This is a genomic window from Corynebacterium pilbarense (genome assembly GCF_026930265.1).
In the GTDB taxonomy this organism is placed as follows: domain Bacteria; phylum Actinomycetota; class Actinomycetes; order Mycobacteriales; family Mycobacteriaceae; genus Corynebacterium; species Corynebacterium pilbarense.
The window spans coordinates 1-55,379 of the sequence record NZ_JANRML010000007.1; the positions used below are offsets into that span (position 1 = coordinate 1).

The following is a 55,379-nucleotide window of genomic DNA, read 5'->3' on the forward strand; positions in this document are numbered from 1 at the left end:
ATCAAGGCGTGGAAATGGCTGAAACCGCACGTGTGCGCATCAAAGACGGCTGCGAGGTGTACTTTTGCGATCCGCACGCGCCGTGGCAGCGGCCGACTAACGAGAACACCAACGGTGAGATCCGCCGCCGGTTCTACAAAAAGGGCACCGACTTCGCCGAAGTAACCCCCGAGCACGTCGCCTGGGTACAAGACGAACTCAACGACACACCACGACAAGTCCTCGGCGGAGCAACACCACGTGAGATACTCCAGCAAATATTCAATCGTGGCGCATTAACCGCTTGATCCCGCCATGTATCCCCACTATTTATTTTTTCCGTTTTTCGGAGTACATCGGGAGCTACAACTGCGGACCAGCTCTGTGTGAACTAGATGAGAAGGCGCAGCAGCGAATCATCGACGCTGGACAGTTGGTGCTGCGGGCACGCGAGCGGCACCCCCAGCGGTCACTCGCGGAGCACTACAACCCGTTATCGATGGACCCAATTCTGCTCAAGGCCCACAACAACTTGGACCGGGAAGTCGATAAGGCTTTCGATGTGGCACGCAAACTCACCAACGAGCGCCAGCGCCAGGAGCTAATGTTCGCCAGCTACGGGGAGTTGGCGAGGGGCTATGTCTCCTCGCTTTCATCAAAATCGAAACCACCAGCAGGGTCGTTCCCCGTGCGGGTGATTTTGATCGGTCCCGCTGCTGGGTGTAGAACCCTGTCGCTGGCAACGCCGGGAACTATGACTGTGCCCGACGAGAACACGTCACTGCCATAACGCGGCTCACGGTAGACGAACATGGGTCGTTCACTACTACTGGTGGATTTCGGTTTTGGTGGTGGGGGGATTACCGCCGCCGGCCTCGATTTTTCCGTTGAGGAGGGCGTTGACTACTTCCCGATTGTGAAATGGGCCGATGGCGCGGTGAAGAGGAACCAGTCACCTGGAAGAGATCGATCCAGTCGCTGGTGTGCAATCTGGGAGGTAGGGTTGCGGGGTCGATTCCTCGCGAGCGCAACCATGATTGTGTCTCTGAACGTGATGAAAACAACCCTGCCCTTCGGAGAATTTCCCCTATCCCGCGTCCCCGGGCGGTGAAAACGGTGTGCACCATCGCCTGAAAGGCTTTGCGTTGCTCTATCGGGATCTTCGGGTCACCCACCCGGCGGATCACTAAGATCCCCCCGTCAACGTTTGGCTGTGGCCGGAAAGCAGACCTTGGTACTCGGGAACCAAGGTGAAACGTGAACCATGGGGACCACTGAGCTGTCATCATCGTGCTTGCACCTACCCCGGCCCGGCGGCGAGCGACTTCCCACTGCATGAGGAGTACAGCGGCAGTCCATGCCGGCGCATGCAACAACTTTCGAAGAATGGCAGTGGTGAGGTGAAAGGGAATGTTTCCCACAATGACGCAGGGAGTGGCGGGTAACGGGAAGTTGAGGAAATCATCATGGACCACTTCGACCGACGCCGAGGCGGTCTTTTTTGTGAGTTTGGCAGCTAGTTTTGCGTCTACCTCAACTGCCGTTATTGCCCTCCCCAAGTGGGATATCGGGTGAGTGAGGGCACCGCTTCCTGGCCCGATCTCAATGATGGGGCCGGAGGTTTGTTTTACAAGATCGACGATGGAGTTGATGATCTTGTGGTCTGTGAGAAAATTTTGGCCATGTTCGTGACGGCCGTATCCGTATGTAGACATCAGGTGTGCTCCGTGGAGTTGAAACGGAGCCGGGCATGGCAAATGGCCGCCCGGCTAAAGGACCGGAGCGGTTTCTAACCTGCGGGAGGGAGAAAACCGCCTTAGCGGCTGGTGAGCGGCCGCATGAAAACGGAACCTGAAATCAACATGGGCCTATCGTATCCAATTAATTTCGCAGGGTCCAATACGGTGAGAAAGAAGACAACCGCACCGCAACAGTGCAAGACCTCTCTGGATTGGAATTTAATTGAACATGGGTTTGGGGTACGACGCGCCCTACTCGGAGTGGCACGGACACTACGGCTGCGCGCCCACACACAACAGTAAAGAGCTCGGCAATGCACAGACACGTAACGAGAGCGCCACAAATGTATGTACGTTTAAGTTACAGCATCGACACTGACGCTCCACATGGAGGGACGGCCGCAGCCCTGCAGCAAGCACACGGCAGGGTGTCTGCTTCGGGCGACGTGAAATTACGCAGAAAAATACGAAACACATCACCGCAGGTCACGGTAGGTATTTGCGGGTCATTTCGTAATCTCGTAAACGAAAAGAACAAAACTACGAAACACAAAAACATACGTTGAGCAGCGTAAATGGTTTTCGTTTCGTAATTTTTCCACTTTTTGAAGAAAATCTAAATAAGAAGAGACACCTTGATTGCGATTGTGTCCCGTGTCACATAGCTGCAACCCCTGCAGCGTGCCCTCAACGAGGACGCTCTGTGTCGTAGACATGTGCCTGCAATGCGTGTCTGTGTCTCTCTCTTAAAAGGTTTGGGTCGAAATACCGCAAAATTACGAAACATCCCCGAAATGTGACGTGTCTATGCAGGTCACAGCGTTATCGCGTGTTTCGTAGTTTTGTTCTTTTCGTTTGCGGAAATCACGAAACCGCAGGTAGAGCGTTTCGTAAATTTTTCGTACTTTGATCGGCAAATTACGAAACGAGGTCAAAACTACGAAACGAGCGCGCTACAGACGTGTCACAGGTCATAAAAAGGCGCGCCCCTTGCGTGTCACCGTGACGCAGCATCCCGGCCGTGTCACATAGCTACAACCCCTGCAGCGTGCCCTCAATGAGGACGGTCTATGTCGTAGACATGTGCCCGTAATGTGTGTCTGTGTCTCCCCCTTAAAAGGTTTGGGTCGAAATGCCGCAAAATTACGAAACATCCCCGAAATGTGACGTGTCTGTGCAGGTCACAGCGTTATCGCGTGTTTCGTAATTTGGTTTTCCGATTTTCGTAGTTCTACGAAACCGCAGGTAGAGCGTTTCGTAATTTTTTCGTATTTTGATCGGCAAATTACGAAACGAGGTCAAAACTACGAAACGAGCACACTATAGACGTGTCACAGGTCACAAAAAGGCGCGCCCCTTGCGTGTCACCATGCCGCCACACAACAGCTGCCCCACCACAACACCCCAGCCGTGCCACGTGGCGTGTAGAAACGTGCTCGGTTCGATTCGTAAAGATTAGGTCGCAGGCTATTGTGCGCGACGCATAAGTTCCGTACGATGGCCCCCAGACCGTATGTGGCGTTTTAATTCGTTTTTGGTTTAGCCAGCCGCATACGGGGGATAACCCCGAGGATAATTCATAAAGAGACAGCCTCTCGACCGTGATAGGCGCGGTTCCTCCGACGAGATAGACCGGTCGGCAACGGCATTGCCAACCACAAAAGCGGTCAGGTAGGGAGTAAGCGCTCCCGTAAAGCGATGGGACGGCAGACCACCGTTCTAGCGAGTTGAGCACGGCACTCCAAGCCGCCTGAATAGCAAGCCGGTAAAGCACCCCGCTCCGGGACAGATCAATCTGCCCAGGAGCGTTTTTCTATGTCCGAAAAGGACACGACTACCGCCGTCGCGCCACGCTTTTACACGCTGCAGGAACTCGCCGATCTCGGCGTCGGCTCCGAGTCCACGTTGCGAAAAGCTATTAAAGAGGGCCGTCTTTCATTCCACCGTTTCGGCACCGCCTATCGGATTCGCCAAGACGATCTCGACGCCTACCTCGCGGCCGCACGCCGCCCTGCCCCGCAGCTATTCGACGGCTTCGTCGATGCCGTCGTGAATGCAGCGCCCCAACTGACAGATGAGCAGCGCCAGCAGCTCGTCACGGTGCTGGGCGGTGTGAAGCACTAATGCGGACAAACCCGCCTACGACGAGATCCCGCCGCTTAGCTCAGCTAGTCAGGCTGGGTCTTGAACTGAGTGCGAGGGCTGATGGGTGATGGCCGTGCTACTACACACGCGCGCTCCACCGTCGTGCCCCGAGTCCAAATAAACAGTTCATTCAACCAAGGAGAACAAACCATGTCTTTCAGAGACGATTACGCAGCAGCGCTGCGCGATGAGCAGCAAGCAAAAGATACCGTGAACGAGGCGCGCCGTGCACACAAAGCGACAAAGGAGCGCCTTGCGCAGTTGCGCAAGTATGCCGAAGAGTTCGAGGTGAATCTCGACGGTGACAAGTCCGCCAGCACCGAAGGGGACGGTGACAAGTCCGCCAGCACCGAAGGGGACAGCGATACACCTGAGAACGGTGACGGCGACACGCCTGAGAGCACCGAGGGCAGTAAGCCGAAGCGGCATCTAGAAGTTGTACCCGACTAACCCTTTAGCCGTACACGCAATCACCTCATGTGTGTACGGCCACGCGGCGTGACGACGTACAGCCGTCACGTTTGATGTCGCCACACACCCCGCTCGCAAGGGCGGGGTTTTCGCGTGTGTGCGGGTGGCTGCGGCACCGCTACACGTGACACTGTCACGATGCTTGCGCCGGTATCGGCGACGGGGCATATACACGTCTGCCCCGTCGCCTGGATCATCCGCCACATGGCTGGCGGTATGTCGCGCTGCTGTTATGCGCGGTTCTGGCCGGCATAGTCTTGTGTGGACTTGAAATATGCCGAAGACGGGGCCGTGGGTGCAGCAAAGACAGCAGCGTGGACAGAGCAGATTTCAGCAGCTGTGCTGCTGAAGATGCAACCGCGACGGCAGATGGTATGCGGCGCATGCCGCATAATGGACGCGTCGTGAGATACGCCAATATCCATCTCGGCAGGCTTGCCGTGATGGAGCGTTTCGTGATGACCCAAACACGACACATCGATGCTGGCATATCCGAATGTATATCAACGGGATATATCGGATTGCCGGCAGTGTCGTGATGCAGAGCATGGGTCATCACACAAGGTGCAGCGCCAGCTGCACTATTGGGCACCTTGACCGGAGCGCAGCGGAGGGAAAGGTAGACCCAGCCAGACCGAGCGAGCGAGGTCTGAGTCTGGGGCTATAAGGGGCGGCGCGCCAGCGCCGGGCACCGGGTTATGCGAGCGCCAGCGAGTAGTAATACCCGGTGCAGTGCCTCGGCTATGCCGAGCGCCGGAGCGCAGCGGAGGCGTCGCACCCCCTTATGCCCTTTTCCCCCTTCTACCCCTATAACGACAAACTCATAGGGGTTTTGACACAGAAGGGGGCTGCGACCTGCGTGTTTCGGGTCTTAATGCGGTCTTCGACCCTTACCCGAAACGGCCCGTTGATGCGCGAAGCGCACATGGTGCCTACGCAAAATCTGCAGGTCGCCACGCTGTGCGCACCACATGCGGCGTCAGCCGTTGTATGTCGGTCTTAAAGTAAGGGCCGATGACGGGTGGAAACGCCGCTTGCGGCGTGTTCCCGCGTCATCGAGACACCTGCAGCGAGCCTGCGAGCGCAAGGTGTCTAACCGCACGGCAAGACCGACATCGCCTACGTGGTGCGCACAGCCACACCCTGCACTCTGGCACCGCCGCCAGGCGGTCATTGCAGGGTGTTCCAAATCCCGCAGCGAGCTATCCGCCACAAGGCGGTGTTGATGCTGCTGCGGGTAGTTGAGAAACGGGCCTGAGTAACACACTCTATATCGGCCCGTGCCATAAGCACAGTATCGGTGCAGACGTATCACGCTCGCGGCGGCCATATGCGCGCCAGCGCATGTAACGAGCACCGCCAGCGACGTGTGTTTCGCAGCTGCAAGCTGCAGCAGATCCAGCGGCAGCTGTTGATGCAAACTCTTAAGCGCCGCGACTCGATTGGTTCATCTTTGTGGCAGCGGCTGTACGGCCCTGTGGCGGCCGTAGACGCCTCGGATGGACGGAGTGCGCGTGCAGAAGAACAGTTTCGAGACGTCGCTGTTCGTCGTGTATCTGCCGAAGTCGATGTGCAAGGAGATCCCCGACTACTACACCAGTGAGGTGGACGGGCGCGAAGTGAAACGTCCGCGCTATGTCGCCCGCGACTACGAGGAAGCAAAGAAGTACCCCGAAGAGTCAATGCGTTGGCTCGCCGAGAACTTCATTCCCGGCGGTATCGACGCAGTCGCCGGCGGGGACATGAACTTCGACGAATCGACGCCACACATCCAGTTTCAGGCGGACACCCTGTCCCCTCATCCGGACAAGCCCGGTACGCTGCGTTGCCGCCCTGGCATCGCGTACAACACAGACCCCACGGTGCGGTACACATCCGGCCCGAAGAAGGGCAAACAAATTTCCGGTAATCAAAAGTTCATCGACGCGCAACGCGGACTCCGGGAGCACATGCACTCGCTGGGCTATCCGGTGGAACTAGAAGTCTCCGAACGACACGACGAGTCACTCAACCCTGAGCGCTACGCAGAACAACAAGATCGGGAGCGCGACCTCGCCAAGCGCGAGGATGATGTCGAAGTCAAGAAGCGTTCCGTACAGCGCGATATGGACGCGATTGATCGTGACCGCGAGCAAGCAGCAGAAGAACTTGAAGAGGCGAAAGCTGCCAACGAAAAAGCGCAAAGTGTGCTGCAGCACGCCGAAGAACAGGCCCGCGCTGTTGCTGAGCGTGTGCTCAAGGAAGCACGCGAGAAGGCCGAGCAAGAAGCTGAGCAGACCATGGGCCTTGCCGAAGCGCAAGCAGACGAGCTGCTCGAACGAGCCGAAGAGACTGCACGGGCCAAGGCGGGCGAGATTACAGCCGCAGCTCGCAGCGAAGCAGAGACGATCACTCGCAAGACCGACGAGGCCCGTAAGCAGGCTGAGCGCGACGCCGAGACGATCCGCAGCAAAGCACGAGATGAGGCCACGAGCATCCGCGACGAGGCCACACGCGACGCTGCAGTAACGCGCAAGGATGCCCGCGATGAGGCTGATCAGATCCGCCGCAACGCGCACACGGACGCCGAAGATGAAGCCGCCATCATCATCGAAGAAGCGGTGAAGTCAGGACAACAGTTGGAGCACTTGGATAAGAAGTTCCTGGTGCAAGAACTGCATCGCAGCCCAGAGTTGCTTGAGCGTTACACGCTGTTCAGGCAGTCGCAGACCTCAGGCAAGAAGGGCGGGGCGCAGCAGCGTGCACGCGAGCGCATCGAGAAGCGCCGCCAGCAGCAACAGCAGCGTGATCGTGATGGCGGTATGGAGTTGTAGCACTGCTCTCCCCTGCCCTGTACGGCCTTCTGCGGGCCGTATGGGGTGCCGTCGGCGTCGTAGGTCATCGGCGGCGGGCAAACCGCTGAGATTCAGCGAAAATCGAAGAAATCTCGGCCACGCTGAGCGGAGTGTCACTACAGTGTGCAGCAGATTGGCCTGTTAAGTGGCGGAGATAGTGCGCAGTACGTCGGCCGGGACAATGGCGCGTGTGTTGCGCAGAAGAGACGCCTACAGAAGGGCCGGCAAAATGACGGTGTCATTCTGTTGCACAGTAAAGGTGTCAATAGGATGACAAGCCACTTCGCTGCCCAATTTGCGTGTCAATCAAGTGACAGGGCATTTGATTGCGCAGTAAACGTGTCGATGAAATGGCTGCCCATTACACAGTGCAATCTACGTGTTAATGAAATGTCGCAGACACTACGCAGCGCAGTGAATTGTGCAGCAGAAGAGCAAGTAAGAGCGCCACTGCACCGCACAACGAAACAACACGGATGATGTGCAGCACATTGGCGTGTGTAATGCACCGTGAAATGTCAGTGCATCTAGAGCTGCACCACCACTATTCCCCTACGGCGTCCGTACGACGCCTTTGACCTGGCGTAGGCATAGAGAAAGCGCTGGGTGGTATGCCCAGCGCTTTGCTTGTGCGACCTGAACTGGTCTGTTGTTGTCAGTCGTTACTTCACAACCGGGGTGAGGACTGCAAGACCGCTTGAAGGGACTCGCTTCTGGTCATTTTTGGAGTCGTAAGCAACGAGGTGGATCATGACATCGCCGCCACCTCGCACATCGAAAGTACGTTCAACGACTTCACCGACCGGGACGGTGAATTGGCCGAGACGCTGTCCGTCACGCGAAACCGTGACCTTGCCGATGCCGCCGTTGTTCGGGATTGTGTCGGACCAAGCTGCCTTGAGGCTCAGGGTCCGCATGGTATCTGGCACTACATACTCTTTGTAGGACTCACTTTTCCAACCCTGCCCATCAGTGGAGAGGATCGATTTCTTGTGGTCCTTGCCGCCCACGGTGACTTCATAACCCGACTTCACCTTCCTATCGTGGTAGTTCGATGGAGAATCGGTCAGGTACTTCACCCCAGCAGCACCCGGCTTCGAGTAACCACCCTGCGAGTTAGTCGTGCCGGTGCTGTTGCAAAGTTGGGGCAGTAGGAAGAGCGACGTGAAATAATCACAGCCATGGGCATCTTCTCCGGTCGTCATTTCCCCGTGAAATCATCCTGTGGGCGGTCCGGTGGTACTGCCGCTACGGGCTCAGCTACCGCGATCTGGAAGAAATGATGACCGAACGCGGCGTACCGGTCGATCACAGCACCATCTACCGCTGGGTCCAGAAATATGCTCCTGAGCTGGACAAGCAGACCCGGTGGTACCGACAAGTCCCGGATTGGCAGGCCCGGTCCTGGTGGGTGGACGAGACCTATATCCGGGTCGGCGGTAGGTGGTGCTATCTCTATCGGGCCATCACCGCGGGTGGGCATACCCTGGATTGTTACCTGTCCCCAAAGCGTAACGTCGCCGCAGCGAAGCGTTTCCTGGCCAAGACCCTGAGGTCGAACACGATAACCGGGTTCCCGCGGGTGATCAACACCGATAAAGCACCCTCCCTGGCCAGGGCAATCGCCGAGTTGAAGTCAGAGGGAATCTGCCCGCAGACCGTGGAACACCGGCAGGTGAAATACCTCAATAACGTCATTGAAGGAGATCATGGGCGGCTGAAACGGATCCTCGGACCGAAGGGGGCGTTCAAAAACCGGACCTCGGCGTACCGGACGTTGAAAGGGATGGAAGCGATGCACTCATTACGGAAAGGCCAGGGCGCGATGTTTGCCTACGGGCACCCGAACCCGGACGCGGTGATCGTCAACCGGGTGTTCGAGGCTGCCTGAGAACGCCGACCCGCAGCGAGCATCAGAGGATGAAGACTGGGTCGTCACGGCTCTCCGCCTGAAGTTTGCAACAGCACCACATTGGAACGCGAGGTGCTGCAAAACCGGAAATGCTTCGACTCACTGCTGCACGCCAGACGGGACGTCTTCGCGTGGTGTGTGTGCTACAACCAGAAGCGCAGACACTCATGGTGCGATTATCTGTCGCCCCTCGAGTTCGAAAACCGCACCTGCGGTAAACTCACCTTGACCGCATAAGTTCAATTCCCTGTGTCCACTTTCCAGGGGTCGGGCCCATGCTAGTTCGTTCAGCAGGTTACGCAAAAGATGAGGAGCCTGCCTTTTACTACCGTTTCACGGTCCGAAACGGAATCGCTGATGCGCCGCATTAACCTCCAGCCCCGACGAGATCCTGAACCGAGGAGTAGTCCGACCTGATGACAGCCTTTAACCTTTTGCGAAACAATGCTGGACTGATCGGCTTGGGAATCTTCCTGTCATTGTTATCTACCGCTGTTACCCTTCTTCAACCCGCACTTGTTGGCCAGTTGATATCCGGAGTGGGTAGCGGAGTGTTTCAGAAGCCACTGATGCTCCTACTGGTAACTATTCTGGGAACATCCGTTTTGACAGCCGCCGCAATGTACGTGGTGTCCATCGCAGCGGATCGAACAGTCTGTGACATACGTAAGAAGATTACGAATCACCTTCTCTACCTGCAGATGAGGGAATTTGAGAAAGTGGGGGCGGGCAGCTTTACTACACGGCTAACGTCGGATACCTCCATCGTTGGCACCGCTTTTTCTTCTACCCTTGCTGATTTCGTGGGTGGGTTCACCGTCATCATCGGTGCACTCATATATATGGCTGTGGTGGACTGGAAATTACTTTTGGTCGTTGTTGCAGTGCTGCTGATCGCCCTAGTCATAATTCTAGCTATTTCAAGTTCCCTACAGAATCTCTCGTCGAAAGTTCAGGACCGCCTTGCAGCGCTCGGAGAAATCTTACAGTCGGCGCTATCGGCAATGCGGACTATCAAGGCCTTCCGGGTCGAGGCGAAGGTCATTGGTAACTTATCCACCGAGATTGACCACGCCTACCGCAACGGGCGAAAGATGAGCTTCGTCGAAGCCGTTCTTGACCCCTTAAGCACGGTGGCTTCCTACATGGCGCTTCTCGCGGTCGTCCTGTTCGGGTCCATTAGGTTAAACAACGGGGATTTGTCGGGAGAGTCACTTACCATCTTCGTTACCGCACTATTTCTGATGCTCGCCCCCATCGTGCAGGTGTCTCAGTCCCTCGGAACCTTCTTTGAGGCTAGGGGGGCACTGAGCAGAATTAACCAGCTCTTCGATCTCGAAGTTGAAGATTCAGCTGAACAAAGTTCACTTCCAGAGCTTTGGCCCACTTCCCGAGGATCCATCGAATTCGAGTCGGTATCGTATAGCCGAGAGGGCCGAACCATCTTAGATAACGCAAATGTAACGATCCTATCAGGTGAGAAAGTGGCACTCACAGGAGCTTCTGGTGCGGGAAAAACCACAATATTCAGTCTTCTACTGAGATTCTATGACACCTCGACTGGCCACATCCGTGTCGGGGGGCGAGATCTTAAGGACTGGAGCAGGAAGGATCTTCGCACTGTGATCACCTACGTCGAGCAGGAACCTGACTTGCTTTCGGGAACGCTCAGAGAAAACCTTACTCTCGGGACATCAGAAAGTTTCGATGACAAAATTCTTATCACGTTGCTAGATCAGTTCGGACTGGAAAACTTCGCCAGTACCGACGGCCTAGACCGGTTAGTAGGATTCGGCAATAGCGGATTGTCCGGAGGAGAGCGACAGCGAGTTGCCATCATCCGTGCTGTCCTTCAAAAATCGCCGGTCATCCTTGTAGATGAGCCGACTTCCGCTCTCGATTCAGTATCAGCAGAGTTGTCAATGAACAGGCTCTTAGATACTGAGTCCACAGTCATCTTTACCTCCCACGATGCAAACATCGTGAAGCTGGCAGAACGGATTCTAGTGGTCACCGACGGGAGAATCGTTGAAAGTACACCGAACAGCAGGGAGTCTTCAGATGCGTAAACACGTTCTCGTCACCGGCGCGACCAAGGGCATCGGTCGAGCAGTCGTGTCCCGGCTATTTCGGGAAGGATACGATGTGTCCTACACATGGTTCTCCTCCAACGAATCGGTCTTGAATATCCAAACGGAGGCTCACGGCTCTCCGCCTGAAGTTTGCAACAGCACCTGAAATGGGGACCGACGGTCTCAAGGTCCGGGGCGACATTCGCAGGGGTCAGATCTTGTATTTCTGGGAGTCGTAACGGGTACCTGGTCTTGTAGGCCCAGGAGCTCCCACAGGTGGTCGACAACCTGCACTGGGCTGTTCCGGGGGGCAAGGTTGGATGAATCCCATCTCAGCGACACGGGAACTGTACGAATCGATGTATGGGTCGACCACGACCTCGGCGGGTCTAGTATTTTGAAGAAAAAATAACCCCGCAGGGAAACCTACGGGGTGTTGTTGTAACTAGAACGGTGCTTGTTCAGCGCCAGCCAGGGCGGCGGTCGCAGCGTCGTTGCCTCGACGGGCTGCTCGGGCCGCGGACTCTTTCTTGGAGTCGATCAGCTGCACGGTGTCGATACGGGCGACCAGCGGGTAGTGCTTCACACCGTCCTTGTCGGTGTAGACGTCGGTTTTCAGCGAGTAGCTCACCGCGACGCGATCGCCGGAGCCGACGCAGCCGAACACGCCGGGGTTCTTAGCGTCCTGGACGTAGCCGGTCAGTTCGACGATCTCGCTCTCCACCTTGCCGGTGTTCTTGTTCTTGAAGGTGTTGCGCGCATAGACGTTGAGTTTCACCGTCGCACCACCGTTTGCGTGCTCGAACAGCTTCGGTGCGCGAGCTGCGTTGCCGACGATGGTGCCGTTGTTGAAGGGGTTGGACATGTTGGTTCTCCTTACGTGAGTGGGTGTGAATTGCCGTGCAATTTGGGTGTTGAAGCAGCGGCTTTGCTGCTGCGGGGCGGTTGCGCTGTCGTTACAACACTGCCCAGGGCAGCGGTGTGCCTGCCGCCTCTAGGTCGCGCAGTTCTTGCGCTGCGCCCGGATCGGCGTCCTCGCCGTCGATACCGTCGGCGAGCTGGTAGAGCAGTTCCAGGTCGGTGTGGATGAAGTCGCGCATCAGGTGCCTCCTTGTTCGGATTGATGGTCAATCCGTCTGTTGGAGACAGCTCTGCTGTCTAAAGGTCACTCCCCTGCCTCGTTGCGGTGTCTGTCGTCGCAAGCCAAGGCCCCGCGAGAAAAAGAAACCCCGTTGCATTGCTACAACGGGGTGTGTGGTGCTACTCGGCAAACAAGATCGTGCGGGTCTTCTCAGCGCCCTCGCGGACAAGCTCGACCATCCGCTCGCCCTGGCCGATATCGGTCAGCTTCGCCACCAGCGACGGGAAGTTCTCGTCTGGCCCGATCTCGGTGGCTCGCTGCGCAGCCACGCCAGCTAGCCCCGGCTGGCCTGTGGCGTGAGCGAGCACGGCAACAGTGGCGGTGAGCTGCGAGCGCATGCCTGGCCAGCTGGTCGGGACAGCGCGCATAACCTTCTCTATGAACGCAAGGCCCGCCTGCGGGTCATCGAGCAGTGCGGCAAGCAGCGTGTCCCGCAAGCGCGGCGTGGTGAAGCATTTCAGCGCAGACCGAACAGCGCGAGCGCTCGGCTGGGTGATCCCTGCCGCCGCCTGCTCATACTCACGCTGCAGCACGTCTGCGAACATGGGCGGGATATACGCCAGCGCGTCTTCGATGATGTCGGCGTGCTCGGCAGCGTCGATGCCGTGGTCGGTGCTGTTCAACCGTGCCTCGATGTCGTCTTTGCTCGGCTCCGGCAGCTCGCCGGTGTGCTCTAGCATCTGCTGCAGCGCCGCTGATGCGGCGACCTCGCCGACAACACCGTGGCGCGGCTCGTCGATGAGCGGATGCTGGTACACAGACCACCAAGCAGCCCCAGTGACGATCTCGGGCACCTGCACCACCCCGAGCAGCGGCGGTAGGTGCACTGCCCCGCTGGTGAGGTACGTGGCCGTCTCGTCGAAGACCGGCTGCGCAATGTCATCGCTGATCATGTACGCGATAACAGCGTCGAGTTCGAGGTGGTGGACCCACGCTGCGAACCGCTCGCGGCTCTCGGTGAGCTTCTCCACTGCTTCGTCCAGGTCGAACCGTGCGACCGGGCCGAGGCGGACGGTGTCGACGCCCTCGTCGTCGACGAAGAACGCGAGGATCAGCGAGTTGTTCGGGTAGAACCCGAGGATGCCGGGGAGGTTCGCGAGGATCTCGCCGTGGGATGCAAGCGTGTGAGAATGGGTGGACATGGCAGTGCTCCTTTGCACGAATACGGGGTGTATGTGGTCAATCCCGTATTCGGCCCGGCTCTGCCGGTCGCAGGCGTATCCCAGCAGTGCAGCACTCATGTGTGCCGAGCGTCGCTAGCGCAGCCTGATGCCTTCTCGCCGGGTGCGAGCGCTAGCGACGCAGCCTGTGCCTAAGCGTCGGCTTCGATGCGCTTGAGAGCGCGATAGATCGTCGGCCGCGAGACGTTAAAGGTGCGCGCTACAGCGCTGACGGACTTGCCGCCGTCGATAAGCTCCTTGGCCATCTGCGCCTGCTCAGCGCTGAGCTTCGGCTTGGGGCCGGCGACCCTGCCCTGTGCGCGGGCGTGCGCCACGCCCTCACGGGTGCGCTGGACAAGCAGGTCACGCTCCCACTCGGCAAGACTTGCCATGACGTTGATAACCACCTTGTCGGTGGGCTTCGACGTGTCCAGCGCTGGCTCCAACACCTTGACGTTGATGTCACGCTCGGCGAGGTCAGCGATGGTGTTCACGGTGTCCGCGAGGCTGCGGCCGAGCCTGTCCAAGCGCGTGACAACGAGCGTGTCGTCGGGGCGCATGTACGCCAGCGCGTCATCAAGACCAGGCCGTTGCCAGTTGGTGCCGGAGATGGTGTCTGAGTAGATGTGGTCCGGGTCGCAGCCAGAGCCTGAACGCTCAGATGACTTCGAGCCTGACTTCTAGCCTGGAACCGCTGGTAGAAGTAGCTGTATCTGAGGCAATGTCGAAAGAGCCTAAGAGCCTGCACGAGGCAGCAGAAGCCTCTAAGAAGGCTCGCAGCGCTCTGCTCCAGGAGAAGGAGTCCAACGAAAAGCTGCTGGAGGAGATACGCGCAGAACGCAAGCAGTATAACGACGATATGGAAAAGTCGAACACGAACTTTATTAAGGCCTGCATGTCTGCCTCGTGGATTGCAGCCAGTGTTCTCTTCGTTGCTATCGCACTCGTTGCTGTCGGAGCCTTGGGGAACGGGCTGCTAAGTATGCTCGGCATACCCGACGGCGTGTCTGCCTTGTGGGGTCACGTCCAGGAGGCCAACGGCATCGGCCCAACACTGGGCTGGTTGGCGTTAACACTTATCGTCATAGGGGTTCTTATAGCGCTTATGACCTGGATGTTGTCCCAGGCTGCGCCGGGTATTGCTCACTTAGTCGAGGAATACCGTCGCAATCACCCGAGGAAAGAAACGAACCACTAACTAGAACACGTGCACCGTAAAAAGTAAAAATCCCCACAACACAGCGTAGCGGTTAACCGCTACGCTTCTTTTATGCTCTTCCTATGCCCCAACTTTGCAACAGCACCAATAAACTGGCGCCCCGGTTATAAGTTGGGGCGCCAAGTCGATGTGCTCGAGTCGGGGGATGTTAGTGGCCGGTGCCAAGCCGGCCAGACAGGCGGTTCAGCCGGTCCTGACTGGGACCGTCGAGCCCGATAATGGACACGGTTTTGCCTCTGTCCTGGAACTTCTGCGTAATCGCGTCAAAGGTCGCGACCGTGGAGGCATCCCAGATCTCCGCCTCAGTGAGATCAATAGTGATATGACGGGCAGAATCGGTGTAATCAAAGCGATAAACCAGGTCATTGCTTGATGCCCAAAACAACTGGCCATGCACCCGGTAGGTACGAGTATCAATCTCTCCATCGCCGTCGCCGTCGATCTCGGAGACCTTTTCAATGGAAGCGATATGTGCCATCCGACGGGCGAACATGATCATCGCGGTGACCACACCCAACACCACACCAATGGCCAGGTTGCTGGTGGCTAGGGTGGCAATAATCGTCACGGCCATAACAATGGTCTCAGAGACCGGCATGAGTTTAAGGGTGCGTGGATGCACCGAGTGCCAGTCGATGGTGCCGACCGAGACCATGATCATGATTGCCACCAGCGCAGCCATCGGGATCATGCCAACGATGTCGCCCAGTGCCAGGACCAGGACCAGCAGGAACACACCGGCTAACAGGGTGGATAGGCGGGTACGTGCCCCGGATTCGCGGACGTTGATCATGGTTTGACCGATCATCGCGCAGCCACCCATGCCGCCGAAGAAACCGGAGGCAATATTAGCCACCCCCTGTCCCCAGGATTCACGAGTTTTATCGGAATGAGTGTCGGTGATGTCATCGACGAGCTTGGCGGTCATCAACGATTCCATGAGACCGACCACGGCCATGGCCAGGGCATAAGGCGCGATGATCTGCAGGGTCTCCAACGTCCACGGCACGTTCGGAATAAACAGGGACGGTAAGGTCTCCGGCATCTTGCCCATGTCCGAGACCGTCGGGACAGTCAAACCGGCGGCAATGACCAAACCGGTGAGCACGATAATCGTGACCAGCGGGGCGGGGATCACACTGGTGAGCTTGGGGAAGAAAATCATGATCACCACACCCAAGCCGACGAGTGGGTAGACTATCCAAGGCACATCAATGAGGTGTTCGAGTTGGGCGGTGAAAATCATAATGCCCAGTGCATTGACGAAACCCAGCATCACCGATCGGGGGATAAAACGCTGAAGTTTCGCCACACCGAGGGCGCCGAGCACGATTTGTAGGACACCGCCCAACAGGACGGTGGCGATGAAATAATCCATCCCGTAACCACGCGCCACAGGAGCAATGACTAGGGCAATAGCCCCGGTGGCGCCGGTGATCATTGCCGGGCGGCCACCGGTAAAGGCGATCGCAATGGCCATGACTACCGAGGAAAACAGACCCATGGCTGGGTCAACACCGGCAAGGATGGAAAAGGCAATGGCCTCAGGGATCAGCGCCAGGGATACCGCCAGTCCGGCCAGAATCTCTATACGGATACGGGCGGGGGAAGAAAATGCGTAACGGAAGGATGCGATGATCCCGGTAGGGGCATCAGCGCCGTCTGGACTCAGGAGGGGGCGGGGGGCCGCCGTGCTAGTTTCAGTCATAGATGTCCAATCTTTGAGGGGATAGGTAACTGGGCGAACGCCCGAAAGGAATCCAACCCTCTAGTAACTTTAGGTTTGGTGATGGTGGTCATGGTAGCGGGAGTTTTACTCAACCGCCAACCCAGGCACAGGAACCCGTGGGCAACATCACCGTGAAGGAGAACAGGCAATGCAAAACAGTAATTTCAAGATCGGCGAGGTCGTTGACCAGACGGGGTTGTCGATTCCCACCTTGCGTTATTATGACAACGTCGGCCTGATTACCCCATCGGGGCGTAGCCCTGGTGGGTTCAGGCTTTATAGTGAGGCTGATGTACGTCGTGTTTTGCTGGTGCGACGGATGAAACCGCTGGGGTTTACTCTGGATCAGATGCGGGAATTCCTGGAAGCTGCGGAGATTCTTCATAGCTCAGATGGCGGGCAGGACAGTGATACCGCACAGCAGGCACGGAGTAATGCCAAGGCCACCCTTGCCGACATTCGTGAGGAGACGCGCACCCGCTACGAAAAGCTACGCAAGCAAATTGCCTACGCTGAGGAATTCCTCGATCTGGTCAACACCCTGGTACCCTAAACTGCCCCCATCCTTCGCAGGGAGAAAAAGACCATCGTATTGAATGCGCTCTGTCGAATCGCGTTCCAGATGAAGTGGACGAACGCCCGCGGCCTCTCCGGAGTGGATGGCGATAGTACAGAGGACTTCTGAAATCCGTGCAGACGACTCCTCAAAACGACACAGTCATCCAAGGTCACAAAATCGAAAATTGTCACTTAACCCCATCACTTCCAAACCGGCTTAAGTGACAAAATGCCATCGCTAAAGTCCCGATTTGAGTCCCAGGACGTGCGCCTTAAGAGAAATAACTAAAGCCCCTACCAGTGTTTCTCCTGGTAGGGGCTTGGAAGTTGGTAGCGGGGGCAGGATTCGAACCTACGACCTCTGGGGTAACAAGAGCCGTGTCATACTTCCTGCGAACGCCACGGTTGAGCAGTGTCGCCCCCGATACACGAAGGCAGATCTCCCCCGAACTGCCGGCTCCCGTGGCGTTCCTTCGTAAGAGCTTTGCGCGCCGCAGCGCATGCGCGCGATTGTTGACGTGTCACACACTGCAACCTAGTTCCACACGATCTGCACCGATTCAGGGTTAAAGGTCTTGGTGCCGCGCACGCCACGGCGCAGGCGCACCTGGCACAGGGTATTGATGACTCGGCGCTGCACGGCAAGCTCTGCGTTGTCGAAGGCATCCACGGGCGAGGCGTAGCCGGTTGTGTCGAGCAGCGCCGATGCGCCAGCAAGACGGGCACGGCGCGTTTCGAGTTTCTCGATCTGCGGCTCATAACGGTTTCGCGCGCGCTTGAGGTCACGGGCCTCGATAAGCTCCTCATCGTAGTCAGCCTGGACGCGGGCGAGCTTTGCGCGAAGCTCAGCGAGTTCGTCGTCGATGGCGTTGACCTCGTCGTCGTCCACAGTCGGCAGCAGGTCCGCCAGGTCGTCACGGCCAAGGCGGGCGCGGATCACGGCGAGCACAAAATCATCGACGCTATGTGTGCGCACTAATCCACAGGCGGCGCAGCGGTAGCGGTCGGCATGCGTGCGCACGGGGTTGCCACACTCGTCGCAGACATACAGACCCGAGCCGAGATGGCGGCGAGTGTTCCGGCGCTCCTTGTTGGTCAGCCGGTCGGGATCGTCGAGCACGTTCTGCACGCGCCACCACAGATCTGGTGTGACGATCGGCTCCCACTGCCCTTTCACCGGCTCGCCGGTATCGGGGTCGCGGACGATATGCGTGACACGGCGGTATTTGTTCTTCACGCCTTTGCGCTTGGCCTTCTTATATGTGGAGTAGCCGGCATACACGGGGTTGCGCAGGATCGAGTGCAACGATGTGTAGGCCCACGGCTGCGCGTCGGGAACCGGCTTTTCTTCCTGGCCTTCAGCGCGGCGTCGAGCGTTGCGCTCTGTGACCACGGTGTACATATGGCGCGGCGTGGTCGGGATATCCGGCAAGCCCGGTTGATCGACCCCAGATAAGGCGCGCGCAATGTCGCGCATGGAGTTGCCCCTCTCGACAGCGCGGAACATACCGAGCACGGCGGCGGCTTCGGATGGAATGATCTCGCCGGTGGAGGTGTAGCCGATAGGGCGCACACCGCCGGAGTACCAGCGGCCCTGCTCGGCGCGTTGCTGTTGCGCACGAGACTGGCGCATGCTCTTTCGCTCGATCTCGCCGCGTGCCACGGCTGCTTTGATGCGCGCGTACATTCTGCCGCCGTCGGTGGCAAGGTCAGCATCACCGTTCGCAGTGACGAGTTTCAGCCCCTGCTCCTCTGCCCTGTCGATCCACTCTTCGAGCTGCCAGGGCTGCCGTGTGAGGCGGTCGAGGTCCCAGCAAATGATCGCGTCGATCTCGCCGCGCTCAAAGGACGCCACCATCGCGTCGTAGTCGGGGCGGTCCACGTCCTTCTTCGACGCGGAGATCGACTGATCGACGTAGGTATGCACGACGTCCCAGCCGCGTTGCTCGGCAAGGGCTTCGCAGTCCTGGCGCTGCCGGTCGATGGCGAGGCCGTCCATGGCAGCATCGAGCGAGATACGGAGGTAAATAGCAGCACGTGTTGTCATGCCGCTAACACTAGCGCGCCTCAGGTTACATTGAAACGAAACTCCACCACGTCGCCGTCGACCATGACGTAGTCCTTGCCTTCCTGGCGGACCTTGCCGGCGGCGCGGGCCTCGGCCATGGAGCCGGCCGCGTCGAGGTCGTCGAAGCCGACGATCTCGGCCTTGATGAAGCCCTTTTCAAAGTCGGAATGGATCACGCCGGCGGCCTTCGGGGCGGTGTCGCCCTTGCGGATCGTCCAGGCGCGGGCCTCCTTCGGGCCTGCGGTGAGGTAGGTCTGCAGGCCGAGGGTGTCGAAGCCGGCCTTGGCCAGGGTTTGCAGGCCCGGTTCGTCCTGGCCGACGGCGGCGAGGAGCTCGGCGGCGTCTTCGTCATCAAGCTCGAGCAGCTCGGTTTCGGTCTGTGCGTCCAGGAACACCGCTTCGGCGGGGGCGACCAGGTCGCGCAGCTCCTGCTTGCGCGCGTCGTCGGTGAGCACGTCCTCGTCGGAGTTGAACACGTAGAGGAACGGCTTCGCCGTCATCAGGTGCAGGTGATGCAGCAGCGCAAGGTCCACTTCCCCGCCCTTGGAGACGGCGAAGAGGGTGCGGCCGTCCTCGAGCACGGCCTGGGCCTTCTTGGCCTCCTCGGCCTGGGCGGCGACGTCCTTGTCCTTGCGGCCGTCCTTTTCCAGGCGCGGCAGGGCCTTTTCAATGGTCTGCAGGTCGGCGAGGATCAGCTCGGTGTTGATGACCTCGATGTCCGAGGACGGGTCGACTTTGCCGTCGACGTGGATGACGTTGTCGTTGGAAAACGCGCGCACCACCTGGCAGATCGCGTCCGCCTCGCGGATGTTGGCCAGAAACGCGTTGCCCATGCCTTCGCCCTCGGAGGCGCCCTTAACAATGCCGGCGATGTCCACGAAGGACACCGTTGCGGGCAGCACGCGCTCCGAGTCGAAGATCTCCGCCAGCCGGTCCAGGCGCGGATCCGGCAGCTCCACCAGACCCACGTTGGGCTCGATGGTGGCGAACGGGTAGTTCGCGGCAAGCACCTCGTTGCGCGTCAGGGCGTTAAAGAGGGTGGACTTGCCAACGTTGGGCAGACCGACAATTCCAAGAGTAAGGCTCACGTCGCAATATCCTAGCGGAGGCCTGTGCGAGGTTCGGAGGGGGCCGTGAGGTGGGCCGTCGCAAAGCAAAATGCAATGGGGCACAATGGTGCGCGTGAGTAAACCGATCCAGACCCCCGTGCGCGACGACCGCGTGGACCGCAACGTTGTGTTCAACGACTGGATCGCTTCCGCGGCGAAGTTCACGCTGCGCATCCTGGTCATCGCCGTGTTTCTGTACGCGGTGGGCCAGCTCATCGGCGCGTTTTGGGCCGGTGTGTTGCCGGTCGTCATCGCGCTTATCGTGTGCACCGTCCTCGCCCCAGTCGCTGCTGCTTTACGACGCCAAAGGGTTCCCTCCAGCCTCGCAGCTCTTATCACCATGCTGTTGTTCTTCGGGGTGCTGGCGTTTATCGGCATGCTCATTGCCCCGGACATCTTGGGCCAGTCGCGGCTGTTGTACATCCAGGCGTTCGAGGGCATCCAGCGCCTGCAGCTGTGGGCGCAAGGCCCGCCGCTGAACATGGACCCGGAGAACCTCAACGAGGGCGTCAACGAGATCCAGCGGTGGATCCAGAACCAAGCGGGCGCGATCGCCGGCGGGGTGTTCTCCGGCATCAACACCGCGGCCGGGCTGTCGGTGACGCTGATGGTGGTGTTCGTGCTCACCTTCTTCTTCCTCAAGGACGGCCACCGCTTCCTGCCGTGGCTGCGCTCCGCCGCCGGCGGCCGCACCGGCCTGTACCTGACGGAGCTGCTCACCCGCGCCTGGAACACCCTGTCCGGGTTCATCCGCGCGCAGGCGGTGTGCTCGCTGGTGGACGCGATCATCATCGGCACCGGTATCGCGATCGTGGGCGTGCCGATGGCGTTCACGCTCGCGCTGATCACGTTCATGGCGGGCTTCATCCCGATCGTCGGCGCCGTGGTCGCGGGCGCGCTGGCGGTGCTGATCGCTCTGGTCACCCTCGGGTTCACCAAGGCGCTGATCGTGCTGGCGATCGTGCTGGCCACCCAGCAGCTGGAGGGCAACGTCCTCTCCCCCATGCTGCAGTCGCGGGCGATGAACCTGCACCCGGTGATCGTGCTGGTTTCGGTCACGGTCGGTGGCACGCTGTTCGGCCTTGTCGGCGGCTTCCTTGCCGTGCCGGCCGCCGCGATGGTCGCGGTGGTGTACCGCTACCTGCTGGAGGTGCTGCGCATCAACGCCGGCGAGCTGGGCGCAGATGACATCGAGTTCACCACCGACGAGGGCCGGGTCATCGCGGAGATCGTCGAGGCAGAGTCCGTGCACAAGCGCCAGGAGTGGCGCGGGGAGCGCGAATGGGTCAACGCGCCTGTGGCGGACGAGGAGGCAGTCGAGCGCACCGAGCGCACCGAACGTTTCGGCACCTCCAGCTTGCGCAAACTGCGCGACAGTGGCCTTGAACGGTTGCGCGGGTGGCAGTCGGGCGACAGCGCCGACACCCCCGCTAAAAGCGAACACTTGAGCGAACCCGAGCGTTAGCGTGTCGGGCCGGTGTGGTTGACTTCCAACCATGTCGACCGCCATCGTGCTTCTCCTCCTCGCCACCGGCTTTCTCGCGGGCTTCATCGCCGGCGTGTTCACCGGCGCCGCCTGGATGCGCCGCTCCACACCGCAACAGCCGCCGCAGGACCTGCGTCCCGTCGCCCGCGCGCTGAAAGACATGCGCGCCCAGCTCGACGAGATGGACAAGCAGCAGGCCGTCTCCGCATCCTCGCTGGCGGGCCAGGTGCAGGCGATCGGGCGGACGTCGGCGCGCTTGGGTGACCGCACCGACCAGCTCATCACCGCGCTGCGCTCGCCGCAGACCCGCGGCCGCTGGGGCGAAATCCAGCTCGAGCGGGTGGTTGAACTCGGCGGGATGCTCGAGCACGTCGACTTTGACACCCAGGAGCACATGCTTATCGACGACTCACGCGTCCGCCCCGACATGATCATCCGCCTCACACAGGGCCGAAACATCGTCGTCGACGCAAAGGTGCCCTTCCAAGCGTATTTGGATGCGCTCGGCACCGAGGACCCGGAGGAGCGCCAGGCGTTCATGCGCCGCCACGCCCATTTGGTGCGCGCGCACGTGGACACTTTGTCGGCGAAGTCCTACATCGAGGCGTTCCAGCCCACCCCGGAGTTCGTGGTGCTGTTCGTGCCGGCGGACCCGTTCCTGGACGCCGCGCTTTCCATTGACCCCGAGCTTTTGGACTACGCCTTTGCCCGAGACGTGGTCATCGCCACCCCCACCACCCTGTTCGCGCTGCTGCGCACAGTGGCGCTGGGGTGGCGCCAGGAATCGCTGAACCACGCAGCGAAGGAGATCCAGCGCTTAGGCGGCCAGCTTCACCAGCGCCTCGCCACCATGGCGGAGCACTACAACCGGGTCGGCGCTTCGCTGGACAAGGCGGTGGAGGCGTACAACGCCACGCTCGCGTCGATGGATTCGCGCGTGATGGTCACCGCCCGCAAGCTCGAAGAGGCGCAGGTGCCGTCGCGGCGCGGCGAGGCCCCGGCACTGAAACCGGTCTCTACGCGAGCCCGGCACGCCGCCGAGGACTCCGGGGAGTAGACTCGTCTGGCGTGTCGCATGTCTCTCACCGGAACTCAACCTCCCCGTCCGCAACGTTTCACGGGTTGCCCACGGGGTCCGGCATTGGCATCGTTTTCGCCGCACTGTTCACCGGCGCGCTGCTTTCACTGTCCACCGGCGTGATCGGCTGGCCGTTTCTGGCCCTCTACGCCGTCGCGGTGATTGTGGTGTCCACCCTGGTCAATCCGCGCGGCCTGTTCCTCAACGTGGCCAGCGCACCGATCTTGTTCGTCACCGCGGTGGTCATCGTCGGCTGGGTGATGTCGCGCGACCAGATCGCAGCAGGAGGCTCCTCGGGCAAGGCCGCGCTTCTCCTGGTGTTCTACCCGGTCACCGAATTATTCCCGGTGCTGTTCGCCGTCACGCTGGGCTCCATCATCATTGCGTTCGTGCGCATCCGCTTGATCAAGCGCCACAACGAACAGCTGGTGCGCCGCGAAACCGCTGAGCGCACCCGGATCAACCGCAGCAACCGCCGCACGAATTCTGAAGGCCGCCGCGCGCGCGAGCGCACCAAGGCAGTGTCGGTGGACGAGCTGTTGCGCCGCGCGGATACGGAACGCAGCATGAAGCGCACCGAGCGGGCCGAGCGCGCACAGAAAAGGCCCCCGCGGTCCGGCTCCACGTCGATTGCGGACCGGCTCGGCGAGGACCTCTACAAGGGGTAACGCGCTCTAGCCCTGGGCTACCGCCGGGGTTTCGCGGCGCGGCAGGCGCAGATCGCGCGGCAGGGAGAACGTGATGGTCTCCACGGTGGTAGTCACTTCCTCCGCGTCCGCGTAGCCGCGGCGGGCGAGCTCCTCCACCAGCTCCTTGACCAGGATTTCCGGCACGGACGCGCCCGAGGTCACACCGACGGTGGAAACGCCCTCGAACCACTCGTCTTTGACCTGGGAGGCGTAATCCACCAGGTACGACTCCTTCGCGCCTGCCTCCAGCGCCACCTCGACCAGGCGGCGGGAGTTCGAGGAATTCTGGGAGCCGACCACGATAACCAGCTCGCAGCGCGGGGCGATCTCCTTGACCGCCGCCTGGCGGTTTTGGGTGGCGTAGCAGATGTCGTCGCTCGGCGGGTTTTCCAGGTTCGGGTAGCGCTCATGCAGCTTGTCCACGATGAGCATGGTCTCGTCCACCGAGAGCGTGGTCTGGGACAGCCACACCAGCTTCTGATCGTCCGGGAAGTCGGGCAGGCGGTCCACGCCGTCCACTCCGTCGACAAGATGCGTAATCTCCGGGGCCTCACCGGCGGTGCCCTCGACCTCCTCGTGGCCCTCGTGGCCGACAAGCAGGATGTGGTAGCCGTCGCGGGCGAAGCGCTTGGCCTCGTTGTGCACCTTGGTCACCAGCGGGCAGGAAGCGTCGAGGGTGAGCAGGTTGCGGTCCTTGGCGGAGTCGCGCACCGCGGGCGAGACGCCGTGGGCGGAGAACACCAGGTGGGCACCTTCGGGCACCTCGTCGGTCTCGTCGACGAAGATCACGCCGCGCTCCTGCAGCGTTTCCACGACGTACTTGTTGTGCACGATCTCTTTGCGCACGTAGACGGGCGCGCCGTACTTCTCCAGGGCCTTTTCTACGGTCTCCACTGCGCGGTCGACACCAGCGCAGTAGCCGCGGGGGGATGCGAGGAGGACTTTTTTACCCTGATCTGTCATGGAACCAACCCTAACTAATCAGCGTCAAAAACAATAGGCGGGCGATGTCGGCTCGCCGGGTAACGTGGCACCCGTCAGATGGAAAGGAGCATGCGGTGGCAGATTCGAAGAGCTCGCCGGAATCGCCGTGGTCGGTGTCCAAGCTCAACACGTCGGTGAGGGGCTGGATTGAACGCCTCGGCTGGCTGTGGATCGAGGGCCAGCTCACCCAGGTCAACACAAAGCCAACGTGGCGGTATTCCTACCTCACGCTGCGCGACACCCAGGAGCAGGCCAGCGTCCAGCTCACCGCGGAGACTTCGCTGCTCACGGGCATGCAGGTGCCGCTCAACGACGGCGACCGCGTCGTCGTGCTGGGGAAACCGTCCTTTTACACGGGCCGCGGCACCTTCTCGATGCGCGTGACCGAGATCAGGCACGTCGGCGCGGGCGAGCTGCTGGCGCGCATTGAGGCGCTGCGCAAGCAGCTCGCTTCCGAGGGCCTGTTCGACCCCGCGCGCAAGAAGCCACTGCCCTACCTGCCCAGGAGGGTCGGTTTGATCACCGGCCGCGGCTCCGCGGCCGAGCGCGACGTGCACTCCGTGGCGCAGGGCCGGTGGCCGCAGGTGCGCTTCGAAACCATTAACACCCCGGTCCAGGGCCCGACCACCGTGCCTGCGGTGATCGAGGCGCTCGAGAAGCTCGATGCGGACCCCGAGGTGGACGTGATCATCGTCGCCCGCGGCGGCGGGTCTGTGGAGGATCTGCTGCCCTTTTCGGAGGAGGCGCTGCAGCGTGCCGTCGCTAAGCTTGGCACTCCTGTGATCTCTGCGATCGGCCACGAGCCGGACAACCCGGTGCTGGACAACGTCGCGGACGTGCGCGCCGCCACCCCGACCGATGCGGCGAAGCGCGCGGTCCCCGATGTGGCACAGGAGCGATTGCTTATCGACGAAGCACGTGCCCGCATGGCCGCCGCCCTGCGCGGATGGGTCCAGCGCGAGCGCGACGGGCTGGCCTCGGTGCGCACGCGCCCCGCGCTCGCTGACCCGATGATGGCCATCAACCGCCGCCGCGAGGAGATCGAGCGTGCCACCGCCCTGATCCGCCGCGACGTGAGCCACCTGCTGCAGCGCGAAACGCAGCACGTGCGGGGCTTGCGCGCCCAGGTCTCCGCCTTGGGCCCCTCGGCGACGCTTGCCCGCGGCTACGCCGTGGTGCAGGTGCTGCCGCGCGACGGCTCCGACGCCGAAGTTGTCACCTCCATCGACCAATCCCCGCCCGGATCGCAGCTGCGCATCCGCGTTGGCGACGGCTCCATTACCGCCGCCTCCATGTCCACCACGCAAGCAGATTAGGAACACAAAACATGACTGAGAACTCTTTCGGCACCGGCCAGGCCAACGACAACGCGCTGCCGGATCCCGCCACCTTGAGCTACGAGCAGGCCCGCGACGAGCTCATTGAGACCGTGAAGATCCTCGAGCTAGGCCAAATGAGCCTGGACGAGTCTCTGAAGTACTGGGAGCGCGGCGAGGCGCTGGCGAAGCGGTGCGAGGTGCTCCTCGACGGCGCCTCCCAACGCGTCGAGGAGGCCATCGGCTCCCGCCAAGGCGGTAACGCTAGCTCGCCGGATGCTCAATCGGAGCAGTAGCCAGCGCGGTCGAGATCAGCTCCTCGAACTCGCGGGCCTCCCCGGCGCCGGTGAGCACCAGGCGGGCGTCGCCGGCGTCGACGACCCACAGGTCGCGCACGTCCTTCTCGTCGGAGGTGTAAACCTCCACGCTGCGGCCGTCGACGTCCTCGGTGCGGTCTAAGGTGCGCGGCTTCGCGTCCGCGCCCTCGGCCGCTTCCTTCGCGTCCGCGCCAGTTTGGGTGAGCTGGATGAAGCCGCGGTCCGGGGTGACCCAGCCGACCGTCGGCGCAGGCTGGCCACCCAACATGGTGCGGCGCGCGGAGTTGGTGACCCAGCCTTCAGGCATCTCCGGGTAGCGCACAGCGAAGTCCACGCCGCGTGCCTCCAGGTCGAGGAAGGTCTTCGCGTCGACCTCCTGGACCGGACCCTGCTCCGGCGTGCCGGGGTTAAACGAGCACAACCCGGTCGCACCGACGGCGACGACCATCAGCACGATGATGAGCACGGAGTTGATCGCGATGTCTCGTCCGTCCTGGAAGATGCGGGGTTTTTTGTTGCTAGCCACGCCGATCAGTATGGCATGCGCCCCCGCGTCCCCCTTAAAGGTGGGAAGAACGGGCACTAACGCGGACAGTAGTGCCACAATAGAGGGGTCTTTTTGTGATTCATGCTTAGGAAGGCCTGCCCATGACCGAACAGTCCGAACTTTTCCCTGACCGTAACCTCGCGATGGAACTGGTGCGCGTCACCGAGGCCGCCGCACTCGCCTCCGGCCGCTGGGTGGGCCGCGGCCAGAAGAACGAGGGCGACGGCGCGGCCGTGAACGCGATGCGCAAGATGATCAACTCCGTGGAGATGGACGGCGTGATCGTCATCGGCGAGGGCGAGAAGGATGAGGCCCCGATGCTGTTCAACGGCGAGCAGGTGGGCACCGGCCGCGGCGCCGCCGTGGACATCGCCGTGGACCCGGTCGACGGCACCCGCCTGATGGCCGAAGGCCGTCCGAACGCGATCTCCGTCATCGCCGCCGCCGACCGCGGCTCCATGTTCAACCCTCAGGACGCCTTCTACATGAACAAGATTGCTGTGGGCCCAGAGGCGGTCGGCGCGATCGACATCACGAAGTTGACGGCCGAGAACATCCAGGCAGTCGCAGAGGCGAAGGGCGTGCGCCCCGCCGACATCACGGTGGTTGTGCTTGATCGTCCGCGCCACAAGCAGCTTGTCGACGACATCCGCGCCGCCGGTGCCAAAGTCCGCTTCATCATGGACGGCGACGTCGCCGGCGCCATCGCCGCGGCGCAGCCCGACAACGGCATCGACATCGCGATGGGTATCGGCGGTACCCCGGAGGGCGTCGTCACGGCGTGCGCCCTGAAGTGCCTGGGCGGCGAGATCCAGGGCATGCTCGCCCCGCAGGACGACAAAGAGCGCGAAAAGGTCCTCGCCGCCGGCCACGACCTGGATCGCGTGCTGGGCATCAACGACCTGGTCACCTCCGACAACTGCTACTTCGCCGCCACCGGTGTCACCAACGGCGACATGCTGCAGGGCGTGACCTACCGCAAGTCGGGTGCGACCACCCGTTCGCTGGTGATGCGTTCGAAGTCCGGCACCGTGCGCTTCGTGGAATCCCAGCACCAGCTGGCCAAGCTGCAGGACTACTCCGTGGTGGACTACGCCGAGCCGGAGAACTAAAACGCAGGCTAAAGCAGCGCGGCAATCACCGCCGCGCTGGCCAACAGGTTATTCACCACGTGCACAATGAAGCTGGACGTGATGTTGCCATGGAAGCGCGCCACAAGCGCTAGGCCAATGCCGGAGAAGAAGGTGAACACGATCGCCGGCGGCGCGATGTGGGCCGCCCCGAAAATCGCTGAGGTGGCCACCACGCTCGCAGCCGCCGGCATGAGCGTGTCGAAGTAGTTCATCAGCACGCGGCGGAACACGATTTCCTCAATGAACGGCCCGAGGATCAGGTAGCCGGCCAGCAGAAGCAGCACCGGAGCGGCACTATCCACGTCCTTGGCTAAGACTTCGCCCGTGGAATCGCCGCCAGACTCAATGCCAAGCAGCGGCGCAACCAGAGCGGTCGCGGCCGCCGAGCCGATCACCACCGCTGGGGCCTGCCACAGCAAATGCCAGCCACGGCGCCCCAGCCGGGCGAACCCGAGCTCTAGCCCGCGGCGGCGCATGTGGCGCACCAGCCACACCGCGGGCACAGCAAGCGCCACAACCACAGCGACCGGCAGCACCGTCAACGCCACCGCGCGCGGGGCCCCGGCGCGCACCAAAATCAGCCCCTGCCCGATGAGCAGAACGTACATGGATGCCATCGCAGCGGCCGCCACCAACGCATCCCTCAAAGTGGGGGTCTTCATGGCCTGCGGTTCGGGCATTTCATCTCCTTGTCATGTCCGGTTGGTGCATAATCGTGCAGTGGAAAGGCACGCGCGCACTCTACTGTGTGCAGCGTGCACGCGACAGAAGTAAAGGACAATCATGGCTGATCAGGAATACCGCATCGAACATGACACGATGGGCGAGGTCAAGGTGCCGAAGGACGCGCTCTGGCGCGCCCAGACTCAGCGCGCCGTGGAGAACTTCCCCATCTCCGGCCGCGGTCTGGAATCCCAGCAGATCCGCGCGCTTGGCCTGCTCAAGGCCGCGTGTGCGCAGGTGAACAAGGACCTGGGCAACCTCGACGCCGAGAAGGCGGACGCCATCATCGCTGCCGCGAAGGAGATCGCCGACGGCAAGCACGACGATCAGTTCCCCATCGATGTGTTCCAGACCGGCTCCGGCACCTCGTCCAACATGAACACCAACGAGGTCATCGCCTCCATCGCGAAGGCCAACGGCGTTGAGGTGCACCCGAATGACCATGTGAACATGGGCCAGTCTTCCAACGACACCTTCCCCACCGCCACCCACGTCGCCGCGACCGAGGCGGCGGCCAGCGACCTGATCCCGGCGCTGAAGGTGCTGCAGGAGTCCCTGGAGAAGAAGGCCAAGGAGTGGCACGAGGTGGTCAAGTCCGGCCGCACCCACCTTATGGACGCCACCCCGGTGACCCTGGGCCAGGAGTTCTCCGGCTACGCCCGCCAGATCGAGCTGGGTGTTGCGCGTGTCGAGGCCACCCTGGAGCGCCTGGGCGAGCTCGCCATCGGCGGTACCGCGGTGGGCACCGGCATCAACACCCCGGCAGAGTTCGGCGGCAAGGTCACCGAGGAGCTGAAAAAGCTCACCGGCATCGAGCAGCTGTCGGAGGCGAAGAACCACTTCGAGGCGCAGGCAAACCGCGACGGCCTGGTGGAGTTCTCCGGCGAGATGCGCACCGTGGCCGTGTCCCTGTACAAGATCGCCAACGACATCCGCCTGATGGGTTCCGGCCCGCTGGCCGGCTTCGGCGAGATCCACTTGCCGGACCTGCAGCCGGGCTCCTCCATCATGCCGGGCAAGGTCAACCCGGTGCTGTGCGAGACCGCAACCCAGGTCTCCGCGCAGGTCATCGGCAACGACGCGGCTGTCGCGTTCGGCGGCACCCAGGGCCAGTTCGAGCTCAACGTGTTCATCCCGATGATGGCGCGTAACGTGCTCGAGTCCTCCCGCCTGCTGGCGAACACGGCCCGCCAGTTCGCCACCAAGCTTGTCGACGGCATCGAGCCGAACGAGGAGCGCATGCGCACCCTGGCCGAGTCCTCCCCGTCGATCGTGACCCCGCTGAACTCCGCAATCGGCTACGAAAACGCCGCGAAGATTGCCAAGCACGCGGTCAAGGAGGGCATCACCATCCGCCAGGCCACCATCGACCTCGGCTTCGTGGACGGCGAGAAGCTCACCGAGGAGGAGCTGGACAAGCGCCTCAACGTGCTGTCCATGGCCAACACTGACCGAAACTAGGCCGCAACTCGCACCTAGCTAGAATCAGCCCTCAGCACATCAACCAACTTGCTGGGGGCTTTTTCCATGCCTGGTTCTTTCTCCGAGCTGCGCACCGCGGGCGGGCCGAACAAGCCGTGGGTCGTCGGCGGGGTGCTCGCGCTCATCGTCGCCATCATCGGCGTCGCGCTCGCGGCGGCCTACTGGTACGCCAACCCGAAACCCGAGCCCGTTAATGAGGTCCCGGAAACGGTCACGGTCACTGCGCAGCCGCAGCTTGGCGACGATCCTTCGGCTCCCACCGAGTCCATTTCGGGCACGTTTACCGGCACCCTGAACAGTTTGGAGGACGACGCGAAGGTCAAGGCGTGGCCCGCGGTGGCGACCTTCGGCGGCGGCACCGCCTCGGTGACCTACCCCCTGACCGGCTGCACCGCGCTGATCGGCGAGGGCGGCGAATCCATCCCGTTGACGAAGGGGTGTAATGACGGGCAGGGCCGTTGGGACGTCGAAAAGCACACGCCCGGCGTTGTGAAACTGACGTACCTGGAAGACGACATTGCCCTGGTAGAAGGCGAATTATCGGCCGGTTTGCCTTAACTTGCACCGGGTGTAATATTGCACCCCGTGCAAAATGAAGGTATCCGGGAGCAGAAGCGGCGCGAGACGCGGCAACGCATTCGCGACCAGGCCGCGAAGCTTGTCCGCGCACACGGCTACGACAACGTCACCGTCGACGACATCTGCCGCGCCGCAGAGATTTCCAGGCGCACGTTTTTCAACTACGTCGACTCCAAGGACGAGGCGATCCTAGGGTCGTTCCCCTTCACGTTCAGTGAGGAAGCGCTCGCCGCAATCCAGACGACGCAGAGTGAGAACGTGCTCGAACTTGTCATCCGCTCCATCGAGGTGGAGCCAGGGCGCTTCGACGGACCGGCCGCGAAATGCCGCCACGAGTTACTGGAAAACAACCCGGGGCTGATGCACGCCGAGGCCGCGCGCAAACGAGGCTTCCTCACCGAGGTCGGCCGCGCCGTCTACGCCCATTTCGAGCGCTTCCCCGAGGACCGCAAGTTCCCCGGAACGCTGGAGGACGAGACGCAGTTCATCGTGATCCTCTTCCAGGGCGCGGTGAGCCGCTACCTGTGGCACCCTCCGGACCAGGACGACCCCGTCAAACAACTACTGGCAAACGCACACGATCTCACCGTTTACGCAAAGGAGATGAAATGGTAGAAACCCGCGCGGACAAACAACCGCCCCAGGCCACCGCGCCGAACGTGGGGCTGGTGTTCTCGGCCCTGCTGCTGACCATGCTGATGAGCTCGCTGGGCCAGATGATTTTCGCCACCGCCCTGCCCACCATCGTGGGCGAGCTCGGCGGCGTGAACCACATGAGCTGGGTCATCTCGGCGTTTCTGGTCACCATGACCATCGCGATGCCGATCAACGGCAAACTCGGCGACATCCTGGGCCGCAAGTGGCTTTACATCACAGGCATCGGCCTGTTCGTGGTCGGTTCCACCATCGGCGGCTTCGCCCACACCATGGAGCTTTTGATCATCGGCCGCGCCGTCCAGGGCCTGGGCGCGGGCGGGATGATGGTGAACTCGCAGTCCATCATCGCCGAGGTCGTCCCCGCCCGCGAGCGCGGCAAGTACATGGGTGTCATGGGCGCCGTCTTCGGCGTGTCCTCGGTGCTCGGCCCGGTGCTCGGCGGCTGGTTCACCGACGGGCCCGGCTGGCGCTGGGCACTGTGGATGAACATTCCGCTCGGTCTGCTCGCGATGAGCGTGTGCGCCGCCGTGCTCCGCCTGCGCCGCGGCACTGCCAAGGGCATGCACTACGACTACCTCGGGACCACGCTGATGGTGCTGGCTACCGCCTCGCTGATCCTCACCACCACGTGGGGCGGCACCCAGTACGAGTGGAGCTCCCCCACCATCATCGCCACCTCGCTGATCGCGCTGGTTGCAGCCGTGGCGTTCGTATTCGTGGAACTGCGCGTAACCAACCCGCTGATCCCGATGGACCTGTTCAAAAACCGCAACATGGTCCTGACCACCCTGGCCGGCACCGTGCTTGGCCTGGCCATGACCAGCGGGCTGGCGTACCTGCCCACCTACCTGCAGATGGTCCACCAGCTCACCCCGACCGAGGCGGGCCTGATGATGCTGCCGATGGTCATCGGCATGCTCGTCACCGGCATGACGGTCGGCTTCATTATCTCCAAGACCGGCCGATACAAGATCTACCCGCTGGTTGGCATGCTCATCACCACGCTGGGGCTGTTCCTGTTCTCGCGCCTGGACGTCACCACGTCCCTGACCAGGCTGGGCATCTACATGTTCATCTTCGGCTTCGGCCTGGGCCTGGTCATGCAGGTGCTGGTGCTCATCGTGCAGAACTCGTTCCCGCTCAAGCACGTCGGCACAGCAACGTCAACGAACAACTTCTTCCGTCAGATCGGCTCGTCCATTGGCGCGTCGCTTTCGGGCTCGCTGTTCATCCACAACATGCGCGACAACCTGGAGCAGCGCTTGCCGGAGGCGCTGGCGAAACTGGGGCCGGAGGGCGAGGCGTACGCCGCGAAGTTCCAGGACGGCGGGGCCAACAGCCTCACCCCCGGCACTGTCGCCCAGCTTCCGGATCCCCTCCGGGAAGCGGTGCTGAGCAGCTACAACGACGGCCTGACGCCTGTGTTCCTACTCATGGTGCCGCTGACGGTTATCGCCTTCGTCCTCCTCCTGCCGGTGCGCGAGGAGGCGCTCAAGGAAGACCTGAGCTAGGAGTCGCGCGACATCGGCAGAATCAGCTCCCAGATGTCGCAGTCGCGCCACTCGCCTTGGCGCTCGCCGTAGGCCATCTGCGCCATGTTGTGGAACGTGCCCACCTTCTCAAATCCGCGGGACTTATGCAGGCCCGCGGATCCTTCATTTTCGGGGAAGATCCAGGAGTGGATAGACCACTTGTGCAGGCTGATGCACGTCTGGATCAGGTGGTCGAGCAACGCGCCAGCGACGCCACGGCCGCGCGCGTCCGGGTGGGTGTAGATCGAGTCCTCAACAACGCCATGGAACACGCTGCGGGTAGAGGCTTTTGCGGCCCCCACCCAGCCGAGGACTTTGTTGTCGTCGTCCGCATCGACCGCCACGAAGACGGTCTCCATGATCTTCTTGCGGGAAAATTGCTCCCAGTTCTGCCCCTTGGTTTCCCAAGAAGCGTTGCCTGTCTGTAGTCCCATCTCGTAGATGGCTCGTACCTGCGGATAGTCTTCCGGTCGGATGGGCCGGATGGCAAAGTCCGATTTTTGCATGCGCTCCATTGTCCAGATCCGCGCCACGGCGCGCAAACGTGGGCGAGACAACGCAAAAGCGCCACCCGGCCGTAGCCAGGTGGCGCTCGAAATCAGGCGAGGTTATGCGCCGTTTTACTTCTCGGTGACGATTGCGGTGAACGCATCCTCGGTGCCGCCGCGGGTCCACTCGATGGTGCCGTTCTCGAACTCCTGGGTCCAGCCGGACTGATCAGCGTTCTCGGTCTCCGGTGCGACCGGGAAGCCCATCTTCTGGTCCAGACGGACGTCGGTGATCCACTCGTTAGCGATCTGGCCCCAGGTCGGAGCGCCGCCGGTGTTCTCGTTCCAGGTGATGTAGTGCTCGTCGTCGTAGGTGACGATCCAGCCGCCGTCGGTCTCTTCAACCGCCATCGGCTCGCCCCACTCCGGCTGAGCGTACTGATCCATAGCGGACTTCACGCCTGCCGGAACCATTGCGGTTGCGCCGTCAGCGGTGGTGATCTCCTCGGTAGCCTCAGCGTCGCCAGCTGCAGCGCCGTCGGTAGCGTCGGCGGACTTGTCGGCGTCGCCCTCGCCGGCAGCCTCGGTGGCGACCTCGGTCTCAGTAGCGGTCTCGGAGACAACCTCGGTGGAGGTCGGCTCGCCCTCGCCGTCGTTGGAGCAAGCAACCAGGCCGGTTGCGCCAATGGTCAGTGCAGCTGCGGAAGCGACGATCTTACGGGAGAACATAATCAATACCTTTCATTCTTGAAATTAGTGCGCAGTCCATTATGAACTTTACGTTAACGTTGAGCCCTCTTTGCACCCGATCGGGGGTGCGACTTTCCGCGCGAAGAACGCGAAGAACGCACGGTGCGGCCCTTCGTGACTCCGACAAAGTCCTGCACAGCGTCCGAATCGTCCACCTTGCGCCACACAAGCGCAATCTGGGTCGCCGGTTCTTCCCCAGCAAGTTCTAACGCTTTTATCTGCTTGCGTGCGAGGTTCTTCAACAATGGCAGGGGCGCGTAGGCCACGCCGACGTTTGCGGCGACGACCTGGAGGGCGGACCGGAGGTCGTCGATAGGCGATTGCCCATCAAAGTTCACGATCTCATCCGCCAAATCCTCGCGGGTGACCTCCCCCACCTCCGCGTAGAGGGAATCTTTCGGCACCGCGACACCGGCCGCCTCTTCGTAGAGGCGCACCACGTGGTGCTCGTCGGTGACTCGCTCGTCTGGAAGCCGCACGAGCGCCGCAGTTGCTTGCTTGCCGACGAGCACCAACGGATCATCCGACGGCACCGTCTCAAGGCGACTTCCTGTGAGTTCCTCGTATCGGCGGAACCACTTCCCCGGCTCAGTGCCGGTGACGAAGGCAATGGTGAGCATGGCTGCCAATGCTACCGTTTTGGTCATGACTGAACAGACCCCCTCCGGCACCGCCATGAAGCCGGTGACCGCCGCAAAGAAGCTGGGCATCTACCTCCCCGCCACCCCGCAGGAGTTCCAGGACGGCGCCGTGACCCACGCCGAACTGCGCGAACTCCAGGACAACCCGCCGCAGTGGCTGCAGGAGCTGCGGCTTTCCGGCCCGCACCCGCGCCCCGAGGTGGCCCGCAAGCTGGGCATTTCCGTGACCGCGCTGAAAAACGCCGGCGTGGACCAGGCGATGACCACCGAGGAAATCCGCGCGCTGCTGGATAACCAGCCCGAGTGGCTGCAAAAAGCCCGCGCCACTCTTGCAGAGCAGCGCGGGCACGCAGTCGACGGCGGCGACGGCGCAAGCGCCGACGCCGGAGAGGCCGAGGAGGACTAGAGCATCTTCCAATCCTCGAGGTCCGGGTAGAGCGGGTACTTGCGCGCCAGGGCTTCAACGCGGCCGCGCAGCGCCTCAACGTCGGCATTCTCGGCCTTGATCAACGTCTCCGCGATGATCTCGGCGACCTCGCGGAAATCCTCCTCGCCGAAGCCGCGGGTGGCCAGCGCGGAAGTGCCGATGCGCAGGCCAGAGGTCACCTTCGGCGGGCGCGGGTCGAACGGCACCGCGTTGCGGTTGACGGTGATGCCCACCGAGTGCAGCAGGTCTTCGGCCTGCTGCCCGTCCATCGGCGAGTTGCGCAGGTCCACCAGCACGAGGTGCACCTCGGTGCCGCCGGAGACGACGGAGACGCCGGCCTCGCGTGCGTCGTCGGCAAGCAGACGCTCCGCCAGCACCTTCGCGCCGTCGAGGGTGCGCTGCTGGCGGTCCTTGAACTCCTCGCTCCCCGCGATCTTGAACGCAGTCGCCTTCGCAGCTACGACGTGCATCAGCGGGCCGCCCTGCTGGCCCGGGAAAACCGCGGAGTTGAGCTTCTTGTGCAGCTCCAGGTCGTTGGTGAGGATGAAACCGGAGCGCGGCCCGCCCAGGGTCTTGTGCACCGTGGAGGACACCACGTGCGCGTGGGGGACCGGGCTCGGGTGCAGGCCGGCGGCGACCAAGCCGGCGAAGTGGGCCATGTCCACCCACAGGTAGGCGCCGACCTCGTCGGCGATGGAGCGGAACTCCGCGAAGTCCTCGTGGCGCGGGTACGCGGACCAACCAGCGATGATCACCTTCGGCTTGACCTCGCGGGCCTGCTCGCGCAGCTTGGCCATGTCGATCTGGTGGGTGTCCTCCTCCACCTGGTACGCCTCCACGTTGTAGAGACGGCCGGAGAAGTTGATCTTCATGCCGTGGGTGAGGTGGCCGCCGTGCGCCAGGTCCAGGCCCAAGATGGTGTCGCCCGGCTCCGCCAGCGCCATGAGCACCGCGGCGTTAGCCTGCGCACCCGAGTGCGGCTGCACGTTCGCGTACTGGGCGCCGAAGACCTCTTTGGCGCGGTTGCGCGCCAAGTCCTCGATCACGTCCACGTGCTCACAGCCGCCGTAGTAGCGGCGGCCCGGGTAGCCCTCGGCGTACTTGTTGGTCAGCACCGAGCCCTGCGCCTGCAGCACAGAGCGGGGCACGAAGTTCTCGGAGGCGATCATCTCCAAGGTGTCGCGCTGGCGCGCGAGCTCGTCCACAATTGCGGCGTGCACCTCGGGGTCGTAGGTGGCCAGATCCTGGTAACGGAGGTCTTCAGACACGTCGACCGGGTCCTTTCTTTTCGCGTTGACAACGGCTCCTCGAAGTATAGGAAAATCGGCACGCCCAGAAGGCTGATTTATTCCCCTTTTGCACGGGTGCAACAATGGTGGCTATGTCTCGAGCCGATTCGTCGCCGTACCTCGACTTCCACCGCGAGGACTGGCGCAAACGCCGCGCCAAAATGCCTCAGGTGCTCACCGAGGAAGAGCTGAAGAAACTCTCCGGCATCGGCGAAAACCTCGACCTACAGGAGGTCGAGGACATCTACCTGCCCCTGTCGCGCCTAATTCACCTGCAGGTGCGCGCCCGGCAAAAGCTCACTAACGCCACCGAGACATTCATCGGCGGCGACCCGGGGCACGTACCGTTCATCATCGGCCTGGCCGGCTCGGTGGCCGTGGGCAAGTCCACCACCGCGCGTGTGCTGCAGGTGCTGCTGCAGCGCTGGGACTCGCACCCGCGGGTGGACCTGGTCACCACCGACGGCTTCCTCCACCCCAAGGCGGTGCTGGAAGAGCGCGGGATCATGAAACGCAAAGGCTTCCCGGAGTCCTACAACCGCAGGAACCTCATGCGGTTTGTCACAGAGGTCAAGTCCGGCCAGCCAGTGGTCAAGGCACCGATCTACTCGCACGAGGCCTACGACATCCTCCCCGACGAGTTCGTGGAAGTCCGCCAGCCCGACATCCTCATCCTCGAGGGGTTAAACGTGCTGCAGACCGGGCCGACGCTGATGATTTCTGACCTGTTCGATTTCTCCATTTACGTCGACGCGAAGACCGAAGACATCGAGCGTTGGTACATCGAGCGCTTCCTCAAACTCCGCGATACCTCGTTCCAGCAGCCCGGAAACCACTTCGAGGGCTTCGCCGGCATGGACGACGCCGAGGCCGCCTACGCCGCCCGCGAGCTGTGGCAGACCATCAACCTGCCCAACCTGGTGGAAAACATCCTGCCCACCCGCGTGCGCGCCTCGCTGGTGTTGCGCAAGGATTACGACCACACCGTCCAACGCGTGCGCATGCGCAAAATGTAGCTACTTGCCAAAGCGGCGGGAGCGCTGCGAGTAATCGCGCAGCGCGCGCAGGAAATCGATTTTGCGGAACGCCGGCCAGTAGATGTCGGTGAACCAGATCTCCGAGTACGCGGCCTGCCACAGCAAAAACCCGGACAGGCGCTGCTCTCCAGAGGTGCGGATAACCAGGTCCGGGTCCGGCTGGCCGGAGGTGTAGAGGTGCTCCCCGATCGATTCCACCGTGATCTCGGCGGCCATCTCCGTGGCTGGCACTCCGGCGTGCGCTTTGTCGTCGATAAGCGATTGCACCGCGTCCACGATCTCCTGGCGCCCGCCATAGCCGACCGCGATATTCACGGTGAGGCCATGCTTCGTATCGGTTGCGGCCGCGCCCTCGCGCATCCGCTTAGCGACGTCCTCCGGCAACAAATCCAAATGCCCCACCAACCGCACGCGGCAGGTGTAGTCCTCCGTGGCGAGATCCTCGATGACCCCGGAGATGATGTCGAACAACAGCTCCACCTCTTCGGTGGTGCGCTGCAGATTCTCCGTGGACAACAGGTAAATGGTGAGCACGTCCACGCCCATCTCCGCGGACCAGCGCACAAGCTCGCCGATCTTCGCGCCGCCGACGCGGTGGCCATGGGAGATATCCTCGAAGCCCGCCTCGCGCGCCCAACGCCGGTTGCCGTCGGCCATCACGGCGATGTGCTTCGGGCGCTTTTTGCCGCGCAGCTCACGCTTCAGGCGCGCCTCATACAGCGGGTACAGCGGGTATCGCAGCTTCGAAAGGACAGACACAGGATAAATTCTAGACAGCTAGAAAGCGTTTTTCTTCCGCTGGTCCTTCAAACCAGCCTTCTCCATGGCCTCGTCGATGGCTTTCTCATCGAACGGATCAATCCCGCGCGCTTCCGCGAACGCCTGGCGGCGCTTGAAACGGGAGAAGCGGCGGTGAAACGACCAACCGATGAACAGCACCACGATGACCAGGACCACCAGCAGCAGCAACCCAATCGGCGAGGCTTTGCCGAAGTCCGGGCCGACCGGGGTCTCGCCCGGGCTCTGGGCCAGCACGAAATTCGCGGCGCTGGCGGCGGCGATGGTGAACGTAGACATTTAGTTTTCCTCCTCGATGCCGGCAAACAGATCCGTTTCCGGCAGGGTGGTCTTTACCCTGGACGCGGCCAGCTCAAACTCCTCGGTGGGCCAGACGTCCTGCTGATCCTTCACCGGGCTGGCCAAGAAAGCGCCGGCGGGATCGATCTGCGTGGCGTGGGCCGTCAGCGCTTCGGCACGTTGCGGGAAGTAGTCGGCGCACTCCACCTGGGTGGTCACGCGGTCGAAGACGTCGCCCTCGTTTTCCTCCCAGCGTTTAATCATCAGCTCGTACGGGCTCTTTTCGCCGCGCTGGATGAGCCGCTCCTGCAGAAGCTTCATGCGCTGCAGGATGAAGCCGTGCGAGTAGTACAGCTTCAGCGGCGTCCACGGCTCGCCAGCGCCAGGGGCGAAATCCGGGTCGCCCGCGCGCTCCCAGGCGATCATGGAAATCGCGTGCACCATCAGGTGGTCCGGGTGCGGGTAGCCGCCGTTTTCGTCATACGTGATGATCACGTGCGGGCGGAATTCGCGGATCTGCTTCACAATCTCCACTGCCACTTCTTCCGGGTCCTGCACCGCGAACGAGCCCTCCGGCAGCGGCGGCAGCGGGTCGCCCTCCGGCAGCCCGGAGTCCTCGTAGCCCAGCCAGACGTGCTCGACGCCGAGCGCCGCCGCGGCGCGCGCCATCTCCTCGCGGCGCACGTCGAGGATGTTGTCTAGCACGCCGGGGCGGTCCATAGCCGGATTGAGGATGTCGCCGCGCCTGCCGTCAGTGCATGTGACAACCTTGACGCGGTTGCCTTCCGCGGCGTACTTGGCCATGGTGGCCGCACCCTTTGAGGACTCGTCGTCTGGGTGGGCGTGAATTGCCATGAGACGAAACCCGGTCACTCGATCAATCCAACTTTCGTAGGGGTCAGTTCTGTACCTCCGCGTCATCTTAGTACCATCAACGCTAAAGTCCTTACCACCTGCAAGGAGCCGTTTCCGTGAGCACTGCTACCTCTCCCCGCCCAGCCGAACGCTACGGCCGCAACCGCGGCTCCGGCGGCTCGATCGGCGGCAAAGTGGTGGCGATTGTCTCCGCGCTGCTCATGATCGCCCTGCTCTTCGTTGGCGCCCGCACGATCATGGAGCGCTTCAACCAGCCAGTCCGCGCCGAATTTATTTCGCAAGAGCATATCGACGACAACACGGGCCGGCTCTGGATCGACGTGAACCGCAAAAACCCGGACACGCCCGCATACTGCATCGTCACGGCGGTGGATTACTCCCACGCGGAGGTGGGCCGCCGCGAGGTGGTCCTGCCAGCTGGCGGCGACGAGCACTCCCGCATTGCCGTGGACCTGCCGGTGCGCGAGCCGTTGGTGTCGGGGCGCATCTACGGCTGCTCCGAAAATCTCCCCTTCTACATGGACCCGGAGAGCAGCTTCTACGCAGCACGCTAGCGGAAACCGCCACATCCGCGTGTGGTAATCTTCCGGCTGTATATCTGCACACATTGGCCCGCGAGCGGCGGGCCGATTTCACGTATCAGGGAAGGTTTAGACCCCTATGGCTGAATCCCAGCAGCAGTACATCACTCCTGAAATGAAGGCCAAGCTCGAGGCCGAACTGCAGCAGCTCATTGACAACCGCCCCGCCATCGCGGCCGAGATCAACGAGCGCCGCGAAGAGGGCGACCTCAAGGAGAACGCCGGCTACGACGCAGCCCGCGAGCAGCAGGACCAGGAGGAGGCACGCATCAAGCAGATCTCCGAAATCCTGTCCAACTCCACCACCGAGCGCACCGGCATCGTCGAGGGTGTCGCCCACGTCGGTTCCGTCGTGCACGTCTACTACGACGGCGACGAGGACGACCGCGAGACCTTCCTCATCGGCACCCGCGCAGCCTCCACGGACAACGCGGATCTGGAGACCTACTCGGAGCAGTCCCCGCTCGGCGCCGCCGTCGTCGGCGCTTCCGAGGGCGAAACCCGCAAGTACACCGCCCCGAACGGCCGCGAGATTTCCGTCACCATCGTGTCCGCCGAGCCGTATGATTCAGTCAAGGCCTCCACGCCCCGCGCGAAGTAGCCAGTACTTTTCTCTTTTCAAAAAACAGAAGGACCATTCCTGTGATTGCCACCTCTTCCCGCAAAGCTGTAGCCGGCGTCGCCGCGTTGGCCGCCATCGCTCTGGCAGGCTGCACCCCGCCGCATGAGAACCCCTCCTCCGAGAAGGTCGACACCGCCACCACCCAGGACCCGAACTCCCTGAAGGGCGCCGGCACCGCGACCACCGCCACCAGCACCGCGACGGCGACCAACGTCACCGAGGCAAACGCCGTGCAGGAGCAGGAGACCGCAGAGGCCGCTGTCGCTGCCGCCCCGGTGTTCAATAACTGCGGCGCCACCGACCTGGTGCAACCGGACCGCCTCACCGTGGACTGCAAGAACCAGGACGACTTCCTCGAGAACATCGTCTGGGAGCAGTGGGGCGAGGATCTCGCCGAGGGCACCGGCACCCGTGTCGTTGTCTCCCCGGACAACCGCGAAGAAGACGTGAAGGTTGTGTTGGGCAACCCGGAGATCATTGACGGCAAGCCGGTGTTCACCACCGTGTCCGTCAACGGCCAGTCCGTGGTTCCGGACAACAACTACTAAGCCGCGCGCACAACAATGCGCCTCGCTTCCGGAGATGATCCGGAAGCGAGGCGCTTTGTCTTTCTGTGGGCCTAGCGGCCTAGCGGTCGTTGAAGTAGGACAGCAGGCGCAGGATCTCGGTGTAGAGCCACACCAGGGTCACAGCCAGGCCAAGCGCAACACCCCAGGAGGCGCGCTCCGGCGCACCGGTGCGGACCAGCTTGTCGGCCAAGTCGAAGTCCTGCAGGAAGGACAGGGCCGCCAGTACGACGCAGACCACGCCGAAGATGATGGACAGCGTGCCGCCGTCGCGAAGCGGGGAGATGCCGGTGAAGATCGCCAGCAGGAAGTTGCCCAGCGCCATGATGGCCACGCCGAAGATCATGCCGGTGACGATGCGGTGGAAACGCGGAGTCACGCGGATCGCGCCGCGACGGTAGACCACGAGCATGCCGATGAACACGCCGATCGTGCCCAAAATGGCCTGGAAGATGAGCTGGCCGGCATCGGCGCCGCCGACGGTGAACCAGCCGGAGACGGTCAAGGAGAAGCCGCCGAGGAACAAGCCCTCAAACGCGGCGTAGATCAGCGTCAGCGTCTTCGAGCCGAACTCGCGGCGGAACGCGTTGACCAGGGTGGTGATGAAGCCGCCGATGGCGCCGACGAACGTCAGGATCATGCCGAGACTGATGTTGCCGGTGAGGAAGATGCCGAAGTTCACAGCGGCGAACGCGATGATCACGGCGAGCGTGATGCCCGTCTTGGTCACCACGTCGTCGACCGTCATCGGGCGTTGCTGGTCAATTTCGGGCGCGTGCCCCGGAAGCGTCGCGGTCTGGCCGGCCTGGTAGCCGTTGTCCGCATCCGCCCCCGGAATGTTGCGCAGAACGGGGTTAGTGCTTCTCACGTCGCACATTCCTTTCCAATGAGTTTGTCCAAGAGTTCACCGGGTACAACGCCACACGTACCAAAAAGGTTCCCGCCAGTGTGATGCCAGCCGATCACTCGCTGCCTTCCAGCGGGGATATGGTGGGCTGCATGGGAGTGCTCGACAACGCCCGCCGCGGCCCAAGACCCGGCGGTGAGGTGGTGCGCGGCCACATCGCGCAGACCACCGGCGGCGAGGACGCGTACGTGTTTTCCTACCGCCGCCTAGAGGTCCACGCGTACGTGCTGCCCGAGCCGGTCCCCCACGTGTTGTACTGCACGTACGGCAAGTCGCGCGTGGAGTCTTCCCAGCCTGTCGCGGGCACCCAAACGGAACTGACGTTGCGCGTGCCCGGCACGCCTGCGCTTCCCGACGAGTGGCCGGCACGCCTACTCGCCCGCGCCGCCCGCGACGACATCGAGCCGGGCCACTACCTCGTGCTGGACAACCCGCGAGGTACCTTGTCCGGCTTCGTGTTTGTCACCGACCCGGTCCTCGGTGTGGTTGACGGGCCCACTGGCCTGATCCGTTTCACGTACGCGGTCGGTATCAACGGCGACGACGTGGAGCAGATCCTGTCCTGGGATCCGTTGAAATTCGCGGCCTTTGTCGGCGACCGCGTGCCGCTCGGCCTTACTTCTACGGACCGCGACCCCATCAGCGCCGACCCGCAGGATCGGGCATTGTTGGAAGATGCGGTGGGGTCCGAAGGGTCGTCGATAGGCGCGATGCACGCCCGCTACCTCGAGGTCGATACCGAGGGGCGCGTGGACCTGGATCCGGCGGCTGCGCGCGCGTTGCTCCGCGCCGCGCGCCACCGCCTGCTGCACGGTAGGTCATTCGCGCTGCTCAACGGCGAGACTTGGCTGCTGCTCAACCCGCACTCGCCGACAACCGAGTGTGCGAGCGACCATATTGTCGTCCCCGCCACCGCGGCGTTCGCCCACGAGCTGCTCGCAACATTCGACGCGGTGCCGGGCGTCTACCGCCTGCGCACCGCGCCGCTTCACATCCGGGTGGTGGACCCGACTACTTAAAGACGCTGCCCCACTCGTCGCGCTTGTCCAAAAACGCCTGGGCCTCGCGCTTGGCCGCCTCCAGGTCGTGGCTTGCACCCCAGCCGCATTGCTTCTCGTTGGCGGCCGGGACCTCGTCGGCCTTGGTGATGTCCGTCAGCGTCTTTTCCACCAGCTCAGCAACCTCGGCCTCGGCTACGTCGCCGGAAAGCATGAGGTAGAAGCCGGTCTGGCAGCCCATCGGGCCGAAGTCGATGACGTTGTCCGCGTGGTTGCGGGCGTGCTCGGCGAACATGTGCTCCAGCGAGTGCACCGCCGGCATCTCCAGGTGCTCGACGTTGGGCTGCTTGAAGCGGATGTCCCACTTCACCAGCGTGTCGCCTGCGGGCAGCTGCTTGCGGTCCGCGAGCCGGATGAACGGGGCGGCTACCTTGGTGTGGTCGAGGTTGAAGGATTCCACATTCATACGATCAGTCATGGCCTTGACTCTACTGAATGGAGGCGCACGTGCCCACCACTCTTGTTTGGTTCCGCGACGATCTGCGCGTCACGGACAACCCCGCGCTTTCGTGGGCCGCATCGCGCGGGGAGGTTGCGGGTGTGCTTATCGACGAAAGACCGCGCTCGCGGCGTACAGCGACATCAAAGGCAACCGGTAGGGTTGTCTGAATGAAAGCTCTATTCCGCAAGGTCGCCGCTGGCATTGCCGCATGCGCGGCCATTGTCGCCAGCACAGCCGCGCCTGCCACGGCTGAGCCCACCGGCAACGTGGTCGTCTTCGGCGATTCGTACACCTCGAACCCGGACCAGTACCGCAACTCCGCGCTCAACCTCGCCGGAAGCTCGCAGCTGTCGTCCGGTTCATCGGAAAGGCTGGTCTCCTCCTACCCCAGCCAGGCTGGGTGCCTGCAGGGGCCGGACAATTGGCCACGCCAGCTACAAGCCCGCACCGGTCTTACCGTGGCGGACTGGTCGTGCACCGGCCACAAATCGGCCAGCCTGCCCGGCCACGTCGACCTCGCGGTTCGCGCGGGCGACCTCAACGCCAACACTCGCGCGGTAACGCTGGCGGTCGGGTTCAACGATCACTGGCGCCCGCTGGTCGAATCTCCCGGCGCGCCGTACAACGTTGACGCCGTGCGCGACAACTACTTCCGCAACATGCACGAGGCCGTGGCCAAGGTGCGCGCCGCCGCACCCCGGGCCAAGATCCTCATCCCGGGGATGCTCTCGGTCACCGGTGGAACCGGGCGGATCTGCCTGATCAACGTGGTGCCGAATGCCCCGTTCGGCGTCCCCGCACCCCGGGTGCGGCAGTGGGAGCAGCGCACCCAGGACTACCAGCGCGCGCTCGCCGCTCAGGTGGGCGCAACGTTCATCGACATCCACGCGCTTTCCACCGACCACAGCACTTGCGCCCGCGACGCCGACCGCTGGGTGGCCGGGCTCATCGACACCACCACGGCCGGCTACAACATGGCCCTGCACCCCTCCCGCGCCGGGTCCGCCTTCGTCGCCGACCAGGTGGCTCAGGCGGTGTGAGGCGTACTCTCGGCGGGGTGACCAAGTTTCAGAAGTTTCTCATTCCCCTGTTCGCTGGCGCGGGCGTGCTCCACTTTGTAAAGCCTGAGCCTTTCGACGGCATCGTGCCCGACGCCCTTCCCGGCTCCGCACGCACCTACACGTACGTCTCCGGCGTGGCCGAGCTCGCCGCCGCTGCCCTGCTGGCCAACCCGAAAACGCGGGCTGCCGGCGGGAAGTTCGCCGCTGCGCTGCTCGCCGCGGTGTGGCCGGCCAACTTCAACATGGCGTGGCAGTGGCGCAACGAGCCGTGGCAGAAGCAGATCATTTCCATCGGACGCCTGCCGCTGCAGATCCCGCTGATAAAGGCGGCGCTCGGCGCAGCGAAGAAGTAGTTGCCCAAATCCGACCGTGCGAGGGTCGATGCTTGCTTACACTTTGACTGCACCTATTTCCCCACGGAAGGACATGAAGCAGTCATGGGCAAGTTCGACAATAAGGTTGCGCTAGTCACCGGCGGCGCTTCCGGCATCGGCAAGGCTATCGCGGAACGTCTCGCCAGCGAAGGCGCAAAGGTCGTAGTCGCCGACCTCAACGAGGACGCCGCCAAAGAGGTCGCAGCCGCGATCGAGGCGAATGGTGGCACTGCCGCCGCGTTCCGCCAGGACGTGGCCAGCAAGGAGGATAACGAGGCGGCCGTGCAGTTCGCCGTAGACACCTACGGTGCCCTCCACCTCGCCGTAAACAACGCGGGCATCGGCGACCACACCCCGCTGGCGGACAAGGATCTTGCCGATTGGGACAGGGTCATCTCCATCAACCTGTCCGGTGTGGCCTACGGCTGCCACTACCAGCTCAAGCAATTCCTCGCACAGGCCAACACGGAGCAGTGCGCGATTGTGAACATGTCTTCCATCCACGGCTCCGTGGGCCGCGCCGGCGGCATCGAGGGCTACACCGCCGCGAAGCACGGCGTTGTGGGGCTGACCAAGTCGCTCGCCGCGGACTACGCCGCCACCGGCATCCGGGTCAACTGCGTGGGTCCGGCATACATCGACACGCCGCTGATTCAAAGGGCGCAGGGTGAGGCCCGCCAGGCGCTCGTCGATAAGCATCCTGCTGGCCGCCTGGGCGAGCCCGAAGAGATTGCGGCTGTGGTGAGCTTCTTGCTTTCAAGCGACGCATCGTTTGTCAACGGCTCCTACCACCTCGCGGACGGCGGCTACACCGCTGTGTAGTGGTGCCCCCAGTCGGGCTCGAACCGACACTGGGCGGATTTTAAGTCCGCTGCCTCTGCCAATTGGGCTATAGGGGCGACGGGAAACATCGTACTTCCCCGCCGTACGCAAACCGCAATCGGCCAGCTCATTTTCACCGAGCGGAGCCGGCCGAGTGGCCTTACACTCGCTGTGCGAAATCTCAGTATCTTCTGAGTTTCGCGTCCACCCGCAAGCGATTAAAAAAGGCTACAGCCCATGAATATTCATCTCCCCTCCCCGCTCGATCAGATCTTCAAAGACCTCAGCCTCGAGCAGATCATCGCTGCTGTCGCAGGCGTATTCGTCGTCGGCGGCCTTGTCGGCGGCGCGATCGGCGCCGCCGCCGGCGGAAGCTCAGAGGGCACCGGGTCCAGCGACCAGGCCACAGCCCCGACCCAGACGGCACCTGATGCGGAAGGCCCGGTCCTTGACGGCCGCGCGAAGCTCTCGGCGCTCTACCAGGCGCCAGGCCCGGATTCCGGCAAGGATGCCTTCGACGGCAACGGGCAGACCCACCCGTTCAAGGGCCAGGTCATCCCGGGCTTTTCCGGCATTATTGAGAAGGGCGATGGCCAGTTCTACGCGCTTCCCGACAACGGCTTCGGCTCGAAACAGAACTCCTCCGACTTCCTGCTGCGCATCTACACGGTGAAGCCGAACTGGGAGACCGCGGACACCGCGAAGGACCCGAAAGACACCGGCGGCATCGAAGTGCTGGACTACGTCTCGCTGAAGGACCCGAACAACAAGATTTCCTGGGACATCGTCAACAACGACACCGAGGACCGCCTACTTACCGGCGCGGACTTCGACCCTGAGTCCTTCGTTCAGGCCGCGGACGGCACCTTCTGGGTCGGCGAGGAGTTCGGCCCCTACATCCTCCACGTGGACAAGGACGGCACACTTCTCGACGCCCCGTACGCCTACCCGGACGTTAAGAGCCCGTCCAACCCGACGTTGGGTGCCAAAGAAATGCCGAACCTGCGCAACTCCAAGGGCTTCGAGGCCATGGCCACCGACGGCCGCTACCTCTACCCGATCTTCGAGGGCTACCTCGACGAGGCCACCGACAAGCGTGTGCGCGTGATCTCCCAGTTCGACACCGAAACCGGAAAGTACACCGGCAAGACCTGGGACTACCTCGCAGAAAACGACGACGCGCTGATTGGCGACGCATTTTTGACCAAGGACGGCCGCCTGCTCATGCTCGAGCGCGACGATTTCCGCGGATCGGAGGCCCAGCTGAAGAAGGTCTTCGAGGTAAAGGACTTCGCGGACGCGAAGGCTGGCTCCACGCTGCAGAAGGACCTCATGGCGGACCTACTCAACATTGCCAACCCGGGCAAGATCGGCATGGTCTCCGACGCCCGCGCCTACGGTGTCGGCGACCCGTTCCAATTCGCGCTGCTCAGCGTCGAGACCATCATCCAGCTGGAAGACGGCCGCTACCTCACCGCACTGGACAACAACTTTCCGGGCGACGACGGCCGCTACCGCGGCAAGCCGGACGACACCGAGATGATCACCTTCTCCGTGAAGTAACTGCCGACCGGGTCCGGCCCACCTCCGTAGCCCGTCGCCCCGGTGACCAGACCAGTTCGTGGTACAGCCATGCCGTAATCTTGCTCCCGGATCGGCGAATTTACTTGGACGGAGATCCCACTTGACCAGGCAATGGCTCTTCTTAGCTCCCTGCGCCCTCGGCGCACTCGGACTATTTCTGGCGCGCCGCGCCGGCGACGGCACTGCGGGCTTCTACTGGGCCACCGCCTTTACCGCCGTGGTGTACGCGGCCGCGTGGTGGCTATGGGGCAACCGCCAGGCGTTTATGGGGCCCAGAAAGCTTATCGACGTCCTCCGCGGCGCCCTCATCGGCGCCGCCCTGGCGCTCGTGTTCGTCCTCGGCGCCCTGGTGGTGCAGCACATCCCCTTCCTCGCCGGCCCCGCGGCGGAGCTGCTGGACACGCCCGACAAAGGCGGCTACGCCCTGACGCTGCTGGTGCTGGTGGTCAACGGCATCGGCGAGGAGCTGGTGTTCCGCGACGTGGTTCCGCGTCAGCTGCGGGGCATGGGCCAGTCTGCGGTGCAGGCCGGCGTGTGGTCCACGCTGGTCTACTGCCTGGTCACGTGCGTGATGGGCGTGCCGCTGCTGGTGTTCGCCGCCGGCGCACTGGGGGCGGTGGCCTACTGCGAAGCAGCGAAAACCGGCCGGCTCTACTCCCCGGTCGCCGTGCACCTGACCTGGAGCATCGGGATGCTGCTCATCCTGCCCCAGTTCTTCTAGGCAGGATGAGCAGGCCGCTACTCGCTGACGGAGAACACCTTCTTCTTCGGCTTCTCCTCAGCTTTGGCGGCTCCGGCGACGGAGATCTTCGGCGCGTCGAGCATCTCCGTCATGAAGTCGGCCACCCACTGCAGCAGCTCCGTATCGCGCAGGTTCGGCGCGTTCAGGGCGCGCTTCGCGCCGCCTTCGCGCGGCATCGGCACCTGCAACGCCTTGGCCGCGGCGCGGAAGTTCGCGCCCGGGTACAGGCGCTTCAGGCGCACCTGCTTAGAGTCCGGCAACTCAACCGGGTGCAGCTTGATGCGGCTGCCCTGGGTGAGGATGTCGGAAACACCCGCCTCACGGGCCTGGTTGCGCAGCCGCGCCACGGCCATGAGGTGCTCGACCTCTCTCGGCGGTGCACCGAAGCGGTCGATCATGTCGTCGGCGGCAGCGGTCAGGGCGTCGTCGTCGCGGGCCTCTGCGAGCTTGCGGTAAACCTCCAGGCGCAGCCGCTCGGAGTTGATGTAGGTCTCCGGGATGTGGGCGTCCACGGGCAGGTCCACGCGGATTTCCTTGGGGCCCTTGTCGGTGGCGTCGACAGGCTCACCGCTCATGAGCCCCTTGAAGGTCTCCACGGCCTCGCTGACCAGGCGCACGTACATATCAAAGCCCACCCCGGCGATGTGGCCGGACTGCTCGGCGCCCAGCACGTTGCCAGCGCCGCGCATCTCCAGGTCCTTTTGCGCCACGGCGATTCCGGAGCCTAAGTCGTTGTTCTGGGCGATGGTGGCCAGGCGGTCGTAGGAGGTCTCCGTGAGCGTTTTGTCCTTCGGGTACAAAAAGTACGCGTAGGCGCGCTCGCGGGAGCGCCCCACGCGCCCGCGCAGCTGGTGCAGCTGGGAAAGACCCATGTTCTGGGCGTTTTCCACGATCAGGGTGTTGGCGTTGGCGATGTCCAGGCCGGTTTCCACGATGGTGGTGCAGACCATGACGTCGTAGTCGCGGTTCCAAAAACCCTGCACCGTCTGTTCGAGCACCTGCTCGCTCATCTGGCCGTGGGCGACGACGATGCGCGCCTCCGGGACCAGCTCGCGCAGCTGGCGGGCGGTCTTTTCAATGTCGGAGACTTTGTTGTGGATGTAGAAGACCTGGCCGTCGCGGAGCAGCTCGCGGCGGATCGCGGCGGCGACCTGCTTGTCTTCCTGCGGGCCGACGTAGGTCAGCACGGGGTGGCGGTCCTCCGGCGCGGTGGTGATGGAGGTCATCTCGCGGATGCCGGTCAGCGACATCTCTAGGGTGCGCGGGATCGGTGTCGCGGTCATGGTCAGCACGTCCACGTGCGATTTCAGCGCCTTGATGTGCTCCTTGTGCTCGACGCCGAAGCGCTGCTCCTCGTCCACGATGATCAGGCCGAGGTTTTTCCACTGCACGCCCGTCTGCAGTAGGCGGTGGGTGCCGATGACGATGTCCACGGAGCCGTCGGCAAGCCCGGAGATGATCTCCTTGGACTCCGCGGCGGTGGTAAAACGCGACAGTTCGCGCACCGTCACGCCGAAGCCGTCCATGCGCTGGTTGAACGTGGAGAAGTGCTGCTGGGCCAGAAGCGTCGTGGGCACGAGTACCGCGACCTGCTTGCCGTCCTGGACTGCCTTGAACGCGGCGCGCACGGCGACCTCGGTTTTGCCGAAGCCCACGTCGCCCACGATGACGCGGTCCATCGGGGTGGGCTTTTCCATGTCCGACTTCACCGCTTCGATGGCGGTGAGCTGGTCTTCGGTTTCCACGAACGGGAAGGCATCTTCCATCTCGTGCTGCCACGGGGTGTCCGGCGCGAACGCATGGCCCGGCGCGGCCTGGCGCTTGGCGTAGAGCTCCACCAGCTCGCCTGCGATCTCGCGGACTGCGGCGCGCGCCTTGCGCTTCGTCGCTTTCCAGTCGGAGCCGCCCATTTTGCTTAGCGACGGCTTCTCGCCCCCGGTGTACTTACTCAGCAAGTCCAACGACTCCATTGGCACCCACAGCTGGTCGCCGGGCTGGCCGCGCTTGGCGGGCTGGTACTCCAGCACGATGTATTCGCGGCGCGAGTCCTCGTCGCCAGCCTTGACGGTGCGCTCCGCCATCTTCACGAACTTGCCGATGCCGTGGGTGTCGTGCACCACGAAATCGCCAGGCTGCAGGGCGAGCGGGTCGACGCGGTTGCGCCGGCGCGGGGCCCGTCGTTTAGCACCTGCGATATCGCCCACGCGGTTGCCGGTGACGTCAGTTTCGGTGACCACGACCAGGTTCGGCCCGCCGAAGACCAGGCCCGCGTGCGACAGTGCCTGGTACAGCGTCACCGCGCCCTCGACGGGCTCCAAGCCGGGCGTGGCCACGCGGGCGGATACGCCGTGCTCGCGCAGGCGCTCCGCCATGCGGTCGATCGTGCCCTTCGCCGGTGCCACGAACGCGACCTTGCCGTGGTTTTGGCCGATGTGGAGCTTCAGCGTGGCGTAGAGCTGCTCGATCGCCTTCGGGTCGCCTTTCGGCGCAGGCGCGGCCTCAAACTCCAAAGGCAGCGTCTCCGCGTCGTCGGCGGCGAACATGCCGGGCGGGGCGAACGTCCACCAGGCGTTGCCGGCCTTGGAGGCGGAGACCTCCAGCGACTCGTAGGAGCGGTACGACGAGGCGGACACGTCCAGGCCCTCCACCACGACAGGTCCCTCGGCGCCCATGGCGGCTGCTTCCCAGCCGGCCTCGAGGAACTCGCGGTCCGTCGCCTCCAAATCAGCGATGCGGGTGCGCACCTTCTCCGGGTTGGTCACTAACACCACAGAGCCAGCGGGCATAAGCTCCGGCAGCACGGAGTACTGCTTGTCCGTCAGCGCCGGAATGAGCGCCTCCATGCCGTCCGCCGGCTGCTTCTCCGAGATACGCGCCAGCAGCGACGACAGCGTCGGGTTGGAGGGGAATTTTCGCGCGAGGTCGTCGGCTTTGGCGGCCACGGTATCGTCGATAAGCAATTGCCTCGCAGGGTGCAGATCCACCGACCGCACCTCCTCGATGGTGCGCTGGTCCGCGACTGCGAACGAGCGGATGTCGGTGACCTCGTCGCCCCAGAACTCGATGCGTACCGGGTTTTGCGCGGTGGTCGGGAAGACATCGATGATGCCGCCGCGGGTGGCGAACTCGCCGCGCTGCGCCACCATGTCCACATGGTTGTACGCGAAGTGCACCAGCTTCGCGGTCAGGTCCTCAAAGTCGTGCTCCTGGTCCACCGCGATGCTGATCGGCTGGGCAGGCGGCAGCACCGGCTGGCACACCGCGCGCGCAGCCGCGACGATCACGCGCGGCATCTCCCACAGCACCTTCGAGCGGCGCCCCACAATGTCCGGCGCCGGCGAAAGACGCTCGTGCGGCAGCGTCTCATACGTCGGGAACTGCGCGACCTTCTCCTCGCCCAAAATGGCCTTCAACTCCGCGGCGAGATCCTCCGCCTCGTGGCCGGTAGCCGTGACCAACAGCACCGGCGTCTCGCGCGCAATCGCACCGGCCGCCCAGGAGCGCACCTGGTCGATGCCCGTGACGTGCAACGAATCCTCGCCCACGTGCGTGACCAACCCCTTCAACTTCGGGTCCGTCAGCGCCGCCGTGAGCAAACCGCCCAACACGGGCGGGGTGGTTTCAGTCATGTGTCTTACGCATCCTTCTCTGCGGTTTCGTCGCTTGTCTCGTCGCTCGCGCTATCGCTCGCTTCGCCGCTTCCGTACACGCGCGGCTGCGCTTCCATCCCCCGCAACCCGTTCCAGCACAGGTTGGAAATGTGCGCCGCCACAGTGTGCTTGTCCGGCGTGCGCTCGTCCAGCCACCACAGCGCAGAATTGGAGACGGTGCCGACAAGCGCCTGACCGTACAGCCCCGCCATCGACTCGTCGAGCCCGCGGTGCTTAAACGCCTCCCCCAGCAGGTAGCTCACCTCGGCGGTGACGCGGTTGAGAATCGTCGAATACGTCCGCCCCTCCCCCGGCAGCTGACCGTGCGCGAGGATGACAAACCCGTCCGTCTCCTCCTCCACATAGGTGAGCAACGCCAGCACGCCGCGCTCAATGCGGTCGCGCCACGGGCCGGCCTGGATGTTCGACGTAATCGTGCGCTCCAGCCGGGCCATCTCCAGCCGCACAACCTCCTGGTACAGGCCTTCCTTGCTGCCGAAATGCTCGTACACCACAGGCTTGGACACCCCGGCGCGCGCCGCGATCTCCTCCATGGAAATGCCGTCGAGACCGCGCTCAGCGAATGCTTGCCGCCCCACTCCGATCAACTGATCTCTGCGCTGGGGTGCTGTCATTCGCCTTCGAGCCATGCGACCTAGCTTAGAGCGTCGTAGTGTTAACCCCGTCTTTGGCAGTTGGCGGGTCTGGTCTACAATCAGCGGTGCTATTCCCCATGGTGTAATCGGCAACACTACGGTTTTTGGTACCGTCATTCTAGGTTCGAGTCCTGGTGGGGAAGCTTTTTTATTGGAGGGGTACATGAAACGCCACATCGCTTGGCTCGTTGCATGCGGGGTACTCGCGGGGTGCGCTTCGGAGCCCTTGCCTATCGACGCCCCTGCATCCCCCACCCCCAGCCAAAACACCACCGAGCCCACCTCGCACGGTGCCGACTCCCCGGATTCCGCCGAGACTCCCACCGCGTTCCATTTCGAAAGCGGCACCCTCGAAATCGGCGACTTCGACCCCTACACCCTCGGCGACGACATCTTCGACCCCTGCACCGAAATCTCCCCCGAAGAATTCGCCGCCGCCGGCTTCGACAACGTCGAGCCGATCCCGGAGGAGTACGCGGGGCTGGCGCGGGGTTTGAACGCGTGCAGTTTCACGAAGCACAGCGATCTTCCCGGCGAGGGTTTTGGAAACAACAACGCCAATCAAAACACTGTTGGTGAGCAAGTCGCTTTTCTGGAGCAATATTCTTCGGAATTACTACCCGAAATCTTCGTCTATGGCCCCAAGAACGGGATCGGCACTCATTGCTACGCCCAGATTGACACCCCACGTGGAGGGATCGTTTCCGAGATTTCTGGCTTAGATGGTTACAACGATCAAGACCGTACTTGCCAAGCTGCAATTGAAAACCTGGAGGCGCTTTACACCGCTAGTTTGAACTCAAAGAGTTGAATGTCCATTTAAATGGACAAAGCCTTTCGACTGGTTCATTGCGAAGTTACGGTGGCACCAAGAACTTAAACTAATGGGGGTCACATGAAGATTTCTGTAGACACTGATGGAGTCTTCCGCGCTGTCGAACAGCTGCGAGAAGTCAGCAGGAGCCTTACTAACAATCATCGTCTCACTCAAAGAAGTTCCCTCTCCGGGTTCTCCAACGCGGGAGGCTTGGATGAGGCGGGCGAGCGCCTCAGCCCGATCGGGGATGAGAGGGCGCCGGAGGCCAACCAGGCTATCGCGCTGTATCTGAAGCACACCGCAGACAACCTGTGGCTGGCGTTGACCAACACGCAGCAGACGGATGAGTCGTTCTCCGGGATGATGGGCTCTCTGCTGGCACCGCTCGGTCGTTCAGCACAGGCGCTGACGCCAATGTACTCCCAGGGGTTCCAGCAGCTTAAGGCCGCAGACCCGGAAACCAATACGTTTGATAACACAGCCGTATCCTCCGCGTCGGAGACGTCGTTGCTCGGCGCGGAAATGAATCTGAACCTCACCAATACGTCGTTGGCGTACTCGGCGTCGGACTTTTGGAATTCCAACGCTCAGCTGATCGCGGATGCCATGGATGAGCTCAATGGGGTCCACCACGCTTTGAGCTCGTCGGCGGACACTGTCTGGATCCAAGAGGCGATGAAAAAGCTCACCCAGATTCAGAATGCGGGCTTGGAATACGTGGCTAACTCGCGTTCGCTCGCCAACCACACGGAGGCGCTCGGCATGACGGCGGACTCGGAGAGTATGTACGCGGCGGCCGCCGCGGCTGCCTATGCCGCGGCGGAGGATCCGAAGATCAAGAAGCAGATTGAGTCGGACTACCTCGGGTCGTACTCCCTCCGCGTCCCCTCGGGGCTCCAGCCGGCAATTCCGGCGTTTAACCGCCTGTTGCCCGAGGCAGGCAAGCTGCCGTCGACGCCGTACGCCAGCACCGACGTGCCAGCCCCGGCCACCACGTCGTATACGCCGACTGAACTGCCGCCCGGGCTGCAGGAGGTGTTGACCAGCCGCGGCTATGGCGACCTCGCGCACGCGAAGTCGCCGGCGGAGGTCATCCAGCAGTACGGCCGCCCCACCCCTGAGACCTTCGAGCGCATCGCCGCGGGCGCGGCTCCCACCCAGTCTGCTTCGGCGGTTCTCGCCCCGCCTGCCCCGTCAGCAGCAGGCAGCTTGTCGACGAGCACTCCCGCCTCCCCTACCAACACCGCCACCCCGACCATCAGCGGATTCAGCGGCACGCCGCACACCAACGCGGCTGCAAGCCCCGCCAACGCCGGCACCGGTGCGGCGGGACTCGGCCTCGCGCCGAGCAACGCCGTCGCAGGTGGCCGCAGTGCAGCGTCCGGTCGAAGCGCTAGCGCCGGGCTCGCGAACAGCGCCCGCACTAGCGCCGGCGCAGGCGCAGGCGCAGGCGCAGGCGGCAGCCTCGGCACCGGTGCCGGTGCCGGTAGTGGCTTCGCCAACGGCCGCGGTTTCGGTGCCGCGCCGGGTGCTGGCCGCGGCGCTGGGACGGGGTCAGGTGCTGGGTTCAACGCTGGAGCCGGATCACACGCCGGAACGGGGCAAGGTGTCAACGGCATGCGCCCAGGTATCGGTGGTGCAGGCGCTGGCGGCACCGGCGCGGGCTCGTCCTACGCCGCCGGAGCGAACGGTGCGGCAAGCAACAACGCCCACGGCGCGCGAGGCGGCGCCTTCGCTGCGGGCCCTATGGCGGCTGGCGCGAACCGGGGACGCGGGCGCGACAAGTCCGGTTCGAAGGTCCGAACTGTCACCAGTGCGGTGGAGCGAGACGGCAACCTCAAGGCGCTGCTCGGCGACGCTCCCCTGCTCCTGCCAGCAGTCATCGGCCACAACGTGCGCGGCTAAACCCGCTGCCGGCTTAGGCCATCCCGGGCCGGCGCGGCGCAACCGGTCGGCTAGTGCCCGCCGTGGCCGGCCGGAAGATCCAGGTCCGCCTCCTGGCCAGGCTCGACGATGACGAACTGGCCCATCATGCCGCTGTCTTCGTGGTTGAGCATGTGGCAGTGGTACATGTACGCCAGGCTCGGGTCCGGGTAGTAGCCCATCTGCACAAGTAGGCTCACCGTGGCCAGCGGCGGGACGGTGATGGTGTCGTGCCAGCCGGTGGTGAACTCCAACTCGCCGTTTTCCACACCGATGACGGCAAAGCGCGCGTCGTGGATGTGGAAGTTGTGGGCCATGTCGTCGTTCTCA

General features: G+C 62.7%; 58 protein-coding genes, 1 tRNA gene and 1 pseudogene (1 of these 60 running past the window's edge). 35 read left to right on the forward strand and 25 right to left on the reverse strand.

The window, feature by feature from the left end; translation table 11 throughout:
- Together NUW87_RS06575 and NUW87_RS11780 are read left to right on the forward strand one after the other, a co-directional pair.
- The coding region (locus tag NUW87_RS06575) for an IS30 family transposase (RefSeq protein WP_269027779.1) at window positions 1–287 on the forward strand (287 nt) is incomplete at its 5' end.
- Between the two features lie 128 nt (window positions 288–415).
- The gene (locus NUW87_RS11780; protein ID WP_311199933.1) at window positions 416–769 is read left to right on the forward strand and encodes a type IIL restriction-modification enzyme MmeI; all 354 of its coding nucleotides are present in this window, start codon (window positions 416–418) and stop codon (window positions 767–769) included.
- Window positions 770–839: 70 nt separating this feature from the next.
- On the opposite strand, the gene erm is transcribed toward NUW87_RS11780, so the two are convergent.
- Window positions 840–1,694: a 23S ribosomal RNA methyltransferase Erm gene (gene erm / locus NUW87_RS06580; protein ID WP_016456425.1), complete on the reverse strand. Its 855-nt coding sequence runs from the start codon at window positions 1,692–1,694 to the stop codon at window positions 840–842.
- Window positions 1,695–3,533: 1,839 nt separating this feature from the next.
- Between erm and NUW87_RS06585 the strand changes: the two genes are divergently transcribed.
- The 3 genes from NUW87_RS06585 (at window position 3,534) to NUW87_RS06595 (ending at window position 7,147) form a co-directional block, all read left to right on the forward strand.
- Window positions 3,534–3,842: a helix-turn-helix domain-containing protein gene (locus tag NUW87_RS06585; protein WP_024058948.1), complete on the forward strand. Its 309-nt coding sequence runs from the start codon at window positions 3,534–3,536 to the stop codon at window positions 3,840–3,842.
- A gap of 171 nt (window positions 3,843–4,013) precedes the next feature.
- Window positions 4,014–4,313, forward strand: a complete 300-nt coding sequence (locus NUW87_RS06590) for a hypothetical protein (RefSeq protein ID WP_024058949.1) — start codon at window positions 4,014–4,016, stop codon at window positions 4,311–4,313.
- A gap of 1,520 nt (window positions 4,314–5,833) precedes the next feature.
- Complete coding sequence (locus NUW87_RS06595; RefSeq protein WP_269027780.1) at window positions 5,834–7,147, forward strand: coiled-coil domain-containing protein; 1,314 nt, start codon at window positions 5,834–5,836, stop codon at window positions 7,145–7,147.
- 683 nt (window positions 7,148–7,830) lie between these two features.
- Here NUW87_RS06595 and NUW87_RS06600 read toward each other — a convergent pair.
- Window positions 7,831–8,373 carry a hypothetical protein gene (locus NUW87_RS06600; protein ID WP_269027781.1) on the reverse strand — a complete coding sequence of 181 codons (543 nt, stop codon included), beginning with the start codon at window positions 8,371–8,373 and terminating at the stop codon, window positions 7,831–7,833.
- On the opposite strand from NUW87_RS06600, the pseudogene NUW87_RS06605 reads away from it, so the two are divergent.
- The 4 genes and pseudogenes from NUW87_RS06605 (at window position 8,350) to NUW87_RS11825 (ending at window position 11,318) form a co-directional block, all read left to right on the forward strand.
- Window positions 8,350–9,059: pseudogene (locus tag NUW87_RS06605) on the forward strand (IS6 family transposase). The gene NUW87_RS06600 and the pseudogene NUW87_RS06605 overlap by 24 nt on opposite strands.
- A gap of 81 nt (window positions 9,060–9,140) precedes the next feature.
- On the forward strand, window positions 9,141–9,317 hold the full coding sequence (locus NUW87_RS06610) for an integrase core domain-containing protein (protein WP_377734158.1): 177 nt from the start codon (window positions 9,141–9,143) through the stop codon (window positions 9,315–9,317).
- A gap of 179 nt (window positions 9,318–9,496) precedes the next feature.
- Window positions 9,497–11,149: an ABC transporter ATP-binding protein gene (locus tag NUW87_RS06615; protein WP_269027782.1), complete on the forward strand. Its 1,653-nt coding sequence runs from the start codon at window positions 9,497–9,499 to the stop codon at window positions 11,147–11,149.
- A complete protein-coding gene (locus tag NUW87_RS11825; RefSeq protein WP_369127938.1) occupies window positions 11,142–11,318 on the forward strand; it encodes an SDR family NAD(P)-dependent oxidoreductase in 177 nt (58 codons plus the stop codon). Before NUW87_RS06615 ends, NUW87_RS11825 begins: the two co-directional genes overlap by 8 nt.
- 279 nt (window positions 11,319–11,597) lie before the next feature.
- On the opposite strand, the gene NUW87_RS06620 is transcribed toward NUW87_RS11825, so the two are convergent.
- The 4 genes from NUW87_RS06620 to NUW87_RS06635 all read right to left on the reverse strand — a co-directional run bounded on the left by NUW87_RS06620 (window position 11,598) and on the right by NUW87_RS06635 (window position 14,079).
- Window positions 11,598–12,017, reverse strand: a complete 420-nt coding sequence (locus NUW87_RS06620; protein WP_269027783.1) for a single-stranded DNA-binding protein — start codon at window positions 12,015–12,017, stop codon at window positions 11,598–11,600.
- Between the two features lie 91 nt (window positions 12,018–12,108).
- Window positions 12,109–12,252, reverse strand: a complete 144-nt coding sequence (locus NUW87_RS06625; RefSeq protein WP_005291046.1) for a hypothetical protein — start codon at window positions 12,250–12,252, stop codon at window positions 12,109–12,111.
- Window positions 12,253–12,412: 160 nt separating this feature from the next.
- Window positions 12,413–13,435, reverse strand: a complete 1,023-nt coding sequence (locus NUW87_RS06630; protein WP_269027784.1) for a DUF4192 domain-containing protein — start codon at window positions 13,433–13,435, stop codon at window positions 12,413–12,415.
- A gap of 170 nt (window positions 13,436–13,605) precedes the next feature.
- A complete protein-coding gene (locus tag NUW87_RS06635) occupies window positions 13,606–14,079 on the reverse strand; it encodes a recombinase family protein (RefSeq protein ID WP_080972893.1) in 474 nt (157 codons plus the stop codon).
- A 35-nt stretch (window positions 14,080–14,114) separates the two neighbouring features.
- Here NUW87_RS06635 and NUW87_RS06640 point away from each other — a divergent pair, with 35 nt between their 5' ends.
- Window positions 14,115–14,651, forward strand: coding sequence for a hypothetical protein (locus tag NUW87_RS06640; protein ID WP_218079069.1), 537 nt, complete (start codon window positions 14,115–14,117; stop codon window positions 14,649–14,651).
- A gap of 169 nt (window positions 14,652–14,820) precedes the next feature.
- On the opposite strand, the gene NUW87_RS06645 is transcribed toward NUW87_RS06640, so the two are convergent.
- Window positions 14,821–16,380 (reverse strand): SulP family inorganic anion transporter, encoded by a 1,560-nt coding sequence (locus NUW87_RS06645; protein ID WP_034664651.1) that lies wholly within the window; start codon window positions 16,378–16,380, stop codon window positions 14,821–14,823.
- 169 nt (window positions 16,381–16,549) lie between these two features.
- Here NUW87_RS06645 and NUW87_RS06650 point away from each other — a divergent pair, with 169 nt between their 5' ends.
- Window positions 16,550–16,954 carry a MerR family transcriptional regulator gene (locus NUW87_RS06650; protein WP_048733850.1) on the forward strand — a complete coding sequence of 135 codons (405 nt, stop codon included), beginning with the start codon at window positions 16,550–16,552 and terminating at the stop codon, window positions 16,952–16,954.
- A gap of 540 nt (window positions 16,955–17,494) precedes the next feature.
- Here NUW87_RS06650 and NUW87_RS06655 read toward each other — a convergent pair.
- Both NUW87_RS06655 and ychF read right to left on the reverse strand, forming a co-directional pair.
- Window positions 17,495–19,006: a recombinase family protein gene (locus NUW87_RS06655; RefSeq protein ID WP_070421670.1), complete on the reverse strand. Its 1,512-nt coding sequence runs from the start codon at window positions 19,004–19,006 to the stop codon at window positions 17,495–17,497.
- Between the two features lie 20 nt (window positions 19,007–19,026).
- Window positions 19,027–20,115 (reverse strand): redox-regulated ATPase YchF, encoded by a 1,089-nt coding sequence (gene ychF / locus NUW87_RS06660; RefSeq protein WP_239217270.1) that lies wholly within the window; start codon window positions 20,113–20,115, stop codon window positions 19,027–19,029.
- 94 nt (window positions 20,116–20,209) lie between these two features.
- Between ychF and NUW87_RS06665 the strand changes: the two genes are divergently transcribed.
- The 3 genes from NUW87_RS06665 to NUW87_RS06675 are packed head-to-tail and all read left to right on the forward strand — an operon-like array spanning window position 20,210 to window position 23,368.
- Entirely contained in the window at window positions 20,210–21,601 is a 1,392-nt protein-coding gene (locus tag NUW87_RS06665) for an AI-2E family transporter (RefSeq protein ID WP_269027785.1), read from the forward strand.
- 31 nt (window positions 21,602–21,632) lie between these two features.
- A complete protein-coding gene (locus tag NUW87_RS06670; RefSeq protein WP_269027786.1) occupies window positions 21,633–22,679 on the forward strand; it encodes a DNA recombination protein RmuC in 1,047 nt (348 codons plus the stop codon).
- Window positions 22,680–22,690: 11 nt separating this feature from the next.
- Window positions 22,691–23,368 carry a DUF6542 domain-containing protein gene (locus NUW87_RS06675; RefSeq protein WP_239217273.1) on the forward strand — a complete coding sequence of 226 codons (678 nt, stop codon included), beginning with the start codon at window positions 22,691–22,693 and terminating at the stop codon, window positions 23,366–23,368.
- A 6-nt stretch (window positions 23,369–23,374) separates the two neighbouring features.
- Here NUW87_RS06675 and NUW87_RS06680 read toward each other — a convergent pair whose 3' ends face one another.
- The gene (locus NUW87_RS06680; protein ID WP_239217274.1) at window positions 23,375–24,352 is read right to left on the reverse strand and encodes a 4-hydroxy-3-methylbut-2-enyl diphosphate reductase; all 978 of its coding nucleotides are present in this window, start codon (window positions 24,350–24,352) and stop codon (window positions 23,375–23,377) included.
- A gap of 44 nt (window positions 24,353–24,396) precedes the next feature.
- Here NUW87_RS06680 and xseA point away from each other — a divergent pair, with 44 nt between their 5' ends.
- Window positions 24,397–25,689: an exodeoxyribonuclease VII large subunit gene (gene xseA / locus NUW87_RS06685; protein ID WP_269027787.1), complete on the forward strand. Its 1,293-nt coding sequence runs from the start codon at window positions 24,397–24,399 to the stop codon at window positions 25,687–25,689.
- Between the two features lie 11 nt (window positions 25,690–25,700).
- Window positions 25,701–25,985, forward strand: coding sequence for an exodeoxyribonuclease VII small subunit (locus tag NUW87_RS06690; protein WP_034999625.1), 285 nt, complete (start codon window positions 25,701–25,703; stop codon window positions 25,983–25,985).
- Here NUW87_RS06690 and NUW87_RS06695 read toward each other — a convergent pair.
- Window positions 25,954–26,532 (reverse strand): DUF4245 domain-containing protein, encoded by a 579-nt coding sequence (locus NUW87_RS06695; protein WP_269027788.1) that lies wholly within the window; start codon window positions 26,530–26,532, stop codon window positions 25,954–25,956. The two genes, NUW87_RS06690 and NUW87_RS06695, sit on opposite strands and share 32 nt — an antisense overlap.
- 122 nt (window positions 26,533–26,654) lie before the next feature.
- Between NUW87_RS06695 and glpX the strand changes: the two genes are divergently transcribed.
- Window positions 26,655–27,665, forward strand: coding sequence for a class II fructose-bisphosphatase (gene glpX, locus NUW87_RS06700; protein ID WP_269027789.1), 1,011 nt, complete (start codon window positions 26,655–26,657; stop codon window positions 27,663–27,665).
- A gap of 8 nt (window positions 27,666–27,673) precedes the next feature.
- Here glpX and NUW87_RS06705 read toward each other — a convergent pair whose 3' ends face one another.
- Window positions 27,674–28,366 (reverse strand): CPBP family intramembrane glutamic endopeptidase, encoded by a 693-nt coding sequence (locus NUW87_RS06705; protein WP_269027790.1) that lies wholly within the window; start codon window positions 28,364–28,366, stop codon window positions 27,674–27,676.
- Between the two features lie 103 nt (window positions 28,367–28,469).
- Between NUW87_RS06705 and NUW87_RS06710 the strand changes: the two genes are divergently transcribed.
- The 4 genes from NUW87_RS06710 (at window position 28,470) to NUW87_RS06725 (ending at window position 32,638) form a co-directional block, all read left to right on the forward strand.
- The gene (locus NUW87_RS06710) at window positions 28,470–29,870 is read left to right on the forward strand and encodes a class II fumarate hydratase (protein WP_269027791.1); all 1,401 of its coding nucleotides are present in this window, start codon (window positions 28,470–28,472) and stop codon (window positions 29,868–29,870) included.
- Between the two features lie 66 nt (window positions 29,871–29,936).
- The gene (locus tag NUW87_RS06715) at window positions 29,937–30,449 is read left to right on the forward strand and encodes a hypothetical protein (protein ID WP_269027792.1); all 513 of its coding nucleotides are present in this window, start codon (window positions 29,937–29,939) and stop codon (window positions 30,447–30,449) included.
- A gap of 27 nt (window positions 30,450–30,476) precedes the next feature.
- Complete coding sequence (locus NUW87_RS06720) at window positions 30,477–31,085, forward strand: TetR/AcrR family transcriptional regulator (RefSeq protein WP_269027793.1); 609 nt, start codon at window positions 30,477–30,479, stop codon at window positions 31,083–31,085.
- Window positions 31,079–32,638 carry an MDR family MFS transporter gene (locus NUW87_RS06725; RefSeq protein ID WP_269027794.1) on the forward strand — a complete coding sequence of 520 codons (1,560 nt, stop codon included), beginning with the start codon at window positions 31,079–31,081 and terminating at the stop codon, window positions 32,636–32,638. The genes NUW87_RS06720 and NUW87_RS06725 overlap by 7 nt, the downstream gene beginning before the upstream one ends.
- Here the strand turns inward: NUW87_RS06725 and NUW87_RS06730 are convergent.
- From NUW87_RS06730 to NUW87_RS06740, 3 genes are all read right to left on the reverse strand, one after another.
- Window positions 32,635–33,165 (reverse strand): GNAT family N-acetyltransferase, encoded by a 531-nt coding sequence (locus tag NUW87_RS06730; protein ID WP_063938465.1) that lies wholly within the window; start codon window positions 33,163–33,165, stop codon window positions 32,635–32,637. The two genes, NUW87_RS06725 and NUW87_RS06730, sit on opposite strands and share 4 nt — an antisense overlap.
- A gap of 114 nt (window positions 33,166–33,279) precedes the next feature.
- Entirely contained in the window at window positions 33,280–33,876 is a 597-nt protein-coding gene (locus NUW87_RS06735) for an LGFP repeat-containing protein (protein ID WP_239217283.1), read from the reverse strand.
- A gap of 53 nt (window positions 33,877–33,929) precedes the next feature.
- Complete coding sequence (locus NUW87_RS06740; RefSeq protein ID WP_239217284.1) at window positions 33,930–34,517, reverse strand: LysR family transcriptional regulator substrate-binding protein; 588 nt, start codon at window positions 34,515–34,517, stop codon at window positions 33,930–33,932.
- On the opposite strand from NUW87_RS06740, the gene NUW87_RS06745 reads away from it, so the two are divergent.
- On the forward strand, window positions 34,516–34,944 hold the full coding sequence (locus NUW87_RS06745) for a DUF5997 family protein (protein WP_377734142.1): 429 nt from the start codon (window positions 34,516–34,518) through the stop codon (window positions 34,942–34,944). The two genes, NUW87_RS06740 and NUW87_RS06745, sit on opposite strands and share 2 nt — an antisense overlap.
- On the opposite strand, the gene glyA is transcribed toward NUW87_RS06745, so the two are convergent.
- On the reverse strand, window positions 34,941–36,233 hold the full coding sequence (gene glyA, locus NUW87_RS06750) for a serine hydroxymethyltransferase (protein WP_239217286.1): 1,293 nt from the start codon (window positions 36,231–36,233) through the stop codon (window positions 34,941–34,943). The genes NUW87_RS06745 and glyA overlap by 4 nt on opposite strands.
- 113 nt (window positions 36,234–36,346) lie before the next feature.
- Between glyA and coaA the strand changes: the two genes are divergently transcribed.
- Window positions 36,347–37,270: a type I pantothenate kinase gene (gene coaA / locus NUW87_RS06755; protein WP_239217287.1), complete on the forward strand. Its 924-nt coding sequence runs from the start codon at window positions 36,347–36,349 to the stop codon at window positions 37,268–37,270.
- On the opposite strand, the gene NUW87_RS06760 is transcribed toward coaA, so the two are convergent.
- The 3 genes from NUW87_RS06760 to mca are packed head-to-tail and all read right to left on the reverse strand — an operon-like array spanning window position 37,271 to window position 39,223.
- The gene (locus tag NUW87_RS06760) at window positions 37,271–38,050 is read right to left on the reverse strand and encodes an isoprenyl transferase (protein ID WP_239217288.1); all 780 of its coding nucleotides are present in this window, start codon (window positions 38,048–38,050) and stop codon (window positions 37,271–37,273) included.
- Window positions 38,051–38,068: 18 nt separating this feature from the next.
- The gene (locus NUW87_RS06765; RefSeq protein ID WP_239217289.1) at window positions 38,069–38,368 is read right to left on the reverse strand and encodes a hypothetical protein; all 300 of its coding nucleotides are present in this window, start codon (window positions 38,366–38,368) and stop codon (window positions 38,069–38,071) included.
- The gene (gene mca / locus NUW87_RS06770) at window positions 38,369–39,223 is read right to left on the reverse strand and encodes a mycothiol conjugate amidase Mca (RefSeq protein ID WP_269027795.1); all 855 of its coding nucleotides are present in this window, start codon (window positions 39,221–39,223) and stop codon (window positions 38,369–38,371) included.
- A gap of 116 nt (window positions 39,224–39,339) precedes the next feature.
- On the opposite strand from mca, the gene NUW87_RS06775 reads away from it, so the two are divergent.
- The 3 genes from NUW87_RS06775 to NUW87_RS06785 all read left to right on the forward strand — a co-directional run bounded on the left by NUW87_RS06775 (window position 39,340) and on the right by NUW87_RS06785 (window position 40,995).
- Window positions 39,340–39,798 (forward strand): DUF4307 domain-containing protein, encoded by a 459-nt coding sequence (locus NUW87_RS06775; RefSeq protein WP_239217291.1) that lies wholly within the window; start codon window positions 39,340–39,342, stop codon window positions 39,796–39,798.
- A gap of 106 nt (window positions 39,799–39,904) precedes the next feature.
- A complete protein-coding gene (gene greA, locus NUW87_RS06780) occupies window positions 39,905–40,426 on the forward strand; it encodes a transcription elongation factor GreA (RefSeq protein WP_034999593.1) in 522 nt (173 codons plus the stop codon).
- A 41-nt stretch (window positions 40,427–40,467) separates the two neighbouring features.
- Window positions 40,468–40,995: a hypothetical protein gene (locus tag NUW87_RS06785; RefSeq protein ID WP_239217292.1), complete on the forward strand. Its 528-nt coding sequence runs from the start codon at window positions 40,468–40,470 to the stop codon at window positions 40,993–40,995.
- A 79-nt stretch (window positions 40,996–41,074) separates the two neighbouring features.
- Here the strand turns inward: NUW87_RS06785 and NUW87_RS06790 are convergent, their stop codons facing one another.
- Entirely contained in the window at window positions 41,075–41,881 is an 807-nt protein-coding gene (locus tag NUW87_RS06790; protein ID WP_269027796.1) for a Bax inhibitor-1/YccA family protein, read from the reverse strand.
- Window positions 41,882–42,012: 131 nt separating this feature from the next.
- On the opposite strand from NUW87_RS06790, the gene NUW87_RS06795 reads away from it, so the two are divergent.
- Window positions 42,013–42,939: a suppressor of fused domain protein gene (locus NUW87_RS06795; protein WP_269027797.1), complete on the forward strand. Its 927-nt coding sequence runs from the start codon at window positions 42,013–42,015 to the stop codon at window positions 42,937–42,939.
- On the opposite strand, the gene NUW87_RS06800 is transcribed toward NUW87_RS06795, so the two are convergent.
- Window positions 42,932–43,396, reverse strand: coding sequence for an S-ribosylhomocysteine lyase (locus tag NUW87_RS06800; protein ID WP_269027798.1), 465 nt, complete (start codon window positions 43,394–43,396; stop codon window positions 42,932–42,934). The two genes, NUW87_RS06795 and NUW87_RS06800, sit on opposite strands and share 8 nt — an antisense overlap.
- A gap of 17 nt (window positions 43,397–43,413) precedes the next feature.
- Between NUW87_RS06800 and NUW87_RS06805 the strand changes: the two genes are divergently transcribed.
- The 4 genes from NUW87_RS06805 (at window position 43,414) to NUW87_RS06820 (ending at window position 45,677) form a co-directional block, all read left to right on the forward strand.
- Window positions 43,414–43,587: a deoxyribodipyrimidine photo-lyase gene (locus tag NUW87_RS06805; protein WP_377734132.1), complete on the forward strand. Its 174-nt coding sequence runs from the start codon at window positions 43,414–43,416 to the stop codon at window positions 43,585–43,587.
- A complete protein-coding gene (locus NUW87_RS06810; RefSeq protein WP_269027799.1) occupies window positions 43,588–44,460 on the forward strand; it encodes a GDSL-type esterase/lipase family protein in 873 nt (290 codons plus the stop codon).
- 17 nt (window positions 44,461–44,477) lie between these two features.
- Entirely contained in the window at window positions 44,478–44,834 is a 357-nt protein-coding gene (locus tag NUW87_RS06815; RefSeq protein WP_269027800.1) for a DoxX family protein, read from the forward strand.
- An 84-nt stretch (window positions 44,835–44,918) separates the two neighbouring features.
- Complete coding sequence (locus NUW87_RS06820) at window positions 44,919–45,677, forward strand: SDR family NAD(P)-dependent oxidoreductase (RefSeq protein ID WP_269027801.1); 759 nt, start codon at window positions 44,919–44,921, stop codon at window positions 45,675–45,677.
- Here NUW87_RS06820 and NUW87_RS06825 read toward each other — a convergent pair.
- Window positions 45,678–45,754 (reverse strand) — tRNA-Leu (locus NUW87_RS06825).
- 160 nt (window positions 45,755–45,914) lie between these two features.
- Between NUW87_RS06825 and NUW87_RS06830 the strand changes: the two genes are divergently transcribed.
- Both NUW87_RS06830 and NUW87_RS06835 read left to right on the forward strand, forming a co-directional pair.
- Window positions 45,915–47,240, forward strand: a complete 1,326-nt coding sequence (locus NUW87_RS06830; RefSeq protein WP_269027802.1) for an esterase-like activity of phytase family protein — start codon at window positions 45,915–45,917, stop codon at window positions 47,238–47,240.
- 121 nt (window positions 47,241–47,361) lie between these two features.
- Window positions 47,362–47,982 carry a CPBP family intramembrane glutamic endopeptidase gene (locus tag NUW87_RS06835; RefSeq protein WP_269027803.1) on the forward strand — a complete coding sequence of 207 codons (621 nt, stop codon included), beginning with the start codon at window positions 47,362–47,364 and terminating at the stop codon, window positions 47,980–47,982.
- Window positions 47,983–47,999: 17 nt separating this feature from the next.
- On the opposite strand, the gene mfd is transcribed toward NUW87_RS06835, so the two are convergent.
- Window positions 48,000–51,632: a transcription-repair coupling factor gene (gene mfd, locus NUW87_RS06840; RefSeq protein WP_269027804.1), complete on the reverse strand. Its 3,633-nt coding sequence runs from the start codon at window positions 51,630–51,632 to the stop codon at window positions 48,000–48,002.
- Window positions 51,633–51,637: 5 nt separating this feature from the next.
- Entirely contained in the window at window positions 51,638–52,303 is a 666-nt protein-coding gene (locus tag NUW87_RS06845) for a TetR/AcrR family transcriptional regulator (RefSeq protein WP_269027805.1), read from the reverse strand.
- A 169-nt stretch (window positions 52,304–52,472) separates the two neighbouring features.
- Here NUW87_RS06845 and NUW87_RS06850 point away from each other — a divergent pair, with 169 nt between their 5' ends.
- Together NUW87_RS06850 and NUW87_RS06855 are read left to right on the forward strand one after the other, a co-directional pair.
- The gene (locus NUW87_RS06850) at window positions 52,473–53,120 is read left to right on the forward strand and encodes a DUF3558 family protein (protein WP_269027806.1); all 648 of its coding nucleotides are present in this window, start codon (window positions 52,473–52,475) and stop codon (window positions 53,118–53,120) included.
- 216 nt (window positions 53,121–53,336) lie between these two features.
- On the forward strand, window positions 53,337–55,031 hold the full coding sequence (locus tag NUW87_RS06855; protein WP_269027807.1) for a hypothetical protein: 1,695 nt from the start codon (window positions 53,337–53,339) through the stop codon (window positions 55,029–55,031).
- 50 nt (window positions 55,032–55,081) lie between these two features.
- Here the strand turns inward: NUW87_RS06855 and NUW87_RS06860 are convergent, their stop codons facing one another.
- On the reverse strand, window positions 55,082–55,379 hold the 3' portion of the coding sequence (locus tag NUW87_RS06860; protein ID WP_269027808.1) for a multicopper oxidase family protein. It continues 1,190 nt past the right edge of the window; only the last 298 of its 1,488 coding nucleotides appear in the window; its start codon lies beyond the right edge, outside the window; its stop codon occupies window positions 55,082–55,084.

Excerpts from the sequence above, each read along its gene's own strand:
- NUW87_RS06830 (WP_269027802.1), top strand. The coding sequence starts at position 45,915 with ATGAATATTCATCTCCCCTCCCCGCTCGATCAGATCTTCAAAGACCTC.
- mca (WP_269027795.1), bottom strand. The coding sequence starts at position 39,223 with ATGGCAATTCACGCCCACCCAGACGACGAGTCCTCAAAGGGTGCGGCC.
- NUW87_RS06645 (WP_034664651.1), bottom strand. The coding sequence starts at position 16,380 with ATGACTGAAACTAGCACGGCGGCCCCCCGCCCCCTCCTGAGTCCAGAC.
- NUW87_RS06725 (WP_269027794.1), top strand. The coding sequence starts at position 31,079 with ATGGTAGAAACCCGCGCGGACAAACAACCGCCCCAGGCCACCGCGCCG.
- NUW87_RS06735 (WP_239217283.1), bottom strand. The coding sequence starts at position 33,876 with ATGTTCTCCCGTAAGATCGTCGCTTCCGCAGCTGCACTGACCATTGGC.
- NUW87_RS06715 (WP_269027792.1), top strand. The coding sequence starts at position 29,937 with ATGCCTGGTTCTTTCTCCGAGCTGCGCACCGCGGGCGGGCCGAACAAG.
- NUW87_RS06730 (WP_063938465.1), bottom strand. The coding sequence starts at position 33,165 with ATGCAAAAATCGGACTTTGCCATCCGGCCCATCCGACCGGAAGACTAT.
- NUW87_RS06670 (WP_269027786.1), top strand. The coding sequence starts at position 21,633 with ATGTCGACCGCCATCGTGCTTCTCCTCCTCGCCACCGGCTTTCTCGCG.
- NUW87_RS06710 (WP_269027791.1), top strand. The coding sequence starts at position 28,470 with ATGGCTGATCAGGAATACCGCATCGAACATGACACGATGGGCGAGGTC.
- NUW87_RS06740 (WP_239217284.1), bottom strand. The coding sequence starts at position 34,517 with ATGCTCACCATTGCCTTCGTCACCGGCACTGAGCCGGGGAAGTGGTTC.
- glpX (WP_269027789.1), top strand. The coding sequence starts at position 26,655 with ATGACCGAACAGTCCGAACTTTTCCCTGACCGTAACCTCGCGATGGAA.
- NUW87_RS06795 (WP_269027797.1), top strand. The coding sequence starts at position 42,013 with ATGGGAGTGCTCGACAACGCCCGCCGCGGCCCAAGACCCGGCGGTGAG.
- NUW87_RS06800 (WP_269027798.1), bottom strand. The coding sequence starts at position 43,396 with ATGACTGATCGTATGAATGTGGAATCCTTCAACCTCGACCACACCAAG.
- NUW87_RS06650 (WP_048733850.1), top strand. The coding sequence starts at position 16,550 with ATGCAAAACAGTAATTTCAAGATCGGCGAGGTCGTTGACCAGACGGGG.
- NUW87_RS06655 (WP_070421670.1), bottom strand. The coding sequence starts at position 19,006 with ATGACAACACGTGCTGCTATTTACCTCCGTATCTCGCTCGATGCTGCC.
- NUW87_RS06625 (WP_005291046.1), bottom strand. The coding sequence starts at position 12,252 with ATGCGCGACTTCATCCACACCGACCTGGAACTGCTCTACCAGCTCGCC.
- NUW87_RS06590 (WP_024058949.1), top strand. The coding sequence starts at position 4,014 with ATGTCTTTCAGAGACGATTACGCAGCAGCGCTGCGCGATGAGCAGCAA.
- NUW87_RS11825 (WP_369127938.1), top strand. The coding sequence starts at position 11,142 with ATGCGTAAACACGTTCTCGTCACCGGCGCGACCAAGGGCATCGGTCGA.
- NUW87_RS06820 (WP_269027801.1), top strand. The coding sequence starts at position 44,919 with ATGGGCAAGTTCGACAATAAGGTTGCGCTAGTCACCGGCGGCGCTTCC.
- NUW87_RS06615 (WP_269027782.1), top strand. The coding sequence starts at position 9,497 with ATGACAGCCTTTAACCTTTTGCGAAACAATGCTGGACTGATCGGCTTG.
- NUW87_RS06630 (WP_269027784.1), bottom strand. The coding sequence starts at position 13,435 with ATGTCCACCCATTCTCACACGCTTGCATCCCACGGCGAGATCCTCGCG.
- xseA (WP_269027787.1), top strand. The coding sequence starts at position 24,397 with ATGTCGGCTCGCCGGGTAACGTGGCACCCGTCAGATGGAAAGGAGCAT.
- NUW87_RS06765 (WP_239217289.1), bottom strand. The coding sequence starts at position 38,368 with ATGTCTACGTTCACCATCGCCGCCGCCAGCGCCGCGAATTTCGTGCTG.
- NUW87_RS06640 (WP_218079069.1), top strand. The coding sequence starts at position 14,115 with ATGACTTCGAGCCTGACTTCTAGCCTGGAACCGCTGGTAGAAGTAGCT.
- NUW87_RS06680 (WP_239217274.1), bottom strand. The coding sequence starts at position 24,352 with ATGACAGATCAGGGTAAAAAAGTCCTCCTCGCATCCCCCCGCGGCTAC.
- NUW87_RS06705 (WP_269027790.1), bottom strand. The coding sequence starts at position 28,366 with ATGCCCGAACCGCAGGCCATGAAGACCCCCACTTTGAGGGATGCGTTG.
- NUW87_RS06690 (WP_034999625.1), top strand. The coding sequence starts at position 25,701 with ATGACTGAGAACTCTTTCGGCACCGGCCAGGCCAACGACAACGCGCTG.
- NUW87_RS06600 (WP_269027781.1), bottom strand. The coding sequence starts at position 8,373 with ATGACGACCGGAGAAGATGCCCATGGCTGTGATTATTTCACGTCGCTC.
- NUW87_RS06620 (WP_269027783.1), bottom strand. The coding sequence starts at position 12,017 with ATGTCCAACCCCTTCAACAACGGCACCATCGTCGGCAACGCAGCTCGC.
- mfd (WP_269027804.1), bottom strand. The coding sequence starts at position 51,632 with ATGACTGAAACCACCCCGCCCGTGTTGGGCGGTTTGCTCACGGCGGCG.
- NUW87_RS06850 (WP_269027806.1), top strand. The coding sequence starts at position 52,473 with ATGAAACGCCACATCGCTTGGCTCGTTGCATGCGGGGTACTCGCGGGG.
- greA (WP_034999593.1), top strand. The coding sequence starts at position 39,905 with ATGGCTGAATCCCAGCAGCAGTACATCACTCCTGAAATGAAGGCCAAG.
- erm (WP_016456425.1), bottom strand. The coding sequence starts at position 1,694 with ATGTCTACATACGGATACGGCCGTCACGAACATGGCCAAAATTTTCTC.
- NUW87_RS06810 (WP_269027799.1), top strand. The coding sequence starts at position 43,588 with ATGAAAGCTCTATTCCGCAAGGTCGCCGCTGGCATTGCCGCATGCGCG.
- NUW87_RS06595 (WP_269027780.1), top strand. The coding sequence starts at position 5,834 with ATGGACGGAGTGCGCGTGCAGAAGAACAGTTTCGAGACGTCGCTGTTC.
- coaA (WP_239217287.1), top strand. The coding sequence starts at position 36,347 with ATGTCTCGAGCCGATTCGTCGCCGTACCTCGACTTCCACCGCGAGGAC.
- NUW87_RS06745 (WP_377734142.1), top strand. The coding sequence starts at position 34,516 with ATGGCTGCCAATGCTACCGTTTTGGTCATGACTGAACAGACCCCCTCC.
- NUW87_RS06845 (WP_269027805.1), bottom strand. The coding sequence starts at position 52,303 with ATGGCTCGAAGGCGAATGACAGCACCCCAGCGCAGAGATCAGTTGATC.
- NUW87_RS06805 (WP_377734132.1), top strand. The coding sequence starts at position 43,414 with ATGGAGGCGCACGTGCCCACCACTCTTGTTTGGTTCCGCGACGATCTG.
- NUW87_RS06585 (WP_024058948.1), top strand. The coding sequence starts at position 3,534 with ATGTCCGAAAAGGACACGACTACCGCCGTCGCGCCACGCTTTTACACG.